Raw genomic sequence first — 56,425 nt, 5'->3', positions numbered from 1 at the left:
CCCTTGTTCAGCAGCAGGCGCACCAGCGCCAGATTGTTTTGATGGACAGCCGCGATCAGCGGCGTCTCGCCCGTGCGATCGGTCGGATCGACGCGGGCACCCGCCGCCAGCAGCACCTCCACCCCGTCGACAAACCCCAGATTGGCCGCGATCTGCAGCGGCGTGCGGCCGCGCTTGTCGGCAATGTTGGGATCGGCCCCCTTCCCCGTGAGGAAGCGCAGCCAGGTGGTATCACGCCGTTCGGTCACGATGTGCAGTGCGGTTTCTCCGCTGGAAAGGTCGCGGGCATTGATGACGGTGGAACCCGGCCGTTCGACCGCCTCGGTGACAACGGTGCCATTGCGGTCGCGAACACCTTTGAGAAACGTGTATCCTTCGGAAAACTGCTGCGCCGAGGCAGGGGTCGCCGCCATGCCTGCGAAACCAAGCATCAGGGCCAGAGCCAGGCTCATTTGCTTCATCATCACACCCCGTTGTGCCCAAAACATCGGCTTATCCCTTGCGGCTGGCCGCTTAGCAGACCATTAACCGCAGCGCCATGCCCACACAATCGACTCTCCGCGTCCGGCCCCTTCTCGGGCTGGCTTCCGCTCTGCTGGCAACGGCCGCTCTGACGGCCTGTTCCGCCGCTCCGCCCGCCGAACCCCCGTTGCAAGGGGCAACGATCGGCGGCGACTTCACCTTGACCGGCGAAAACGGACAGCCGGTCAGCTGGTCCGATTTCGACGGTCGATACCGCATCGTGTACTTCGGTTTTACCTACTGCCCGGATATCTGCCCGACCGACGTGCAGCGTTCGATGCGCGGTCTTGCGCTGTTCGCCCAGAAAGAGCCGGGACTGGCGGCGAAGGTGCAGCCGATCTTCATCTCCATCGACCCGGAACGCGACGATCCCGCCGCGCTTGCAGAATTCACCGCCGCGTTTTCGCCCGATCTGATCGGTCTGACGGGAACGCCGGAACAGGTGAAGCAAACGGCGGAGAAGTTCGCCGTGTTCTACAGCCGGGGCGAAGAACAGCCGGGCGGCGGATACCTCATGAACCATTCGAACATCACCTACCTGTTCGGTCCTGAGGGAGAGCCGATCGCAACCCTTCCAACCGATCAGGGCGCCGAAGCCGTCGCTGCGGAACTGGCGCGATGGGTGCGCTGAGAGACAGGTTCTGGGAACTGCCGCTGGGGCAGCTGACCACGCCCGAGTGGGAGGCGCTGTGCGATGGCTGCGGCCGATGCTGCCTGCACAAGCTGGAAGACGAGGATACCGGCGAGGTCGTGGAAACCAATGTCGCGTGCGAACTGCTCGACACGAGAAGCGCCCGCTGCACCGACTACGCCGGACGCAAGGCCAGAGTACCCGACTGTTTGCGCCTTACGCTGAAAATCGTGCAAAATGTCAGCTGGCTGCCGCCCACCTGCGCTTATCGCCTGCGCGCTGACGGACAGCCGCTGCCCGATTGGCACCCACTGGTTTCCGGCCACACGGACGGCGCGGTTCGCTCCGGCATTTCAGTGGCGGGGCGCGCCATCAGCGAGATCGAGGCTGGTCCGCTGGAGCATCACGTCGTGGAATGGCGGAGCACCGGAGCGCAAGCCGCTTGATCGACTGGCTACGCCGTCCGCCCGCCGAGCTGACGGTGGAGGTTGGCGGGCGCACCCTGCCGCTTGCCGTTCGGCGCCACCCGCGCGCCACGCGGATGATCCTGCGGCTGGGGGCCACCGGGCGCGAGGTATGTGTCACCTTGCCGCCCTGGGGCCGCACGCTCGATGCGCTGGCCTTCGCCCGCAGTCGCAGCGGCTGGCTGGAGGCGCAGCTGGAACGGCTGCCGACGCCAGCCTGCCCGGTCGCGGAAGGGAATCTGACCTATCGGGGCGCTGTTCTATCCATCCAGTGGAGCCCCGGACGAGCGCGCAAGCCACAAATCTGCGGCCCGACCCTGCACGTAGGCGGCCCTCAGCAAAGCCTGCGCCCTCGCCTGCAGCGGTGGCTGGAGGAAGAAGCGAGGCGGGTCATGGCCGCCGATCTGGCCGAATACTGCTCGCTCGCAGGTGTTGCCACCCCGCCTTTCTGCCTTTCCCGCGCCCGGCGTCGCTGGGGCAGCTGTTCGGGCAAGGGGACAATCCGCGTGAACTGGCGACTGATTCAGGCACCTGACCATGTGCGTCGCTCCGTTGTCGCGCATGAGGTCGCGCACCTGCTGCATTTCAACCACTCGCCTGCCTTCCACGCCTGCCTGGCCGATCTGTTCGACGGCGACCTGGCGGCGGCGGACCGGTGGCTCAAGCACGAGGGACGCGCGCTTTACCGGCACTTTGGCTGAGATTCACGGGTTGGCGCGGGACGCAGGCCGCCTTATCTTTGCCACGCATGAGAATGATCAGCCGATACGATCCGCGTGGCGGAATTGCCGATTTCTGGGAAGTGTTCCGCCAGCCCAACCCCTATCGCTGGCCCATACTCGCGGCGTCAGCTGTGATTACCGGCTCGTTGATATGGCTGGTCACGCATGAAACGATCTACGCCCCGCCCGAACGACCCACCGTGACCTATATCACCACCTTTGCAGACGGGCGAACCGACGCGGAGATTGCGGCTCGCAACGCGGAACGGCAGCAGGTGCAGGATGCACTCAATCGCCTGCGAGAGGAGCAGGCAGAGACGAGCAGGGAACTGTACCGCCAACTCGGCCGCGCCACTGGCCTTGATGTGGATGCCATGGAGGCACGGATCAGGGCTGAGGAGGAAGCGGCTCGGCGGCAGGCTGCGCAGGAAGGCAATACAACCGCTAATGCTCCACGATAATGATGGCCGCTGGCTGGCGGCGGCGGCACGGCTTGCAGAGCACGGCCGGCCGCTGAGCCTGCCCAACCCGGCGGTGGGGGCCATGCTGGTCAGGAACGGCAAGGTCGTGGGACACGGCTGGACCCAGCCTGGCGGGCGTCCTCATGCCGAAGCGGCGGCGCTGGAGCAGGCGGGCGAAGAAGCCAAGAACGCGACCCTGTATGTGACGCTCGAACCGTGTGCGCACCACTCCGGCCGGGGTCCGAACTGTGCCCAATTGCTCGTCGATGCGGGAGTGCGGCGGGTGGTCTATGCCATGCTGGACCCCGATCCGCGCACTGCGGGGCGCGGCATCATCCGGCTGCAGGCGGCGGGCATTGCTGCCGAACACGTTCCCTGCGCAGCGGCGGAGGCGGGGCTGGCCGGTTACGTCGCGCGCCACAAACGCGGGCGGCCGTTCGTCACGCTCAAGCTCGCGATGTCGCTGGACGGCCAGATCGCGTTGCCGGACGGGCAGAGCCAGTGGATCACAGGCTCGCCCGCCCGCGCCCACGTCCACGCACAGCGCGCGCGGCAGGACGTTATTCTGGTGGGCGGCAAATCCTGGCGCCATGACCGGCCGCGCCTGGACGTGCGCCTGCCGGGTCTGGAGAACCGTTCGCCCCGCCGGATGGTCCTGACCCGCGAGGAAGCGCCCGATGGCAGAGCGGTTTTGCGCGAACCCGAAGCGATCTTCGCCATGGAAGAACAGTACCTCTACATAGAGGGTGGTGCCGAAACCGCCGCGGCGTTCCTGCGCGCCGACCTGGTGGACCGCCTGGACCTTTACCGTGCACCGATCCTTGTCGGTGCGGGGCGCAGCGCCGTGGGCGATCTTGGGATAACCGAACTCGCACGAACGCACGGTCTGTGGCGACAGGTGGAGCGACGCCAGCTTGGCAGCGATCTTTACGAAGCCTACGAACGGACGCGATAGGAGTACTGCCCCATGTTCACCGGCATCGTCACCGCCGTCGGCACAGTTCTGACGGTTGAGGAGCGCGGCGATCTGCGGGTGCGGATCGCGTGCCCGTTTGATCCTGCAGACATCGGCATCGGCGCATCAATCGCATGTTCGGGGGTTTGCCTGACGGTGGTGGAGCGCGGCGGGGAAGCGGGCGATGCCTGGTTCGCGGTCGACGTGTCCGATGAAACCGTGCGTCACACCGCCGACCAGTGGCAGAGCGGGCGGCCCATCAATCTGGAGCCTGCCCTGCGGCTGGGCGACGAACTTGGCGGCCATATCGTCACCGGGCATGTGGATGCGGTGGGACACGTGCTCGCGGCAGACGAGATCGGCGGATCGACCAGGCTTGCCATCGGCGCGCCCGCTGCCCTTGCTCCATTCATCGCGCCCAAGGGTTCCATCACCGTTGACGGCGTCTCGCTGACAGTGAACGAGGTGGTCGATGAGACCGATGGCGCGACTCGCTTCACCCTCAACATCATCCCGCATACCGGTCAGGTGACGACACTCGGCGCACTGCGGCCCGGCGATCGCGTCAACCTCGAAATAGACGTTCTGGCACGATACCTGCGGCGCATGCAGGCAGTGGGCGGCATCTAGCGAGACGTGACAGCTGCGAAGCGGTGCGGTGTTGTGGTGGGCGGCCCCGTGGCGGCCCTGAGTTCCAGCCGCAAGGCAAGGCCCATGAACAAACGCCCGGGGGCGCCGAAAACCTAGGCCGAAACCCTGGCAAGGGCGTCGACGAACTTCGGCAGGTTTGCCTCAGTCAATCCCGCGACGTTGATCCGGCCCGAAGCGGCCATATAGACGCCGTGCTCCTCGCGCAGCCTGACGATCTGTTCGGGCGAAAGTTTCAGCATCGCAAACAGTCCGTTGCCATGCAGCAATTCGGCCAGGCCGACGCCCGGCGCCCTGTCGGCTGCCGAGGCCAGGGCTTCGCGCATGGAGCGGATCCGGTCGCGCATCATGGTCAGTTCCTCCTGCCAGTCGCGGGACAATGCCCCGTCGCCAAGCACCAGGCGAACCGCCGCAGCGCCATGATCGGGCGGCATGGACCAGTTCGCGCGCGCCAGGGCATTGGCGTTGGATGCGGCGACCGGCAGAACGGTTTCATCGGCGGCCAGCATGTACAGCGCGCCCACGCGGTCGCGATAAAGGCCGAAGTTCTTGTCGCAGCTATAGGCCACGGCGGCTTCGGGCACGGCGGCGAGGATCGCGCGCAGGCCGTGTGCATCCTCCTCCATTCCGCGCCCCAGCCCCTGATAAGCGACATCGACGATCGGGAATACCGAACCATCCGCCAGCGCCTGCGCCAGCTCGTTCCATTGCTCGGCACTGTAGTCGATGCCAGTCGGGTTGTGACAGCAGGCATGCAGCAGCACGGCATCGGCCGTACCCGCCGCGATATGGGTCAGAACCGCGGCCGCATCGGCGGTTCCTTCAGAGGCAACATGATCGAAGAGTACAGCCTCGAGGCCAAGATCCTCGATGATCTGCGCATGGTTCGGCCAGCTCGGCGTCCCGAGCAGCACCCGGCGACCTCCCGCCGCCTTCACCAGCGCCAGCGCCAGCCGCACTGCGCCCGTCCCGCCAGGCGTCTGCATGCCGGTCAGACGCCCGTGCATCCTTGCCTCGCCGGGGCCAAAGATGTGCGGCATCAGCGCTTTGACAAATTCCGTGTCGCCTTCCGGGCCGAGGTACGCCTTGCTCTCCTGCTCTGCCAGCAACCGCTTCTCCGCCGCCTTGACAGCGCGAAAGACGGGGGTGCCGCCATCGGCCGTGCGATAGACTCCAACTCCCAGGTCGATAGTGTCTGCCCGCTTGTCGGCAGCATGCAGCTTGATCAGCTGGAGGAGCGCATCGGGCGATTGCGGCTGGAGGCGGTCGAACATGGCCGCTCCATGCCGGGCGCGCGGCGGTGCCGCAAGCCCCATGGCGTCGGCACCCCTGCTCGCCCGCAGCTCAGTTCAGAACGGGAGCCAGGTCTGTTTCTCGGAAAACTTCATGTAACCCGCGTTCACCCCCAGGCGGAGACCGGCGCCCACCCTGATGGGGATCAGCACCACGCTGCCCTTGCGCAGGTACGAGGCGTTCATGCCGCCAACTGCATACAGCTGGCCTTCGGCGGCCGGATACCGCTCGTAAAGTTGCTGCGTGTCATACAGGTTGTAGACGAGGATAAAGGTGTTCCCCGCGTTGGCCCCGGCATCGAACCCGATGGACGGCCCCGTCCAGTACACCGGCATCTGTCCTTCGACCTTGTGGAACAGTGTGCCCGAACCATAGCGCGCGCCGACCACGAAGGCCGCGCCAGCCTCCCGGCCGACGATGTAACCATTGGGTTCGCCCTGCTTGCGCAGCACGTCCTCGATCAGGCGGGCCAGCCCCTCGGCGCCCTTGCCGAACAACCCTTCGGCCGCGCCGATGAGGTCGTCCTGCTTGTAGGTATCGCCTTGTGCGGCCGCGACCTGCGGCTGCGCCGCAGCCTGGCTGGCGGCGACGGATGCCTCCTCGGCGGTGACCACCCGCGGCGCGTCGTAGGGCGCGGGTTGATCGACCGGAAAGCTTTGCGCGGGCGGCGCGTAGGCATCCTGGGTCCGGTCGAGATCCGCATCGATGGCGGTGCTGGGGTCGATCCGCTGCACGGTCTGCGCGGCAAGCGGCTGGACCAGGAGTCCGGCGGCAGCGGCCACGGCGACGCCGAGCCGGCGAACGAGCGACAGGTGAAATTTCATGGCGGTCCCCTCCACTGCGGTACTCTAGCGGCTGACAGGTGGGTGGTCAGCAATGAAGCGCACGTTAACGCTTTGGGCTTGCGGAATGAAGCAAAAACATCCGGGTTGCTGGCAGGCGTTCGCACGGTTATAGCGCGATCCTCGCACCGGCCCCTGCCCGGTTTGCGGAGACGTGGGTGAGTGGCTGAAACCAGTTCCCTGCTAAGGAACCGTACTCTATCAGGGTACCGAGGGTTCGAATCCCTCCGTCTCCGCCAGCTATCTCGTGGTCTGGTACCTCGTGACTTAATATCTCAAGATCTCGCTGAACTTCACAGGGGGCAGTTTCGTCTGGCACGGTGCCGCGCGGCAGGCCGGCCTCCTGTGCGGTTGTGGCTTCTGGGAAGCTGATCGCGCTAGCGTCACCCTCGGGCGAATTGGACAAAACGAATGCAGCGCCTAAACAGGATGCATGGACGCACCCGCTCCCATCGCCGCGGCCAATCCCTGCTCTGCCTGCGCGATCCGTAACCGCGCCATCTGCGCCGACCTGGACGAGAACGAGATCGCCATTCTGAACACGCTGGGCCGGCAGCGTTTGCTGCAGCCGGGCGAGCAGCTCCTGTGGGAGGGGGAAGAGGCCGTTCTGGTGGCCAACGTGATCGCCGGTGTCCTCAAGCTGTTCACCCAGACCAGCGACGGCAAGGAACAGATCCTCGGACTGGCCTATCCCTCGGACTTCATCGGACGCCCCTTCGGCGAAACGACCCCCTATGGGGTAGAAGCATTGAGCGAGGCGCATGTCTGCGTCTTCAGACGCAGCGATTTTGATCGGTTCGCCCGCGAGCACCCCCGGCTTGAACACAAGTTGCTGGAACGCACGCTGGCCGAACTGGACCGCACGCGCCGCTGGATGCTGATGCTCGGCCGGATGAACGCGGAACAGCGAGTGGCGAACTTCCTGCTGGAAACCGCCGACCGGCTGGCACGCGATGGATGCGGCACCGCGGTGGGGGTACAGAGCGCGGCTTTCACCCTGCCCCTGTCGCGCCAGCAGGTCGCCGACGTGCTGGGGCTAACGATTGAAACTGTCAGCCGGCAGCTCACGCGGTTGAAGGCAGGCGGCATCATCGCCCTGCCCGCACGGCGGGAGGTCATCATTTCTGACCGGGCGAGGCTGGAAAATCTGATCGCCTAGACCGCGCGGCCAGCCCGATGATCGAGGGCGCCGGGGCGCGGTCCGCAGTGATCCGGACGAGGTCAGCGTCGCTGTTTAGCCCGGCGACTGCACCCCGCACCCGGCGTGCAGGAACAGATTGGCGCCACGGCCGGATCTGCTCTGGTCCGGTTCACGACATTGCGTGCGCCAACCGCCCGGGGAGGTAGGTTCGGTTCGTCTTTCCGCGGCGCAGACGAAGGCCGACGAACCAGAAGCCGAAGATCATCATCAGCCACGTCGCCGACTCCGGCACGGCCGCAAGGGTGGCGATCCCCGTTTGACCCAGATGCAGTTCACCCGGTCCTGACGTTGTGACGGTCAGGGTGGAAGAAAAGACATCGGTGCCTCGAACCCTGGGAAAGTTCTTCAGGTCGAATTCGCGTATTCTTTGCTGCGGACTGCTGTTGATGCTGCCGCTGCTGGTGACACTGGAGGAGCCGCCAAGAAACGTGGCGGTCAGTGTCGCGCTCCAAGTGAACACATCGTCAGACCCGGCATTCCCCTGGAACGACGCAAAGCCGTCGAGCAGCGTGGAGATGGCAAATCCATCGGTGACGGTGAATGGTCCGCTCGTAACGGTGAACGGACCCTTCGCTCCGCCTTGTGCCGGACTCTGGATGACAAGCGAATGGGTGTGTTGCGCAATGACATCAATGCCCGCACCTCCGCCCGCACTGTAAGCCATGCCGGCCGGACAGGCGAAACTGAAGCCGGATACGGAGCCCGATCCGGGGATCACGACCGTGCGTGAGGGCGGAGTGCAGTCGGGCGCGCTCATGACCACCGTGGTCGCCGCAGCAGGGCTTCCAAGCCCTCCGACCGCAAGGCAGGCGGCGACCAGCGGTGTTCGCCACCGCGCTTTGTCGATCAGCTTCAAGGATCGAGCGGCGACGGCGCTGCGTAGAGCGCTCCGCCGGGACAGTTTTGCGTGGGATTGAGCGAGACTGGCAAGAGATCCGAACATGGCGGCGTCCTCCTGTTAACCATAGTCTCACCAATACAGGTGCTGCGCAAGCTTTGCGTGTTTCGCGCCGCACCAGAAAACTTTAACATCTCAAGTACAAAAACGTGATGCTGCTTTCTTCATGCTGTTGATCCCAAAAAAAATACTCGTTGCCGGCTTCCTACCAAGATAGGCAATGGCTGCGTAACTTCTGCTGCTCCCACCTCTACCATTCGACGGTCGCTCGCACGTGCTCATCGGCTACCACCGGCAAGCTGCCGAGTCGGCTGCCGCACTGTTCTGCCTAGACCCGTTCTGCTAGCTGCAGGTCATGGCCGCCCGCGACACCCCCTATGACATTGCCGTCGTAGGCGGCGGCATCAACGGGTGCGGCATCGCGCGCGACGCGGCGGGGCGGGGTGCGCGGGTGCTGCTGCTGGAACAAGGGGATCTGGCGACCGGCACGTCGTCTGCCTCGTCCAAGCTGATCCATGGGGGACTGCGCTATCTCGAACACCGGGAGTTCGGTCTGGTGCGTGAAGCGCTGTTGGAGCGCGAGAAGCTGCGCGCCATTGCGCCGCATGTGATCTGGCCCCTCCATTTCGTTCTGCCGCATGTGCCGGGCCTCCGTTCCTACTGGTTGCTGCGCGCCGGGCTGTTCCTTTACGATCATCTGGGGGCAGGCACGCGGTCGCCCAGGACCCGCACTATTCGGCTCCAGAAACATCCGGCAGGCACCGTGCTGCGCCCGGAATACACCCGCGCCCTCGTGTTTTCCGACTGCTGGGGAGATGACGCGCGGCTGGTGGTGCTCAATGCGCGGGATGCGGCCAACCGGGGCGCCGATATCCGCACGCGCTGCCGCGTGACCGCTTTCATGCGGGAGGAAGGCGGCTGGCGCATTACGGCAGGCGGCGCGGAATACCGCGCCAGGGCGCTGGTGAACGCGGCGGGTCCGGGCGCGGTGAACCTGCTGGCGGCGGGCAGCATCGCCAGCAGCCACCGGATGCGGCTGGTCCGCGGCTCGCACATCGTCACGCGCAAGCTGTTCGACCACCCGTATCCGTATTTCCTGCAACTGCCCGATCGGCGCATCTTTTTCGCGATTCCCTATGAGGAGGATTTCACGCTGATCGGCACCACGGACGCCGAACACACCGGCCCGCTGGACCAGGTGCAAGCCAGCGAGGAGGAGATCGCCTACCTGTGCGCGGCCGCCAACCGCTTCTTTCGCCAGCCGATCGGGCGCGCCGACGTCCTGTGGAGCTTCGCCGGCGTTCGGCCACTCGTGCATGACGGGTCCGGGCGCCCGGAGGACGCAACCCGCGGCTATCGCCTGCAGCTGTCACCGCAAAGCGAAGGCGCGCCGCTCCTGACTGTCTTTGGCGGCAAGCTGACGGTGTACCGCCATCTGGCCCAGGAAGCGGTGGACTTGCTGGGAAGATGTATCTCGCTCGCCGGGCAGAGCGGATGGACCGGCGCCGCGGCATTGCCCGGCGGCGACTTCCCCGCCGATGATATCGACCACCTGGAGGAGCAACTGCGGGAACGCTACTCCTTTCTTGACGCGCGCACGATCCGGCGTATCGCCCGGGCTTATGGCACCTTCTGCTTCACGATCTTCGGCGAGCGCACCTCAAGGGCCGAGTGCGGCCGCCAGTTCGGACACGGCCTGCACCAGTGCGAGGTCGATTACCTGATGGCCCGGGAATGGGCGCGGACCGCCGATGACGTCCTGTGGCGCCGCACCAAGCTGGGCCTGCGCTTTTCGCCAGCTGAGACAGCGGCGCTGACCGCGTATATGATCCGGGAGCCGGCCGCATGACCATGCGCATCGTCGCGATCGGCGGCACGGTATTCCCCGGCAGTACAACCGAACTGGCGCTGCGGCAGGCCGCGCAGCCCGCCGTTGCGGCAGGAGCCGAGCTGACCGTGTTCGGAGGCGCATACCTGGCCGATCTGCCGCACTATCGGGGGATTGGCCACGATGTGCAATCGGGCGCGGCGCTGGTCGATGCGGTGCGGGCGGCCGATGGCATCATCATCGCCGCGCCGGGCTATCACGGGACCATCTCCGGGCTGGTCAAGAACGCGCTCGACTACCTGGAAGGGTTGGCCGGAGACGTGCGCCCTTATCTGCATGGCCGCCCGGTGGGCCTGATCGCCACCGCCTATGGCGACCAGGCGGCGATGGGCACGCTGCTCACCATGCGTTCCATAGTGCACGCCCTGCGCGGCTGGCCGACGCCAATGGGCGTGACCATCCGCACCCATCCCGAATTGTTCAGCCCCGAAGGCGAATGCCGCGACGACCGGGTGCGCGCCCAATTGCTGCTGGTTGGAGAGCAGGTCATAAGCGCCGCCACCCAGTTCTCCGGTGTGGAAAGCGACCGGGCTGACACTTGAGCACAGGGCGCAAAACGCTTCTACTGTGCTGCTGACGTGATTTGATCGGGAGGGGGAACTGAAATGGCGCTGGCACCTGAGATCGCCACAAGCACCGATCCAACCCCCGTTGAGGCCGAAGGAGCGCCGGTCAACGCACCGGGGCTGCAGTATTTCGTTTTCGGCCTGTTCTTCATCTTCGGAGGGATCACCTCGCTGAACGATGTGATCATTCCCAAGCTGAAAGAGCTGTTCACGCTCAATTACACGCAAGCCATGCTGGTGCAGTTCTGCTTCTTCGCCGCCTATGCCATCATCGGCATTCCGGGCGCGCAGCTGGTGAAACGGATCGGTTACATGCGCGGCGCGGTGGCCGGCCTGCTCGTGATGATGACCGGATGCCTCCTGTTCATTCCGGCCAGCCAATCGGCGCAATACCCGCTGTTCCTGTTTGCGCTGTTCGTGCTGGCGAGCGGGGTGGTGGTCGTACAGGTCGTGGCCAACCCGCTCATCAGCCTGCTCGGCCCGGCACGCACAACGCACAGCCGGCTGACCTTTGCGCAGGCGTTCAATTCGCTTGGCACGACGATCTTTCCCTACTTCGGAGCCATCCTCATCCTTGGCAGCCTCGCGACGGTCAGCGCGGCCGAGCTGTCGGGGCCGGCGCTGGTCGCGTACCAGCGGGCGGAAAGCCAGGCGATCGTCAATGGCTATCTGGGCCTTGCCGTTGCGCTGGCGATCGTCGCTGCGGTGGTCTGGGCGTTCCGTAACCGGCTGCAGGGGGAGAGGCACGAGGCGGCGAGCTTCACCGCCGGGTTCCAGCTGCTCCGCCGCCCGCGCTTCGGACTGGGCGCGCTGTGCATCTTCCTTTACGTGGGCGCCGAGGTCGCGATCGGCTCCATCATTGTGAATTACCTGATGCAGGCCGACGTTCTCGCCCTGCCGGAGCAGGAGGCGGGCAAGCTCATTCCCTTGTACTGGGGCGGCGCGCTGGTCGGGCGTTTCATCGGTTCCGCGCTGCTGCGGATGGTCAGCCCGGGGCTGTTGCTGGCGACGGTCGCGGCAGGGGCGATAACGCTGGTGACGATCTCGGCCAACAGCACGGGAACAGTGGCGGGATACAGCCTGCTGGCGGTCGGTCTCATGAACGCGATCATGTTCCCGACCATCTTCTCGCTTGCGTGCGAACGTCTGGGGTCGCGCGCTGCCGACGGTTCGGGGATCATCAATGTCGCGATCTGCGGCGGCGCCATCGTGCCACTGCTGTTCGGCATGCTGGCCGATGCGAGCGGCAGCCTGGCGTTCGCCCTCATCCTGCCTGCCGTGTGCTACGCGGTGATCGCGGGCTTCGGCATCTACGCGCGGCGTCCCGCCTGATCCGTCATCCAGCGCCATAGGCGCGGCAAAACACCTCGACAGCCCCCAGAATCCTGTCCCGGTTGCGCGCCGGGTCATTGGCCTTGCCAAAGCGGCGTTCGACATCCCCCAGCCCCTTGCACATGGAGGCGAATTGCTCGGCCGCGAGGGTGGTGTCGGCAATGTCCACCTCACCCGCCTCCGCCAGTGAATCGAGGAAGCCGCTGAAGGCCCGGATCATCGCATAGGGGCCAGCCTGCAGGAACGCCGCGCCGATTTCCGGCTCGACCTCTGTTTCGGCGGCTATGCGGCGGTCGAACTGCACCATCTCCGGGCGGGACAGAAACGCCACCATCGCTTCTCCGATGGCGATGAGCTTTTCCCTCAGCGTTCCTGCCGGAAGGCGATCGAGCGTGAAAACGTCACCCATCCGCTCGCACTCGCCTTCGACTGCGGCGGTGAACAGCCCGCGCTTATCCCCGAAATGGCTGTAAACGGTGACTTTGGAAACGCCTGCGTCGGCAGCGATCTGCTCGATGGTCGCACCGGCGAATCCGTGAGCGAAGAAGGCGTGCGTGGCGGCGTCCAGAATAGCCTGCCGTTTTGCAAGATCCATTGGCCTGCCGCCGCGCCTGTTTCCCTCTCTTGACAAAATGAACGGTCCCGTTCAGTTGAACACCCGCGTTCATTAATGCGCGTGTGGTGCGGGAAAGGCAAGGTTGCCGCGTGATCTGGATCGCCATTCGAATGCTGACGGGCGACGCACAGAAGTTCTACGGTCTGGTGTTTGGTATCGCCTTTTCCACGCTGCTCATCACCCAGCAGCTGACCATCTTTGTAAATCTCATCGAACGGGGATCGTCCGGCGTTTACAACGTGCCAAGTGCCGACATCTGGGTGATGGACCCGGTCAGCCGCACTACCGACGTCGCCTATGCCATGCCCGTGACCGCACTGGACCGGGTGCGCAGCGTCCCCGGCGTGGAATGGGCCGTGCCGCATCTGCGCGCCGGCGCATCGGTGCGCACGGGCGACGGCGATCTCGAAGGGGTGACGGTGATCGGGGTTGACGATGCGACCCTGATCGGTTTGCCCAAGGGGATGACCGTCGGCACGGTGGAGGTCCTGTCCCAACCCGACAGCGTCATCATCGACGATGTCGGCGCGACGCGCATGTTCCCGGCCGGTGAAAGCCCGATCGGCCAGCGGCTGGAACTGAACGACCAGCGTGCCGTCATCCGCGGCGTCGCCGACGCGATCCCCAGCTTCACCAGTCAGGTCACGCTTTACACCAAATACAGCCAGGCGCTCAATTACGTGCCGGGCACACGCAACCGGCTGTCTTTTGTCCTGGTCGGCGCCGCGCCCGGCATCACCGCGGCGCAACTGGCCAGCCGGATCGAACAGCAGACGGGGCTAAGGGCACGCCCCCGGGACGACTTCGCACGCGATGGCATCAACTTCATCATTGAAAACACCGGCATTCCGCTCAACTTCGGGATCACGGTTGCCCTGGGGTTCATCGTGGGGGTGGCGATTGTCGGGCTGACGTTCAGCCTGTTCATCCGCGACAACCTGAAGCAGTTCGGCGCGCTGAAGGCGATCGGCGTCACCAACGGCAAGATTCGCCGCATGGTCGCCGCGCAGGCGGGGCTGGTCGGATTGATCGGCTATGGCCTTGGGGTGGTGGGCACCGTGCTGTTCATCTGGGGCTTTTCCGGGGAGCCGACGTTCAAGGGCTTCTACATCCCCTGGCAGGTGCCGCTCATCAGCTTGCTGGCGGTCAGCCTGATCTTGACGCTGACCGGCTGGCTGGCGCTGCGCAACGTGCTCAGGACCGAACCGGCCGAGGTGTTCCGGTAATGGCCGCGCAGCCCTTGCCCGCCACTCCCGACGCGGCGATCCGAACGCGCGGCGTTACCAAGGCCTTCACTGCCGGGGGCCAGACCGTCGAAGTGCTGCACGGCATAGACCTAGATGTTCGCGCGGGCGAACTGACATACCTGGTTGGCGAAAGCGGGTCGGGCAAAACGACCCTGATCTCCATCATGTGCGGGATCCTGTGGCCCACCAGCGGCGAGGTGGAAGTGTTCGGCACCGACATATACCGCCTGTCCGACAGCGGCCTTGTGGAGTTCCGGCTGCGCAACATCGGCTTCATCTTCCAGCAGTACAACCTCATCCCCTCGATCGACGTCGCCAGCAACGCGGCGGTTCCGCTTATCGCACAGGGCATGGCGCGGAACGAGGCGCGGGAACGTGCCATGGCGGTGCTGGACAAGCTCAACATCCTGAACCAGGCCGACAAGCTTCCCGGCCAGCTGTCCGGAGGGCAGCAGCAGCGCGTCGCCATCGCCCGCGCGCTGGTGCACCAGCCGCGCCTGGTGGTCTGCGACGAGCCGACCGCCGCGCTCGACGCGGCCTCGGGGCGCCGGGTCATGGACCTTCTGCGCGAAGTTGCGGTGGCGCAGGATCGCGCCTGCATCATCGTCACGCACGACAACCGCATCTTCGATCTCGCCGACCGCATCCTGGTCATGGAAGACGGCAACATCACCCATGACGGAACCGACATGCCGGAGCACCACTGATGGCCCTTGCCCTTCGCAATTTCAGTTTCGCGCGGCAGGTGCTGCCGGTGCTGGCACTCGCCGGCCTGGTCATCGCCGCCTTGTTCATTTGGAGCGGGCAACCGGATCGCGCCCTCAGCCAACCGGCGCGCGAACCGGCTCGCGCGCCCGCCGAACTGGCCAATACCGCGCGTGTTGCCGGCAGCGGCATCGTGGAGCCGTCAAGCGAGCTGGTTCAGATCGGGTCGGCCCTGCCAGGCCTCGTCAAGGCCTTGCGGGTGCAGCCAGGTGATTTCGTGACGCGCGGGCAACCGCTGTTCACCGTTGACGACCGCGCGGCGCAAGCCCAGCTGCGCGAGGCTGAGGCCGGCATCACAGAAGCTCGCGCGGCGATCGCAGAGGCAAGCACCGCCAGAGCCATCGCAGCGCAGCAGCTCGCCCTGTACAGGTCGGTGGACGACCCCGCCGCCGTCAGCCGGGCGGAGGTGATTGCTGCGGAAGGCGAGGTCGCGGCAGCGGCCCAGCGCCTGCAGTTGGCCGAAGCGCGGCTGGCGCAGGCGCAGGCGCGGGCGAACAGCAGCCGCACCGAGATTGGCCGCCTTACCGTCCGCGCGCCCATTGCGGGCGAAATCCTCGGCGTGAACATCCGGCCCGGCGAATACGTCGCGACCCAAGGTGGCGGCAACGCCGCGCCGCTGATCGAAATGGGCGAAACCCGCCCGCTGCACGTGCGGATCGATATCGACGAAGAGCAGGCCGGCCGGGTAGCCTTGGGCCAGGCCGCCACCGTTTCGCCCCGCGGCGCGGCGAGGCGGCAGGTGCAGGCCGCCTTCGTCAGGGCAGAACCGCTCGTCGTGGCCAAGCGCTCGCTCACCAACAGTGCGCAGGAACGGGTTGATGTACGGGTGCTGCAGGTGATTTATGCCCTGCCGGCCGAGGCACGCGACCTGTTCCGCGTCGGGCAGCAGGTGGACGCCTTCATTCCGGCTCGTCAGGGCGGGGACCAATGAAAACGCAGCTCGGCCCCGCCATCGCCGCCCTGGCGTTGAGCGGATGCGTCGCCGGTCCGCCGCCAGAGGTCGCCACGCCGGCACCGGTTCTGCCCGCCAGTTTCCTGTACGCGCCCAGCGAAGCGGAGCAGGCAGCCCTTGCCAGTCTTCTGCCAGAAGACGATCCGGCGTTCGCGCAGTTGGCGCAGGCCGCGGTGGAGCAATCTCCAACCTTGGCCGGGGCGCTTGCCCGGATCGATCAGGCGCGTGCCAGCGCGCGGCAAGTGACGGCAGAGCGCCTGCCCGCCGTGGACGCGGGGGCAAACGTCACGGGTCAACGGATCAACCCCGCCCAGTTCGGCGGCGCGTTGCCGCCGGGCGTGGCCGTCGACACGGAACAGGCGAGTTACGGCGTCAGCGTAACGGCACGCTGGGACGCGGACCTGTTCGGCCGTCTGCGGGCGCAGGAACGCGCGGCGCGGCTGCGGATCGACGCGGCCGAAGCCGGCGTGGCGGCAGTGCGCCTCGCCTTGATAGGGGAAATCGCGGGTAATGTAATCGACTGGCGCACAGTGTCAGACCGCGCGGCACAGCTGCAAAGCGATCTTGACGCTGCGACCGAGCTCGCTCGCCTCGCGGCTGTTCGCGAACGCGCCGGCATCGCGCCCGGCTTCGACAGGGTGCGGGCCGAAGCACAGGCGGCCGCGTCACGCAGCCGGCTTGCGGCGCTCGAAAGTGAGCGCGTGCGCATCGTCGGGCAGCTTGTCACCCTGACTGCCCAGGACGCTGGCGCCGTTCGGGCGGCGTTGGCGAGCCAGCCGATCGACCGCGGCCTCCCCGCCCCGCCGGCGAGCGCGCCGTCCCTGCTGCTGACCAACCGTCCCGACATTCTTGAAGCCGCCGCGCAACTCGCCGCCAGCGATGCGGAACTGGCCGCAACGGCGCGGCAACGGTTTCCAAATCTCGGCCTGTCCGCCACCATCGGACTGCTGGCGTTCGGCATCGGCGATCTGTTCAGCGAAAGCTCGCTGATCGGCACGCTGGCCGCGTCGATTGCGGGACCGCTGATCGACTTTGGGCGCATTCAAGCGGAGATCGACGGTGCGGCAGCGGCCAAGCAAATCGCCTTTCAGCGATATCGCAGCGCGGTTTACCAGGCGCTGGGCGAGGCGGAGGCCGGCTATGGCCTGGTTCTAGCAGCCGATCAGGAGGCCGCCGCGGCGGCGGCCCAGCGCGACGGCGCGCAGCGGGCGGCGCGACTGGCGGATGCCCGCTACCGGGCCGGGCTGGCCGACTTCCTCACGGTGCTGGAAGCGCGCCGCACAGCTGATGCCAGCGGCGAGCAGGCGGCTGCGGCGGCCGGGCGGGCACGCCGCGCAAGGGTTGTGCTGTGGCAGGCACTAGGCGGGGTGCCAGTGTCTATTCAAGCGACGCCGGTGGTCGCGCCCGGCCTTTGAGGAGGGTCGCCGTCAGCGGCTGACCCTCCCCTTGCGCAAGTGAACGGCGTTGCCGCTGCCAGGCTTCGCCCCCTGGCGGCGGTAACGCGCATGGTTCAGTAACGCAGCGTCGCGGTCACGAACACCTGACGCGGGTTACCGTAGAACGCGGTCAGCGTTCCTTCGCGGCCCAGCGATGGCGTCGGCAGGCCGTTGGTCAGCGGGATCGCTCCCGTCACCGGATCAGCGACGACGAAGGTGTAGCCGCTCGTCTTGTATTCCTTGTCCAGCAGGTTGCGGCCGTGCAGGCCCAGCGACCACCGCCGGTCCGGCGCTGTGTAGACGAGGTTGGCGTCCCACAGGGCGAAGCCCGGCTGGTCGAGGTAGGGATTGGGCACTTCAAACTGGAACGTCTTGCTGCGATAGGAGACGGTGGTGGTGAAGTTGAGATCGCCCGCACCCACCGGCGTCGAATAGCCCAGCGTCGCGCTGCCGGTGAATTCCGGCGTGTTCTGCACTTCCCGGAACTCGGCCACATCGACCGGGCCACGACCGGCGATGTTGGTGATGAACTCGTCGTACTGCGCGTCGATGTACCCCGCCGCGACAGCCAGGGTCAGGCGGTCTCCGGCCGTGGCGAGATCCTGTCCCAGCCGGGCAGTGCCTTCGAATTCCAGCCCCTTGAAGGTTGCCGCACCCGCATTGGCGGTGACGCCGCAGAAGGTGGCGATGCCGTTGACCACACAGGCGACAGAACCGGGGATCTGCACATCCGTGTAGTCGGCGTAGAAGCCCGCCAGCGCGACATACACCGCCCCGTCCAGCAGGCTGCCCTTGTAGCCCACTTCGTAGCTGTCGACGCTTTCCGGCTCGAACGAGAGGAAGTCGGTGATCTCAGCCGCTGTCGGACGGCCAGGGATCGCCGCGGGCGCGTTCACGCCCACGCCCCGCGGGTCGAAACCGCCGCCTTTGAACCCTTGTGAATAGCTGGCGTAGAAGTTGTGGTCGGGCGTCGGCTGGAAGCTGATCGAAGCGCGCGGGGTGAACTTGTTGAAATCGCGGCTGCCGGTGAAATCGGTGGCTGGCGCCCCTAACGGCACACCTGCGCCGCCGAAGACCGGCGAGCCGCCACCCAGATAGTTCTGCCGCAGGATGTCTGCAGTGCGCTTGTCCCAGGTGTACCGGCCGCCCAGCGAAACGCTCAGCTGATCGGTGATGTCAAAGGTCACGTCACCGAATACGGCATAGGTTTCCGTGTCGACGTTCGCCTGCGTAAAGGCGGTGAAGCCGGCCAGAGTGGTGAACAGGCGCACATCGAACGACGTGTCCGCCTTGGCGTCGAGGTAGTAGAAACCGAGGAGCGCGCTGAGCGGCCCGTTGTCGTAGAGCAGCTGCAGTTCCTGGCTGAGCTGCTCGTTGCGGTAGATCCCCGGAACGTCGACATCGACCGCCGGAAGCGCGTCGAAATCGATGGGGGTAAAGGTGTCGTCCTTCCGCCATGCGCTGATCGACCGGAAGGTGAGCGAGTCGCTGAGGTCGATCCCGATGTTCATGGCGACGCCGTAGGCCTCGACTTCCTGCTCCGGGTCGACTAGGCCGCCGCGCGTGTCGAATACGTTGCCCAGCACCGGTGCGCCAGACAGCCGCCCCGGGATCAGGCGCGTGCCGCCGCGCGGGCTGCTTTCGTCCTTGGTGTAGTCGCCGGTGATGCGGATGGAGACAGGCTCGCCATATCCGCCCATTTCGAGTGACAGGCGCGCCCCGAACACATCCTTGTCGTAATTGTCCCGGCCGGTAGTCAGGTTCTGGCCAAAGCCGTCGCGGGTCAGCCGCGCCACCGCCCCGCCTACCCGGATCAGGTCGCCCAGCGGCGCCGACACGCTGAGCACGCCGTCGAGCTGGTTGTAGGTGCCGTAGGTCGCACGGGCATTCAGCGCAAAGTCCTGCGGCAGCGCACGCGTGACATATTTCACCGCGCCGCCAATGGTGTTGCGTCCATACAGCGTGCCCTGCGGTCCGCGCAGCACTTCGATCCGCTCGACATCATAGATGTCCAGCACGGCGGCCTGCGGACGGTTGAGGTACACGTCGTCGAGATAGATGCCGACGCCCTGTTCGAACCCGGAAACCGGATCCTGCTGTCCTACGCCGCGGATGAAGGCGGTCAGCGTGGAATTGGTGCCGCGCGATGCTTCCAGCGTGGTGTTGGGTGTGGTCTGCGCAATATCCGTCAGGTCGATCGCACCGGCCTGCAGCAACGCCTCGCCGCTGTAGGCGGTGACGGCGATGGGGACGTCGATCAGGCTTTCCTCTCGCCGACGGGCGGTAACAATGATGGTATTGCCGTCGGACTGCACCTCGTCCGAAATCGCATCCGCCCCTGCGGGATTGGTCGCGGTGCCCGGCTGATTGGGTACGACCTGCGCGGCTGCGGGCATCGTCCACAGTGCGCCGCCGGCCAGCAGTGCGGCGATGGCGGTGCGTTTGATCTGCGCCTGGAACATTACGGCTTTCCTCCCCTGATCTTGTCTCTTCGAAGTTCATACTGAAACCTGAACCACCTTTCAACTTTTTCTTGGAGCAGGGAGGCTTTTGCATTACGCCGGACGGATGGAGGTGAGCGGGCGACCGACGGCGAATGGAAAGACACCGCGGACCAAGCGCGGCGAGAAAACCCGCGCCCGCCTGATCGACGCCGCCGCCGCCGAATTCGGGGAACATGGTTTCCACGAGGCCTCGATCAGCGGCATCACGACGCGCGCCGGCACCGCGCTTGGCACTTTCTACACCTATTTCGACTCGAAAGAGGAAGTGTTCCGCTCGCTGGTCCAGGAGATGAGCGACAAGGTAAAGGCACGCGCGGCCGCCGCGCTCAGGCCCGACATGGATGCATTCACTGTGGAGGAAACGGCACTCCACAGCTTTCTGACCTTCGCCCGCGAGCACAAGGTCATCTACCGGATCATCGACGAGGCGGAATTCGTCGACCCGGCAAGCTACCGCGAACATTACGAACGCACGGCCGCGCGCATCCTCGAGCGGCTGCGAACCGGGGCAAGCGCCGGCGCCGTGAGAACCGATGTGGACGAGGTGGATGCCTGGGCGCTGATGGGGATGAACGTGTTTCTCGGCCTGCGCTACGCCATCTGGGGCACCGACCGCTCGCTGGGTGAAGTGGCGCAGGCAGCGAACAGACTGCTGCGCGAGGGTCTTGGCCGGAGGTGATGCCGCTTGCGGCGGGTACACACGGGCTATCGCCTCTCCCGCAAGATTGTGGCAAGGGCCGCGGCATGACCGACCCAGCTGCTGCCAACCCTCTGCAACAACTCAACGCCCTTGGCCAGGGAGTATGGCTCGACTTCGTCGACCGGCGCTATCTTACCGAGGGCGGCCTGAAAACACTCGTGGCGCAGGACGGTGTCACCGGCGTCACGTCGAACCCGGCGATCTTCGAAAAGGCGATGGGCCGTTCGGATAACTACGATGGTGATATGCGCGCGTTGCTGGCCGCACGCGATGTCAGTCCGCTAGAGCTTTACGAAACGCTGGCTGTGGAGGACATCCAGCGGGCAGCCGATGAACTGCGCGAGGTGTATGACCGGCTGGAGGGGCGCGACGGTTACGTCAGCCTGGAGGTGTCGCCATACCTTGCCGACGACACGCAAGGGACCATTGCCGAAGCGCGGCGGCTGTGGGCCGCGGTTGACCGGCCCAACCTGATGATAAAAGTGCCCGGCACCCCGGCCGGGGCACCCGCCATCCGCCAGCTGATCACCGAAGGGATCAACGTCAACGTGACCCTGCTGTTCAGTGTCGCGGCCTATGAAACAGTAGCCGACGCCTATGTTGCCGGGCTGGAGGCGCGCGCCGCTGAGGGCAAGCCGGTCGATCAGGTGGCGAGCGTCGCTTCGTTCTTCCTCAGCCGTATCGACAGCGTGATGGATGCGCGGATCGACGCTTTGCCCGGAACGCAAGCAGCCGATCTCAAAGGCAAGATAGCCATCGCCAATGCGAAGCGCGCCTATGCCCGTTATCAGCGGCTGATCGCCTCCGATCGCTGGCAGGCGCTCGCCAGGCGGGGAGCCATGCCCCAGCGGTTGCTATGGGCGTCCACCGGGACCAAGAACCCCGACTACAGCGATGTCCTGTATGTCGAGGAGCTAGCGGGGCCGGACACCGTCAACACCATGCCGCCGGCCACCCTGGAAGCGTTTCGCGATCACGGGGTGATCCGGCCCGCACTAACCGAAGGAATCGATGCCGCAGAGGCGGTGCTTGATCGTGCCGACGCGCTCGGACTGGACCTGGAGGGCGCCACCGAAGAGCTGGCGCGCGACGGAGTGGCGCAGTTCGTCAGCGCGTTCGACGATCTGCTTGGCGCGGTCGGGAGGAAGCGGACGGCACTGCTCGCGTAACGCCGGGTGTCGGTGCGCTCTATTGCGAAAAGATGAGCAGCGAACCGGCGTTGCCCGAGAGCAGTATTCCGTTTTCCGGCGTCCGCTCTGCCCGCGTGGCGCCCTCGATCGCGGCAAGCACCGCCGCTTCCGCCGGGTAGCGGCCGCGGTCACACAGCGGCCGGGCAATCGGCGCGGTGCGCAGCGTGCCATTGGCGTAGTTGTAGCGCCACCGGGGCTGGAGACACTGGGATGTCAACGCCATTGTGTCACTGTCGATCGAGAGCGTTATCGCCCATGGCAGATCGATGGGCATGCTCCCTGTTCCGGCGACTCGCCACTCACCTTCAAGAGTGACCGGCGCGGGCGCGCGAACTTCCGGCTCGGCAGCGGGCGTTACCGCAGTTGCGTTTTGCGGCGAGGCGGCGGGTGCAGTTTCTTCGGACGGCACGGCACACCCGGCGGCAAAAGCCAGCAGCAAGGGTAAAGCCAAGCTCGCGCGCATGAGGGCTATATGGGGGCAACCGGCCGCAACGCCAGCATCCAAGTTCCGGGAAAGCAGCGCCGCCCGCCTACCCGGAGGAGGAGCGGCAGGCGGCGCATGCGATCAGGTGTAACGGACTCTCAGACCCGTTACCCTGGACTTCCTGCTCCTGAGGCTGAGACCGATGCCGAAGAAGCCGAGCAGCATCATTGCCCACGTCGCGGGTTCGGGCACCGCGCCCGTCGGCGGCAGCGAACCACGGTCCAGAGCGGCGTAACGGATGGTCCCGCCAGCCACCAGGAATTCGCCCACACCATCTCCCCAGAAGCTCACCGTGGAGAAGGTATCGCTGTCGTCGAAGGCAGCAACGAACACTCCGGCCCCGCGATTGGTGAGGAACTGGTCACCAAACGTGGTGGACGAACCCAGTTGAATGGGCGCATTGCTGCCGAACTGGATCCACAGATTGGATGGCTGGCAGCACGTCGCCCAGTCGCCGACCTCAAAGCCGAGGGAGTTGATGGGATTGGTGAAGTTGAACGTGATCCCGCTGTTGCGGTAAAGCAGCGGATTGCCACGCGGATTGGTGTTCGGTCCGCTCGGGCTGATATCAACGACGCCGCCGGTGGTGGTGCGGCTCGGACTTGCGCCAAAAAGCGAATAGGCGGAACTGACGCCCACGATGCCGCCTGACGGTCGCGTGATGGTAAAGTCCGCGTTCCCGGCGGTGCCGCCCGGCACCAGCGTAAAGTTGGTTTGCGTCCCACCGGCAGCGGTCACGGTATTGGCGAAGTTCGCGAAGCCGTCGTCAAAGTCGTCAAAAAGGACAACAATGGCAGCATTCGCCGTGGTTGCACAAAGCAAGCCGGCTGCGGCGGTAGCTATTATTAGCCCTGTTCTCATGAGAAATCACCTTTTTGCATAAATGCAGAGATGCGGATCGTTGCCCGCAGGTGCGACTCGTCATGGGAAATTATAGCCCGTGAAGCTTAGTTAAGCAATGTTAACTAAATTATTGTAATGTTTTCCTTTCGCTTTCTAATAACCTTCAATCAATGACTTAATTCTTTTTTCAAAGCTTTCAATCGCTTGCGTCAGCGCAAAAAGAAACCCCGCCAGATCGCTCCGACGGGGTCGCTTTTCATGCCGAGAAGAATGCCTCAGTCGGCAGCATTCTCCGAACCGTCGCTCGCCTCTTGCTGCGCTTCGTCGGCTTGCGCCCCATCGGCGGTGATCAGGTAGTCGCCCGCATCCTCGTCGGTGCCGTGCGTCTCCCCTTCCATACGGGCGAGCGGATCGTCGCCGATCGCGGCTTCGGGTCCCTGCGCCAGTTCGGCGGCCCGCTCCTCGGCTGCGGAATTGGCGGCGATGATCGCTTCCTGCGTCTTCTTCCACGAGGCGCGGAGCGCGGCATCGCGGCTTGACGCGGTTACCCGCATCCGGTTCATGCCCGCGCCCGTTCCGGCCGGGATCAGCCGACCGACGATGACGTTTTCCTTCAGGCCCGTCAGCGTATCCTTCTTTCCTTCCACCGCGGCCTGCGTCAGCACGCGGGTGGTTTCCTGGAAGGACGCCGCCGAGATGAAGGAGCGGGTCTGCAGCGACGCCTTGGTGATGCCCAGCAGCACTGGCACGCCCCTAGCCGGCTCCTTGCCCTTGGCAAGCCGTTCGTTGGTGCGGTTCATCTCCTCGAGGTCGACCTGCTCGCCGGGCAGCAGCACGGTATCGCCGCCGTCGGTGATCTCGACCTTTTGCAGCATCTGGCGGACGATCACCTCGATGTGCTTGTCGTTGATCTTCACGCCCTGCAAACGATAGACTTCCTGAATCTCGTCGACCAGGTATTCGGCCAGCGCCTCAACCCCCATGACTTCCAGAATGTCGTGCGGATCGGGTGAGCCGGAAATCAGCGTGTCGCCCTTCTTGACGAAGTCGCCTTCCTGCACGTCGATCACCTTGGTCTTGGGGATCAGGTATTCCACCGGATCGCCCTCTTCCGGGATGATCGCGATCTTGCGCTTGGCCTTGTATTCGCGAACGAACTCCACCTTGCCGGACACCTTGGCGATCACCGCCGCGTCCTTGGGTACGCGCGCCTCGAACAGTTCGGCAACGCGTGGCAGACCCCCGGTGATGTCGCGGGTCTTGGCGGCTTCACGGCTGGCACGAGCAAGGATGTCGCCCGCTTCGACCTGCTGCCCGTCGTCCACCGACAGAGTGGTGCCGGGAGCCAGCAGATAGCGGGCGGCTTCCGTTTCGTCGCCCTTGCCTTCGCCAAGCAAGGTCAGGCGCGGCCGCAGATCGTCCTTCTTGGCCCGGCTGCCGCGGTTTTCGGTCACCACGCGCTGCGCTATGCCTGTTGCCTCGTCCACCCGCTCTTCCAGCGTCTTGCCGTCGACGAGGTCCTGATAGCGCACGATGCCCGACTGCTCGGTGATGATCGGCAGGGTGAACGGATCCCATTCGGCGAGGCGATCGCCCTGCTTCACCTTGCCGCCATCCTTGTGGAGCAGCACCGTACCATAAGGCACCTTGTGGATTTCCCGCTCGCGCCCTTCGGCGTCGATCACCGCGATTTCCCCGTTCCGCGCGAGGCTGAGGATGCGGCCGCGCTTGTCCACGATGGTCGGCATGTCGCGATACACGACCTTGCCGTCCGAGATGGATTCAAGATGCGAGGTTTCGTTGAGCTGCGCCGCACCGCCGATGTGGAAGGTCCGCATGGTCAGCTGGGTTCCCGGCTCACCAATCGACTGTGCGGCGATCACACCCACCGCCTCGCCGATGTTGACCGGCGTACCGCGTGCCAGATCGCGGCCGTAGCATGTGCCGCAGACGCCCTGCTTCGCTTCGCAAACGAGAGGCGAGCGGATCTTCGCCACCTGGACCTCGGCCGCTTCGATGGCGGTGATCATCGGCTCGTCCAGCAGGGTGCCCGCCTTGACGATCACCTCGTCGGTGGCGGCATTGACGATGTCTTCCGCGACCGTCCGGCCCAGGATGCGTTCGCCAAGCGAGGCAATGGTTGACCCGCCCTGGATGATGGCCCGCATCTCCAGCGCGTTTTCGGTCCCGCAATCCTCCTCCACGATGACGCAGTCCTGCGACACGTCCACCAGACGCCGGGTGAGATAACCCGAGTTCGCCGTCTTCAGCGCCGTGTCGGCCAGTCCCTTGCGAGCGCCGTGGGTCGAATTGAAGTATTCAAGAACCGACAGCCCCTCCTTGAAGTTGGAGATGATCGGCGTTTCGATGATCTCGCCCGATGGCTTGGCCATCAGGCCGCGCATGCCGGCAAGCTGCTTCATCTGCGCCGGGCTGCCGCGGGCGCCCGAATGGCTCATCATGAAGATGGAATTGATCTCCGCCTCGCGCCCCTCGTCGTCGATCGGGCGGGCCTTGATCTCGTCCATCATGGCGTCGGCCACCTGATCGCCGCAACGGCTCCAGGCGTCGATCACCTTGTTGTACTTTTCCTGCTGGGTGATGAGGCCGTCCTGATACTGCTGCTCGTAGTCGCCGACCAGCGCCTTGGTTTCCTCGACCATGCGGTCCTTGGACGCCGGGATGATCATGTCGTCCTTGCCGAACGAGATACCCGCCTTGAACGCATGCCGGAAACCCAGGCCCATGATGGCATCGGCGAACAGCACGGTGTCTTTCTGCCCGGTGTGGCGATACACCTGGTCGATGACGTCGCCGATCTCCTTCTTCGTCAGGAGGCGGTTGACGATGTCGAAGGGCACTTTGTGGCTCTTGGGCAGGCATTCGCCCAGCAGCATGCGGCCCGGCGTCGTGGTGAACCGCTTCATCACCACCTTGCCGTTCTCGTCGGCCTGCGGGACGCGGGCGACGATGCGGCTGTGCAGCGACACGGATTTCACCTCCAGCGCCTGATGCACTTCGGCCATGTCGGAGAAGATCGGCAGCTTTTCCGTCTTGTCGCCGTCGCTTTCCACGAATTCAGGGGTTCTCTCCTGCCGCTCCATGGAAAGGTAGTAGAGGCCCAGGACCATGTCCTGCGAAGGCACGATGATGGGCTTGCCGTTGGCGGGGCTGAGGATGTTGTTGGTGGACATCATCAGCACGCGCGCTTCCAGCTGCGCTTCGAGGCTCAGCGGGACGTGCACGGCCATCTGGTCGCCGTCGAAGTCGGCGTTGAACGCAGCGCAGACCAGCGGGTGAAGCTGGATCGCCTTGCCCTCGATCAGCACGGGTTCAAACGCCTGGATGCCGAGGCGGTGCAGCGTGGGCGCGCGGTTCAGCAGCACGGGATGCTCGCGGATCACCTCGTCGAGAATGTCCCAGACCTCGCGCTTTTCCTTCTCGACCCACTTCTTTGCCTGCTTCAGGGTCATGGACAGACCCTTGGCGTCGAGGCGGGCGTAGATGAACGGCTTGAACAGTTCGAGCGCCATCTTCTTGGGCAGGCCGCACTGGTGCAGCTTGAGTTCGGGCCCGGTCACGATCACTGAACGGCCGGAATAGTCCACCCGCTTGCCCAGCAGGTTCTGGCGGAACCGGCCCTGCTTGCCCTTCAGCATGTCGGACAGCGATTTCAGCGGCCGCTTGTTGGCACCGGTGATCACGCGGCCACGCCGGCCGTTGTCGAACAGCGCGTCAACCGATTCCTGCAGCATCCGCTTTTCGTTGCGCACGATGATGTCGGGCGCGCGCAGTTCAATGAGGCGCTTCAGGCGGTTGTTACGGTTGATGACCCGGCGGTACAGGTCATTGAGGTCCGAGGTCGCGAACCGGCCGCCGTCCAGCGGCACCAGCGGGCGCAGTTCCGGCGGAATTACCGGCACCACATCCAGGATCATCCATTCGGGGCGGTTGCCCGAATCGATGAAGCTTTCCACGACCTTCAGCCGCTTGATGATCTTGGCCGGCTTCAGCTTGGACTTGGTTGTTTCCAGTTCTTCCAGCAGAGCGGTCCGCTCGGCCTCGAGATCGAGGTCCATCAGCATGGTCTTGACCGCCTCGGCGCCGATGGCAGCGGAGAACGCGTCTTCGCCGTATTCGTCCTGGGCGTCGAGCAGTTCGTCTTCGGTCAGGGTCTGGAATTTCTCCAGCGGAGTGAGACCCGGCTCGGTGACGATGTACGCTTCGAAATAGAGCACACGCTCAAGCTGCTTGAGCTGCATGTCGAGCAGCAGGCCGATGCGGCTGGGCAGCGACTTCAGGAACCAGATGTGCGCGACCGGCGCGGCCAGTTCGATGTGACCCATCCGTTCGCGGCGGACCTTCGTCACGGTCACCTCGACGCCGCACTTCTCGCAAACCACGCCCTTGTACTTCATGCGCTTGTACTTGCCGCACAGGCACTCGTAATCCTTCACCGGGCCGAAGATGCGCGCGCAGAACAGCCCGTCGCGTTCCGGCTTGAAGGTGCGGTAGTTGATCGTCTCGGGCTTCTTGATCTCGCCGAAAGACCAGGACCGGATCCGCTCGGGCGAAGCGATGCCGATCTGGATCTCGTCGAAAGTTTCCGCCTTGGCGATCTGGTTGGTGAATTTGGTCAGTTCGTTCATAAACTTTGTCCTCTGTCCCCCTCCCGCTGACGGGAGGGGTTAGGGGTGGGTTTGTTGCAGGTGGACGTTTGCAAAGCCCACCATCGGCCCCTCCGGCTCGCGGAAGGGGAGACTTCCTACTCCGCCGCTATCGCCAGTCCGCCGTCGTCGTCCTCGTCAGCGATCGACTTCAGTTCGACGTTCAGGCCCAGGCTGCGCATTTCCTTCACCAGCACGTTGAAGCTTTCCGGGATGCCCGCCTCGAAGGTGTCGTCACCCTTCACGATCGCCTCGTAGACCTTGGTACGGCCGATCACGTCGTCCGACTTGACGGTGAGGATTTCCTGCAGGGTGTAGGCCGCGCCGTACGCCTGCAGCGCCCACACCTCCATTTCGCCGAACCGCTGACCGCCGAACTGCGCCTTGCCGCCCAGCGGCTGCTGGGTGACGAGCGAGTATGGCCCGATGGACCGCGCGTGGATCTTGTCGTCGACCAGGTGGTGCAGCTTGAGCATGTAGATATACCCCACCGTCACCTTGCGGTCGAATGCCTCGCCCGTCCGCCCGTCAAACAACGTCACCTGGCCCGACCCTGGCAGGCCAGCCTTTTCCAGCATGGCGGTAACATCCGCCTCACGCGCGCCGTCGAACACCGGCGTTCCCATCGGCACACCATTGCGCAGGTTTTCCGCCAGCTCCACGATGTCGGCATCCGACCGGCTGTCGATGTCGGCATGGTACTGTTCGCCGTACACGTCCTTCAGGCGGTCCTTTACCGCATCGGGCGGAGACGCGGCTTCCGGGTTCGGGTTGGCCGCATGCCATTCTTCCAGCGCGGCCGTGACCTGCTGTCCAAGACCGCGGGCGGCCATGCCCAAATGGGTTTCGAAGATCTGTCCGACGTTCATGCGCGAGGGCACACCCAGCGGGTTGAGCACGATGTCGACATGGGTGCCGTCTTCCAGGAACGGCATGTCCTCCACCGGCAGGATGCGGCTGATGACGCCCTTGTTGCCGTGGCGGCCGGCCATCTTGTCACCCGGTTGCAGCTTGCGCTTCACCGCGACGAACACCTTGACCATCTTGAGCACGCCGGGGGCAAGATCATCGCCCCGCTCCAGCTTCTCGCGCCGATCCTCGAACTTCTCGTCGATGCGCTTCACGGCCTCGTCATACTGCGCCTTGACGGCTTCGATCTGCTGCTGACGCGCATCGTCGGCCACGGCGAACTTGAACCACTCGTGGCGGTCTATCCCGTCCAGCAGTTCTTCCGTGATCTCCGTGCCCTTCTTCACGCCCTTGGGCGCGGCGGAAGCGGTCTGGCCCAGCAGCATTTCGCGCAGGCGGTTGTAGGTCGCTCGGTTGAGGATCACCCGCTCGTCCTGGCTGTCCTTGCGCAGCCGTTCGATTTCCTCGTTCTGGATGGCGCGGGTCCGGTCGTCCACCTCGATACCGTGCCGGTTGAACACGCGCACTTCAACGATCGTGCCTGACACGCCCGGCGGCAGCCGGAGCGAAGTGTCGCGCACATCGCTCGCCTTTTCGCCGAAGATCGCGCGGAGGAGCTTTTCTTCCGGGGTCATCGGGGATTCGCCCTTGGGCGTGATCTTGCCGACCAGAATGTCACCCGGATGCACTTCCGCACCGATATAGACGATGCCCGCCTCGTCGAGGTTGCGCAGGGCTTCCTCGCCGACGTTCGGGATGTCGCGGGTGATGTCTTCCGGCCCCAGCTTCGTGTCGCGCGCCATCACCTCGAATTCCTCGATATGGATCGAGGTGAAGACGTCGTCCTTCACGATCCGCTCGGAAATGAGAATGGAGTCTTCGTAGTTGTAGCCGTTCCACGGCATGAACGCGACCAGGCTGTTGCGGCCCAGCGCCAGTTCGCCAAGGTCCGTGGACGGTCCATCGGCGATGATGTCGCCGGTTTCCACGATGTCGCCCACCTTCACCAGCGGCCGCTGGTTAATGCAGGTCGACTGGTTGGACCGCTGGAACTTCTGCAGCGTGTAGATGTCGACGCCGGACTGGCCCACTTCGATCTCGCCCTGCGCGCGAATGACGATGCGGGTCGCATCCACCTGGTCAACCACGCCGCCGCGGGTAGCCGCGATGGCCGCGCCGCTGTCGCGGGCCACGGTTTCTTCCATGCCGGTGCCGACGAACGGCGCTTCGGCCTTGACCAGCGGAACGGCCTGCCGCTGCATGTTGGAACCCATCAAGGCCCGGTTCGCGTCGTCGTTTTCCAGGAACGGGATGAGCGAAGCGGCAACCGACACGAGCTGCTTGGGCGACACGTCCATCAGCGTCACCTGCTCCCGCGGAGCCATCAAATTGTCGCCGTTCTGACGGGCCGAGATGAATTCTTCAACGAAACCGCCATCGGCGTCGAGCTCGGCCGAAGCCTGCGCGACCGTATGCTTCTGCTCTTCCATGGCCGACAGATAGACGACGTCTTCCGTCACCTTGCCGTCAACCACCTTGCGGTACGGCGTTTCGATGAAGCCGTATTTGTTCACCCGGCTGAAGCTCGCGAGCGAGTTGATGAGGCCGATGTTCGGCCCTTCGGGCGTTTCGATCGGGCAGATGCGGCCGTAGTGGGTGGGGTGCACGTCGCGCACTTCAAACCCGGCCCGCTCGCGCGTCAGACCGCCCGGCCCGAGCGCGGATACGCGGCGCTTGTGCGTCACTTCCGACAGCGGGTTGGTCTGGTCCATGAACTGCGACAGCTGGGACGAGCCGAAGAATTCGCGCACCGCCGCAACGGCCGGCTTGGCGTTGATCAGGTCGTTGGGCATCACGGTCGACACGTCGACGCTGCTCATCCGCTCCTTCACCGCGCGTTCCATGCGCAGCAGGCCGACGCGGTACTGATTTTCCAGCAGCTCGCCCACGGACCGGACCCGGCGGTTGCCGAGGTTGTCGATGTCATCCACCTCGCCCTTGCCGTCCTTCAGACGGACAAGTTCCTGCACGACGGCAATGATGTCTTCCTTGCGCAGCGTGGTGACAGTGTCCTCTACATCGAGGCCCATGCGCATGTTCAGCTTCACACGCCCCACGGCGGACAGGTCATAGCGGTCGGGGTCGAAGAACAGCCCTTCGAACAGCGCCTCGGCCGTTTCCTTCGTCGGCGGTTCGCCAGGACGCATGACCTTGTAGATCGCCTCCAACCCTTCCTCGCGGGTTTCGGCCTTGTCCACCTGCAAGGTGTTGCGCATCCACGGACCGGTGTTGATGTCGTCGATGTCGAGGAGTTCGAGCTGACTGATCCCGGCGGCGTCCAGCGCCTCCAGATTGTCCGGCGTCACTTCGTCACCGGCCTCGATATAGATGCGGCCCGTAGCCTCGTCGATGAGGTCGCGCGCAGAATAGCGGCCAAAAACTTCCTCTGTCGGAATGAGCAGCGTCGCCAGCCCGTCCTTGCCCGCCTTGTTGGCGGCACGCGGTGAAATCTTCTGGCCGGCGGGGAACACTTCCTCGCCAGTGTCCGCGTTCACCAGCGGAAAGGCCGGCTTTACCCCGCGCCACTGGTCGGCGGCGAAGGGCAGCTTCCAGCCATCGGCGGTGCGTTCCCACAGCACGATATCGTAGAACGCATCCAGGATCTGCTCTGCGTCAAGACCCAGGGCAAACAGCAAGGAGGTGACGGGAAGCTTGCGCTTGCGGTCGATGCGAACATTTACGATGTCCTTGGCATCGAATTCGAAATCGAGCCACGAGCCGCGATACGGAATTACGCGCGCGGCAAACAGCAGCTTGCCGGACGAGTGGGTCTTGCCCCGGTCGTGATCGAACAGCACGCCGGGCGAACGGTGCATCTGGCTGACGATGACCCGCTCGGTTCCGTTGACGATGAACGTGCCGTTCTCCGTCATCAGCGGCATGTCGCCCATGTACACGTCCTGCTCCTTGATATCGAGCACGGAGCGGGTTTCGGTCTCCTGATCCACCTCGAACACGATCAGGCGCAGCGTCACCTTCATCGGCGCGGCGTAGGTGATGCCGCGCTGGCGGCATTCGGTGGTGTCGTACTTCGGCGGCTCAAGCTCGTAATGCACGAAGTCGAGTTCGGCCGTGCCGGCGAAATCGCGGATGGGAAACACGCTGCGCAGCGTCTTTTCCAGGCCGGAGACATAGTCGATCGACGGATCGGAACGCAGGAACTGCTCGTACGATTCGCGCTGCACCTCGATGAGGTTGGGCATCTGCACCACTTCGTGAATGTCGCCGAAGATCTTGCGGATGCGCTTCTTCGCGGTTCCGTGGTTCATCGGAGCCTTCGCCTTGGTCGCCATAAGGGTGTATTGCCTCTGCTGTTCGCCGCCTGTCCCGAACGGGGCCGGCAGTCCTGATCACAAGCGGATAAGATGCCTCGTGACGCGAAAAGGGGCGCGGCAGGGTCACACCGGTGGGATGTGCTGCCGCAGCAATTTGTCCAGCGTCGCGATGGGCACTCGCCGTTTCCTTCCGTTGGCCAACTCCCGCGCTTGAGTCGGCCCTGCTCGAAACGGGCGATGGACGCGGCATCTAGGGAGCGGGCCACACAATGTCAAACCCCGCGCCGACGCACTGCTCTGTTGGTCTGGTCGGGCTGCACACAGGCGGCGCCGCGATGCTACTCTGCAAAACGATAAATCATATATCGACTTTCAATATTTCTGCTTGACGAGACATCAAGAAGGGTTTATCGTTTTTCAGTATCGAGTGTATAGGAGAACGATAATGCCTCAATTTGCCACCCGCCTCGCCGCCGCCGCCGCGGCTATACTGCTGTCGATCAGTTCGCTCGGAGTGGTCGCCACCGCGCAGCTTCCTTTGCCGCCTGTGGCCGTCGCTCCGATACTGGCCTGAGGAGTTCCCGCACATGACAATCATAGCCAAGGATCCGTTGCTGGCGGTCGCCCAGACCCTGCTGCTGATCGCCCAGGTTGTTCTGCTCGTCGCCGCCGCGGCGCTCGCCGCCGCCATTCCTGTTCTACTCGTCGGCCGTGGGCAGATCGCTGCTAGGCTGGAAGCATCCCTTGGGGCAACTGCCGGAACGCCGCTTGCCACCCTACTGGCGATTGTCGCACTCGCCTTGGCAATTGTGGCGCTAATGTGGCTGTTCGTGCGCCACCTGCGCCGCATTATCGGCACCGTGGCCGAAGGAGACCCGTTCGTCCACGCCAACGCCGATCGCCTCGGTACTATGGGCTGGATCGCCGTGGGGGTGCAGGTTCTCTCGATCGGTATTGGCCTGCTTGCGCTCACGCTTCCCGATGCGGCGAAAGAGCCGCTCGGACCCGACGCGTTCAATATTGCGGTCACGGCCGACTCGTTCAGCCTCGACGGAGTGGTCCTGATCCTCGTCCTCTTCATCCTTGCCCGCGTGTTCCGCAAGGGCGCTGAAATGCGCACCGATCTTGAGGGGACCGTGTGATGCCCGCCGAAGAAGGAGCAAACATCGTGGTCAAGCTGGATGACCTTTTATACGCGCGGCGCATGACGCTGACCGAGCTTTCCGAACGGGTGGGTCTGACACTGGCCAACCTGTCGATCCTCAAGACCGGCAAGGCCAAGGCGATCCGCTTCTCCACGCTTGAGGCGATCTGCCGCGAGCTGGATTGCCAGCCGGGCGATCTGCTGGAATATGAGCGGGATAGGGCATGATCGGCACGGACAGCCACCGCATCGCAGCTCGCATTTCCCCCCTTGCGCGAACCTTTCCGCAAGCCTAATGAAATGTGGCGATTTAATGGCGCACTTTAGAAGGATCGTTTTATGAAGAAGATTGCTCTTGTTGCTCTGCCGCTGACGATGGTTCTGGCTGCTTGCGGTGGCAACACCACCGACGAAACCGCCACCGATCCGGCGATGACCACGACTACCACCACCACCGACCCGGTCGTCACCGACCCGGCGCTGGCTCCGGCCCCGACCGCCACCGATCCGGCGATGACGCCTGGTGCGACCACGGTTGAGCCGATGGCGACCGGCACGACCGCCACGACGACCACGACCACCGAAGAAACGGTTGCTCCCGCCCAGTAATCTGGCTGCGGTGACCACCGGGGCTTGACTCCGGTTGGCAACCTTTTAAAGGCCCGCCCTCACCGGCGGGCCTTTTTGCTTGCCGGTTCCGTCCGAGACAGCTGGTGCCGCTCGCAAGGTGGCTTAATTTTCCAGCCTAGGCGGGGACAAGAGTTTGCAAAAGAGTGCGCGCCGCTTTGGCGCCCACCTTTCCTGCGTGCCGTCACGCACTCCTTCCCCTTCAACGGACTTCGACACGGTGCCCGCTATCTGGCGGTTGCCGTTCAACGCAGCCGGCTGCGCGACCGTAAGGCGCGTGGCCACAATGAAGGAGTATGGCATTGGATCGGACCCAGAAATCCGAAGCGGTCGCCCAGCTCAACGCGATCTTCAACGAGGTGGGCGTGGTGGTTGTCACCCGCAATCTCGGCCTGTCCGTCGCCCAGTCGACGGATCTGCGCACGAAGATGCGGGAAGCCGGTGCCTCGTACAAGGTCGCCAAGAATACCCTGACCAAGATCGCGCTGGAAGAGTCGCCGTACAAGGGACTGGAGGAATACCTCTCCGGCCCCACCGCGCTTGCCTACTCGACCGACCCGGTCGCCGCGGCGAAGGCAACGGTGGATTTTGCCAAGACCAACGACCGGCTGGAAATCGTTGGCGGGTCGATGGGTGGTCAGCTGCTGGACGAGGCAGGGATCAAGGCACTCGCCTCGCTGCCCTCGCTCGATCAGCTGCGCGGTACGCTCGTTGGCCTCATCAACGCGCCTGCGACCAAGATCGCCCGCGTGGTCAACGAACCCGCCGCCAAGCTGGCGCGCGTGTTTGCCGCCTACGGCAACAAGGACGCCGCCTGACATCCGGTCGGCGCATCAACTCACGGCATGAGGCTGGCTGAACACCGCCTCCTGATTACGAACCCAAGCGAAGGAATACGAAAATGGCTGATATCAAGACCCTGGTGGAAGAACTCTCCAAGCTGACCGTTCTCGAAGCGGCCGAGCTGGCGAAGGCGCTGGAAGAAGAGTGGGGCGTGTCCGCCGCAGCCGCGGTTGCAGTGGCCGGTCCGGCCGCTGGCGGCGGTGACGCCGGCGCAGCCGCCGAAGAGCAGACCGAATTCGACGTCATCCTGACCGGCGACGGCGGCAAGAAGATCCAGGTGATCAAGGAAGTCCGCGGCATCACCGGCCTCGGCCTCGCCGAAGCCAAGGGCCTCGTCGAAGGCGCGCCCAAGCCGATCAAGGAAGGCGTGAGCAAGGCCGAAGCTGAAGAGATCAAGAAGAAGATCGAAGAAGCCGGCGGCACTGTCGAGCTGAAGTAAGCTCAACACCTTTGGTAGAAACGAGAGCGGCGGCACCCTGCGGTGCCGCCGTTTTTCGTGGGCGGCGGGGCGAACTACGCCCCGATGAAGACACTGAAGGGAAGAGAGGCGCGGGCGTGGCGATCCGCCCCGCGTTCAGACCCGCTTGATTCGTACGTCCACTTCCATCTCGACACCGTTGCCGCCAGGTCCGGTAAGGGACCCGGTCATCGGCTTGGCATGTAACGGGTCGCGCGCGATTGCGGTGCGGATCAGACCATCATTGCCGGTTATGCCGTTGGTCGGATCGAACTCCACCCAGCCCGATCCCGGCAGGAACACACGAACCCAGGCATGGGTGCTATGGCCGCCGACCCGGGTTGGCCCGTCACCCGTCTCGTAGAGATAGCCGGAGACGAACCGCGCAGCAAAGCCGAGCGACCGCACCGCCGCCATCATCAGCACGGCGTAGTCGCGGCAGGTGCCGGCCTCCCGTTCCAGCGTCTCAAGCGGTGTTTGGGTCCCCTCCTCCTCGCGCGCCTGATAGTCAAAGTCGCTCTGGATTGCTTCCGTCATCGCCGTCAGCAGGTCGAGCGTATCGGTCCTGCCATCACTGGACAGGAACTTTGCCGCCCACCGGTCAACCACCCGGCGCGGGTCGGCGTGCTGGCGCTCGATGGAACGGGCAAGGTCGGGCAGATCCTCGGCCGAGTAGGTGAAGGGCCAGGCACGCGCATAATCTTCGATCCGGACGTCCGCGCGGCACATTGGCCGGTGTTCCACCGTGGCAGTGGCGCGCACTTCAAGCAGGTCAGTCTGGCCGTTGAAATCGGCGATGGCGACGGCATTGCCGAACGCATCCTGAATCCAGCGCAGCGATGCGGGTTCCGGCACGATCCGGAGATCCGCTTCCACCAAACGCTGGTCATAGCTTTCCCGCGGCCGCATCAGCATGCGGTGTTCGCCAAGCGTGACCGGCTGGTCGTAGCGGTAACGGGTGATGTGTTCGATGGCGACAGTGGCCATTGCGTTCACATCCGCCAGTTGAGCCGCAGGCCGATCGTGTCGATGCCCGGGTTCTGCGCCCGGTTGAACAGCCGCGCATTGCTGATGTGGACCCAGCTCGCTTCCACCGACAATCGCGGGGTCGCCTGTATGCCAAGAGCGATTTCCGGCTCGAACAGGATACGGCTGCCAAGGTCCGTCCGCTCGTTGGTGGCGGAATTGACCCGGAGCGAGGGCGCGTTGTGGATCACGAGGCCCAGTCCCGGACGCAGGTAAACAGGGCCGATCTGCGCCTTCCAGCTGAGGCCCGCACCGGCAAAACTGGTGTCGCCGTCCAGATTGACGGAAGCAAAGACATAGGGTTCCGGCCCCCCGATCAGGGGCAGCTCCACCGGGGCGAAGCGATAGCCCAGCTGAACCGCTGTGCCGCCCTCGCCCGTATCCAGCGTGAACGGCGTGTCCACGCCATGCGCGTAGATCCCGCCATACACCTCCTGTGCGCTGGCGGGTTGCGCCACAAATCCGGCAAGGGCGACGACAAAAGGCAGAAAACGCAGCATAGAGGGCAGGCATTTACCCTTCCTGCCGCCGATCACAAGGCCTATGCGCGGCTCCTCCCATGCAGCAGCCAGCCATCCCAAAGTCGCCGTGGCGCCTTGAACTCGGCGCGACGCTGAAGCTCGCCTGGCCGCTGGCGGCGGCGAACCTGCTGCAGATGCTGACCTATGCGGTTGATGTGATCTTCATCGCGCGGCTGGGCGAAGCGCCGCTGGCCGCGTCCGCGCTCGTGGTGGCGGTGTTCGGACTGGTTCTGTGGGCACTGTCCGGACTCACCGGGGCGGTGGCGCCGCTGATTGCAGAGGAGTTGGGCGCCCGCGCACCCGCCTTGCGCCCGATCCGGCGGATTACCCGCATGGGGCTGTGGCTCGCGGTGCTGACCGGCCTTGCGGGCATGGCCGCGTGCCTTGCCCTTACCCCGCTGATGCGGCTGACGGGGCAGCAGGCGGAAATCATCACCCTGGCGCAAAGCTACAACAGCCTGCTGATCTGGTCGATGATCCCGATGCTGGCGAACAACGTCCTGCGAAACTTCGTCAGCGCGCTGGGTCGCCCGATCCTGGCGACGGCCATCACTGCCGCCGGCATCGGGGTGAATGCGGCGGCCAATTACGCCTTTATCTTCGGCAACTGGGGCGCGCCGGCGTTGGGCCTGCAAGGCGCCGCCATGGCGACGGTGCTTACCGCGCTGACCAGCCTGGCCGCCTATGTGATCGCTATTCGGCTGGACACCCGCCTGCACCGTTACCGCGTGTTCGGCTTCTTCTGGCGGCCCGACTGGCGCCGGTTGGTGCAGATCTTGAGGATAGGTGCGCCGATCGGCCTCACCATCACGGCGGAGGCGGGCATATTTGGCGCGGCGGCGTTCCTGATGGGCGCGATCGGAACGGCGCAACTCGCGGCGCACACGATCGCCCTGCAGATCGCGGCGCTGACTTTCCAGGTGCCGTTCGGCATCGGGCAGGCAGCAACGATACGGGTGGGTTACTTCTATGGCGCCCGAGATCGCGCCGGGGTCGGCCGCGCCGGGTGGACGGCCATTGCCCTGAGCAGCGGATTCATGGCGGCGGCCGCCCTGCTGATCCTGTTCTTCCCGGTCCTGATGCTGTCGATCTACATCGACCCCGCGGCGGCACAGAACGCGGCAATGGTGGCTTACGCCCTCACCTTCCTCAAGGTCGCCGCAGCGTTTCAGCTGTTCGACGGCGTGCAGGCGGTGGCAGCCGGGGCGCTCCGCGGGTTACAGGACACGCGCATCCCCATGTGGATCGCCGCCTTCTCCTACTGGGTGCCGGGCATCGGCACGGCGCTGGTGCTGGGTTTTGCCACTCCGCTGCAAGGCGTCGGCGTCTGGCTGGGACTGGCCGCCGGGCTGGGCGTGGCCGCGGTTCTGCTGCTCCGCCGATGGCACCGCAGGGACCGGCTGGAGCTGAGCCTGCCGGCTGCGCGCCTTGCGCCGGCCTGAGCAGCCACTCGCCCGGAGGTGAAAATTTTCCCGCAAGGCTGTTGACGGGCGCAAGCCGCCTACACATATGCGGCGCCGCTGGCACTCTCATGAGGAGAGTGCCAAAGCCATTCATCTTTAACGTCAGAAGAGGGCAAATCATATGGCATTTCGTCCGCTGCACGACCGCGTGCTGGTCCGTCGCATCGAAGCCGAAGAAAAGACCGCCGGCGGGATCATCATTCCCGACAGCGCCAAGGAAAAGCCGAGCGAAGGCGAAGTGATCGCAGTTGGCGATGGCACCCGCGACGAGGACGGCGATCGCATTCCGCTCGATGTGAAGGTCGGAGACCGGATCCTGTTCGGCAAGTGGGGCGGCACCGAGATCAAGCTCGACGGCGAAGAACTGCTGATCATGAAGGAAAGCGACATCATGGGGATCATTTCCTGATCCGCTGACGTCAACGCTTCCCACAACTCACTTATTCATCTGGAGAAACAATCATGGCTGCCAAGGAAGTCAAGTTTTCGCGTGACGCACGCGAAGGCATCCTGCGCGGGGTGGACACCCTCGCCAACGCGGTAAAGGTGACGCTCGGCCCGAAAGGTCGCAACGTCGTCATCGACAAGAGCTTCGGCGCTCCCCGCATCACCAAGGACGGCGTCACCGTCGCCAAGGAGATCGAGCTGAAGGACAAGTTCGAGAACATGGGCGCGCAGATGCTGCGCGAAGTCGCGTCCAAGACCAACGACAACGCTGGTGACGGCACCACCACCGCCACCGTGCTCGCTCAGGCGATCGTGACCGAGGGCATGAAGTCGGTTGCCGCCGGCATGAACCCGATGGACCTGAAGCGCGGAATCGACCTTGCGGTCGACAAGGTGGTCGAGAACCTCAAGAGCCGCTCCAAGGACGTCGCTGGCTCTTCGGAAATCGCGCAGGTCGGCATCATCTCCGCCAATGGCGACCGCGAAGTCGGCGAGAAGATCGCCGAAGCGATGGAGAAGGTCGGCAAGGAAGGCGTCATCACCGTGGAAGAGGCCAAGGGTCTCGACTTCGAACTGGATGTCGTCGAAGGGATGCAGTTCGATCGCGGCTATCTGTCGCCCTACTTCATCACCAACCCCGACAAGATGACGGTAGAGCTGGATAACCCCTATATCCTCATCCACGAAAAGAAACTGTCCAACCTGCAGTCGATGCTTCCGATTTTGGAAGCCGCGGTGCAGTCGGGCCGTCCGCTGCTCATCATTGCAGAGGACATCGAAGGTGAAGCACTGGCAACGCTGGTGGTCAACAAGCTGCGCGGTGGCCTGAAAGTCGCGGCAGTGAAGGCTCCGGGCTTCGGTGACCGGCGCAAGGCCATGCTGCAGGACATCGCGATCCTCACCAAGGGCGAGATGATCTCCGAAGACCTCGGCATCAAGCTGGAAAGCGTGACCCTGAACATGCTGGGTCAGGCAAAGCGCGTCACCATCGACAAGGACAACACCACCATCGTCGACGGTGCCGGCGAAGCGGACGAGATCAAGGCGCGGGTTGGTGAAATCCGTACCCAGATCGACAACACCACGTCCGACTACGACCGCGAGAAGCTGCAGGAACGGCTGGCCAAGCTGGCCGGCGGCGTGGCCGTGATCAAGGTCGGCGGCGCCTCCGAAGTCGAGGTGAAGGAGCGCAAGGATCGGGTTGACGATGCGCTGCACGCCACCCGCGCCGCGGTCGAGGAAGGCATCGTGCCGGGCGGCGGCGTTGCCCTGCTCTACGCCACCAAGGCTCTTGAGGGCGTCAACGGCGCCAACGAGGACCAGACCCGCGGCATCGACATCGTGCGGCGTTCGCTGACAGCCCTGGTCCGCCAGATCGCGTCCAACGCCGGTCACGACGGGGCGGTGGTGTCGGGCAAGCTGCTCGACCAGCAGGACACCTCGTTCGGGTTCAACGCGGCGACCGACACCTACGAAAATCTGGTGCAGGCGGGCGTGATCGATCCGACCAAGGTTGTTCGCACCGCGCTCCAGAACGCAGCCTCGGTTGCTGGCCTGCTGATCACGACCGAAGCCGCAATCACCGAGAAGCCGGAGGACAAGCCGGCGGCGGGCGGCATGCCCGGCGGCGGCATGGGCGGCATGGGCGGCATGGACTTCTAAGTCCGTCCACCCGTTGACCAAGGCAAGGAACGGCCCGGCGGGAGTGATCCCGCCGGGCTTTTCTTTGCCCACGCCGAACTTTCCACCGGCGCGACCGCTTCGCCAACAAGGGCCTTCGCCCACCACCTGCCCGCGGAGCCGAAACAACTCGTCAGTCTCGCAACCCCGGACCAAACATCGCCTTCAATCATTGATGTGGCAGAACGTGCACCAGGAGAACAAGACACATGAAAGTACCACACAACGCCCACATCGCTGTCGTTGACGGCAATCGCTTCCTCATCATGCGCAATTCGGGGCAGATGTTTGATCCGAAGCTGGGCGGCGTGGAAACGCCGGATCTCGATGCGACAAACTTCAGCGCCGGCATCCGGGCGCAGGACTCAGCCAGCCAGCGCAGCGGCGCGACTGATCTCAACGAACTGGCCCATGCCGCGGCTGTCGCCGAATGGCTGAACGCCAAGGCAAAGGCCGGCGAAGTGGATGACATCATCATCATCGCCGATCCCAAGAGCCTGGGCGAAATGCGTCACCATTATCACCCGGAACTCAAAAGCCGGTTGCGGGGAGAGGTGGCCAAAACCATGACAGGCGAACCGGTGGACAGGATTGCCGCAGCGCTGGCTGACGCCTGACGGGCGCCTTCCGGCGCGGCCAATGCCCTTGCCAAAGCGCCGGGGAGGGTTAACCTTTCCTCAACCATGAGTCGCATAGGGTTGGGGACATGATAGGGAAGTGGATTGGCGCCGCGCTCGCGACGGTGACGCTGGGCTGGATGACACCTGCGGCCGCGCAGGCGCAAGGCACCGCGCTTGAGGCACGGTTCGATCAGACCCTCGGCACGCAGGCGCGGGCCCCGCGCACGTTCGAAGCGGTGTATCAGACCGCGCTGGAACAGCGGATCGCGGCCCTGGCCAATGGGTCGCAGGGCCGCATCGGGGTCATGGCAATCGATCTTTCCAATGGCCAGGAGGTGGGGATCCTAGCCGATCAACGCTTCCCCATGGCCAGCACCAGCAAGATTGCCGTCGCGGCCACTTTCTTGGAGGGTGTGGAGCAGGGACGCTGGTCGTTGACCAGCGAGTTCCCGCTCCTGATCCCGCGTGCATCGGCCCGGTTCTCCACCCCGGTCGCGCCGGTCACGCAAGGCAAGTACTACCCCGCCATCGATCTCATCGAGATGATGATCACCCGGTCCAGCAATCCCGCGACAGACGCGCTGCTGGCGGTGGTCGGCGGGCCGCAGGCGGTGAATGCCTGGGCGAGGCGCAACGGCATTGCCGAATTCTCGATCGACCGGGACATTGCCACGCTGGTGCGTGACGATGGCGAGTTCAATCCGGCCAACCACATCGACCTGCGCGACAGCGCCACTCCCCGCGCCATGGCAGAACTCCTGCGCGGTCTGTATCAGGGCAAGTATCTGTCGCGGCAAAGCAGCGACCTTCTGCTTGCTTCAATGAGCCGGACTATCACCGGCAAGCGGCGCATCCGGGGGATGATGCCCCTTAATGCCGAAGTGCTGAACAAGACCGGGTCGCTCAACAACACGTCCAGCGATGTCGGCATCATCAAGACGGAAGATGGCCGCGCTATCGCCGTTGCGATCTATGTTACCGGCCAGGGAACCCGGCCCGCCCGCGAGGCCAAGATCGCCGCGATTGCGCGGGCGCTGTACGATGGCTATCGCTCGCCCGACAATGCACGCCAGATGGCACAGGCAACCTATGACCAGGCGGGCAGCGGCGGCAACTAAGCACTTTGCAGCTGCATGAAAAAGGGCGCAGCCAACCGGCCGCGCCCTCGATCCGTACCATAAGATACAGGACTGATCAGTCAGCCTGAGCTTCGGTAACGGTTTCGTTCTGCAGGTCGGCTTCGGCGCGTGCAGCAGCGTTGTCGGCGGCTACGGCCGTATCGGTGGCGGCGCCTTCGATGGCGTTCCCGGCTTCGACGGCACCGGCTTCAACAGTGTTGCCAGCGGCGTCGAGGTTGGCTTCCGTATCGGCAACGGCAGATTCGGTGGTGGTTTCGGCAGCATCCTGCGTGCCTTCAGAGCAGGCTGCAACACCAAGTGCCGCGACGGCAGCGGCGACGAGAGCAATCTTACGCATGTTCGATAATCCTTGTTGTGAACGGCAGCGCCGTGAAGCCGATCCAAGCTTCTGCTACATAAATAATGGCAGGAATGTGGCAAATCAATAGCTGTGTGGCGGAAATGTGGTGAGCGGTGGAACCAGATGCCTCTCGTCGGGCGCCGCGCCGCCTGCTAACGCGGCTTTCATGCCAAAGCCGCACCTCTATCTCGTGGATGGGTCTGCCTACATCTTCCGCGCCTATCATCGCCTGCCGCCGCTGACCAACCCGGAAGGCACTCCGGTGGGGGCGGTCTACGGCTACACCACCATGTTGTGGAAGCTGGCAGAGGATCTCGACAAGGCGGAGGGGCCAACGCATCTCGCGGTGATCCTCGACAAGGATTCCACCAGCTTCCGCAACGAAATCTATGCCGAATACAAGGCGCATCGGCCCGAACCGCCGGAGGATCTGCGTCCGCAGTTCGCGCTGATCCGCGACGCGACGCGCGCGTTCAGCCTGCCCTGCATCGAGGAAGCCGGACTGGAGGCCGACGACATCATCGCCTCCTACGCCCGCGCAGCGACGGCGCAGGGCTGGAACGTCACCATCGTGTCGTCGGACAAGGATTTGATGCAGCTGGTCGGCGAGAGCAGTGACGGCGGCGGCTCCATCGATATGCTCGACACCATGAAGGGGCAGCGGATCGGCGTTGCCGAGGTGGAAGAAAAGTTTGGCGTGCCCCCGCATCTGGTGGGCGACGTGTTGGCGCTGATGGGTGACAGCGTGGACAATGTGCCGGGCATTTTCGGGATCGGGCCGAAAACCGCGTCCAAGCTCATCGCGGATCACGGCTCGCTCGGTGCCGCGCTCGACGCAGCAGAGGGGATGAAGCCATCCAAGTTGCGCGAACGGCTGCTGGAAGGGCGCGAAATGGCGGAACTGAGCCGGGTGCTGGTGACGCTGAAGGAAGATGCGCCGCTCCCCATACCGCTCGATGATCTGAACCTCGGCAGTATCCCGCGCGAACCCCTCGCCGCATTTCTGGAAAGGCATGGCTTTGTCAGCCTGCTCCGGCGGCTTGACAATGGCAGCGGCAGTCCTGGCCCCAGGACACAGCTCTACCCGGCCAAGACAGGCGCCGCCGGAGCGGCCGATACGCCTGCCGCCGGTGGCCTGCCGGCGCCTGCCGGCGCCCCGCTGGACAGGACCGCCTATGAATGCGTCCAGACCATTGATCGGCTGGAGGCGTGGATCGCGCGCGCAGCCGCCGCGCGGCTCGTCGCGCTGGACACCGAGACCAGCGCGCTCGATGCAATGAATGCCGAACTCGTCGGGATCAGCCTGGCGCTGGGACCAAACGACGCCTGCTATATTCCCTTCGGCCATGGCGGCAACGATCTGCTCGCCGACAAACCCGAGCAGGTCGACCGCGCAGCCGCCCTTGCTCTCCTCAAGCCGCTCTTGGAAAGCGACGCGGTGCGCAAGGTCGGCCACAACATCAAATACGACCTCAACATCCTTGCCCGCCACGACATCACGGTGGCACCCATCGACGACACCATGATCATGAGCTTCGACCTCGATGCCGGCCGCGCTGAACAGGGTATCGGCGGCGGGCACGGGATGGATGAACTGAGCGAACGGCACCTTGCCCACACCACCCTCACCTTCAAGGACATCTGCGGCACCGGCAAGAAGCAGATCTCGTTCGGCGAAGTACCCTTGGACAAGGCGACCCAGTACGCCGCCGAGGATGCCGATGTGACCCTGCGCCTTTATCACCAGTTGAAACCCCGCCTGCCGCTGGAAGGCGGCACGCGCATCTACGAACGGGTGGACCGCCCGCTCATCCCCGTGGTGGCGGGAATGGAACGCCACGGAATCCGGGTCGACCGGGCGGCACTGAGCAAGCTGTCGGACGAGTTCGCGCACGTGACCGCCCGTCTGGAAGGCGAAATTCACGCGCTGGCGGGCGAACCCTTCGCCATCGGCAGTCCCAAACAACTGGGCGACATCCTGTTCGACAAGATGGGCTACAAGGGCGGGAAGAAAGGCAAGAGCGGGCAGTATTCGACCGATCTCACGGTGCTGGAACACCTCGCCGCCAACGGCGCGCCGATCGCGGGCAAGGTGCTCGAATGGCGTCAGCTGACCAAGCTCAAGACCACCTACACCGACGCCCTGCAAGCCGCGATAAACGCGCGCACCGGGCGGGTACATACGTCCTATTCTCTGGTTGGCGCGCAGACTGGTCGCCTGTCCTCGACCGATCCGAACCTGCAGAACATCCCGATCAGGACGGAAATCGGCCGCCAGATCCGCGATGCCTTCGTGGCGGAAGAAGGCAATGTCCTGCTCGCCGCCGACTATTCGCAGATCGAACTGCGCCTCGCCGCGCACATGGCCGACGTCCCGGCCCTGCGCGAAGCGTTCGCCAATGGCGAGGACATCCATTCGCGGACCGCGGCCGAGATGTTCGGCACCGTTGACCGCGACACACGGGCGCAGGCCAAGACCATCAACTTTGCAATTCTCTACGGGATCTCCCGGTGGGGTCTCGCCGGACGGCTGGGGATCGAGGCCGACGAGGCGCAGGCGTTGATCGACACCTATTTCGCCCGCTTTCCGGGCATTCAGCAGTACATCGTGCGCACGCTGGAAGAGGTGCGCGAACGCGGCTATTCAGAAACGCTGTTCGGCCGCAAGACCTGGTTCCCGCGCATCCGTTCAAAGAACCAGAACGAGCGGTCGGGATCGGAACGCGCCGCGATCAACGCTCCGATTCAGGGGACCAGCGCGGATATCATCAAGCGGGCCATGGTCCGGATGAACCCTGCGCTGGCAGCCGCCGGACTGCACCCTGACCGAACAAACGGCGTGCGGATGCTGTTGCAGGTGCACGACGAACTCGTGTTCGAACTTCCCGAGGCGCTGGTGGAACAGGCCACCCCGGTCATCCGCCGCGTGATGGAGGAGGCGGCCGTTCCGCAGGTTCAGCTGTCGGTTCCGCTGGGGGTCGAGGTTGGCGTGGGGAAAAGCTGGGGCGCGGCGCATTGAATAAAGAGCCGGTCGGGCCTCGCTTTGACGGCAACCCGCTCTCGCATCAAAGCCTGCAGGAAGAGCGCCGGCCCCAACTGGACTTCATGAAGCCTGTTCCTCGTCCTCGCCCGGCACCGGGGTGGGCGTGTCCAGCACTTCGCGCACATACAGCCGCTTCACCATCACATAGACCACCACCGTCAGCGGCGCGGCGAGGATGATGCCCACCACCCCGAACAGGGTGGCGAAGGCGAGCAGCGAGAACAGCAGGATTACCGCGGGCAGGTCCACCGCGTACTGCTGCACCACCGGCTGCAGCACGTTGCCCTCGATCTGCTGGATAACGATGTACAGGCCCAGCACCCACAGCGCCAGCGAGGGATCGACCGCCAGCGCGATCAGGAGCGCGGGTATCGCGGCGAGCACAGGGCCGGCCAGCGGGATGAATTCGAGCAGCCCGGCCAGCAGGCCGAGGGCGATAGCGGACGGCACATCGAGCAGCCACAGGCCCAGCCCCGTGAGAAAGCCAATCACGGTCATGGAGATAAGCTGGCCCTTCAGCCACAGCCGGAGCGCATTGCCGCTGTGATCCATCGCCTCCGCGATCAAGCCGCGACGCTGTTTCGGCACCAGCTTGAGAGTGCCGGTGCGGTAGAGCCGCGGCTGCATGGCGAGATAGATGCCGCCCACCAGAACAATCAGCGTGTCCGTGATGGCAGTGCCCAGCGACAAAACGACGCCGCCGATGTTGGTCAGCAGTCCCGTCCCGCTGGGTGTAGCATCGGCCACCATAGCGCGCAGCTGCTCGCCCAGCGCATAATCGCCTACGCGAAACTCGAACGACTGCCATGCGCCAGGAAGGATATCGATCAGGGTGCGGACCTGCGCCGCCATCTCCGCGCCGAAGAGCCACCCGACAAGAACCAGCACACCGGCAACCAGCAGAACGGCAATGCCGACCGCCAACCCGTCCGGCATTCCGGTTATCCGTCTAATCGGTTGCGCAAGTGCGCGAAAAATTACTGCGACCAGCACCGCGCCGAATACCAGCATCAAGATGCCGCGCAGCTGCCACGCGAGCAGAACCAGCGAAACAAGCGCCAGGACAATCAACGTGCCGCGCACCAGTGCACGGTCCGTCAGCCTGAGGAACTGCCGTTGCTCCATCCCCTCACCTTCCAGAATGTGTGCCGTTCGGAATGATGCCGGGATTCACGCGAAACCCCGGCATTTGGCTATTTCTCGGCAGCGCCCGAAAACACCACACGGTCGGGCTGCATCACATTCACGTGACCTTCTTATAGACAGTGAGGCCGAGCACGAACAGCACCACTGCGATAATCACCGCCAGCCAGAAAAGTACCTGAGCTATGCTCATGAACGCTCCGGCGAGCCCTCCAAATCCAAGAACACCCATTACCAGCGCAAGAACGGCGAAAATAATTGCCCACTTAATCATAACCTGTTGCCCCTTTTAATCTACTGGACAGCATCCCATGATGCCGGCCTCTCGATAAAGATACCCGCGAAAACAGCGTGTGTTCCGAGGAGTTGGGCTGTTACGCCTTAGAGCAGGGGCCGGGCAGGTAAACGACGTGGACGTGAGGCTCGCCCGGCCCGCTTTGCCAAAGCGTCGGAACTAGCCGTGCTTACGCTCCCGCGTGGGCGCCAGCATGCCTTCCGTGATGAAGCCGATCGGCTGCACCTGTGCGGCCCGTGCTTTCAGCTCCCCGCGCAGTTTCATGTACTCCTCTTCCATTTGCCGAGTGACGGTGGCTCTGCTGTCTTCCAGAGCCTTGCTGAAATCCTCTGCCCGCACTTCCACCACGTCGCCGCCGGCTCGGCGCAATGCAGTCAAGCCAGCCCTCCGGACCAAATCCTCAAGGTCGGCGCCGGTGAAGCGGTCCGTATCACCGGCCACGCGCGCCAGGTCCACATCGCTGGCAAGGGGCATGTCGCGCGTGTGAATGCCCAGAATACGTTCACGACCGGCCTCATCAGGTGTGCCGACATAGACCAGTTCGTCAAAGCGGCCTGGGCGCAGCAAGGCCGGGTCGACGAGGTTCGGGCGATTGGTCGCGCCGATGACGACCACCGATTGCAGTTCCTCCAGCCCGTCCATCTCGGCCAGCATTGTGTTGACCACGCGGCCGGTCACGGAGGGCTCGCCCTGCCCCGACCCGCGTGCCGGAACCAGCGAGTCGATCTCGTCGATGAACACGACGCAGGGCGCAACGGCCCTGGCACGGGCGAACAGCCGGGCAATCTGCTGCTCGGACTCGCCATACCATTTGGACAGCAGGTCCGACGATTTCATGGAGATGAAGTTTGCTTCCGCCTCTCGCGCGACCGCCTTCGCGAGCAGCGTCTTGCCGGTGCCGGGCGGTCCGTAGAGCAGGAACCCCTTGGCCGGCCGAATGCCCAGCCGCTCGAACGCCTCAGGGTTCTTCAGCGGCAGCTCGATGCCTTCCTTGAGCGACTCGATTGCATCGCCGACGCCGCCGATGTCGCTCCAGCTGACGTTGGGCACCTGGACCATCACCTCGCGCATGGCGGACGGCTGAACTCGCTTGAGCGCGCTGAGGAAGTCTTCCCGGCTGACGTGAAGATCCTCCAGCACGTCCGCGGGGATGGTGCGTTCGTCGAGGTTGAGGCGCGGCATGATCCGGCGCACTGCCTCGATCGCGGCTTCCCGCGCCAGGGCGGCGATGTCGGCTCCGACGAAGCCGTGCGTGCCGCGGGCCAGTTCCGACAGGTCCACCTTGTCGCCCAGCGGCATCCCGCGGGTATGGATTGCGAGAATCTCGCGCCGGCCGTGCTGGTCGGGCACACCGATGACGATCTCGCGATCAAATCGGCCGGGGCGACGCAGCGCCTCATCGATCGCGTCAGGTCGGTTGGTCGCAGCGATGACGACCAGATTCGCCCGCGCCTCGAGCCCGTCCATCAGGGTGAGCAGCTGCGCAACCAGCCGCTTCTCCGCCTCGCCGGACACCTGGCTGCGTTTCGGGGCGATTGAATCGATCTCGTCGATGAAGATGATCGCAGGGGCGGACTTGGATGCCTCTTCGAACACTTCGCGCAGGCGCTTCTCGCTCTCGCCATAGCCCGACCCCATGATCTCGGGGCCGTTGATGGTGAAGAAGCTGGCATCGCTCTCGTTCGCCACGGCCTGCGCAAGCCGCGTCTTGCCGGTGCCCGGCGGGCCGTGAAGAAGGACGCCTTTGGGCGGATCGACGCCAAGCCGGGTGAACAGTTCGGGGTAGCGCAGGGGCAGTTCGACCATTTCGCGCAGCTGGTCGATCGTGTCTCCCATCCCGCCCACGTCGTCGTAATTCACCGTGGCGCGCCCGTCGCGCGGTTCCTCGAACTCGGCGCGCAGTTCGACTTCGGTGTTCTCGTCGATATGAACAATACCCTTGGGCACGGTTGCCACAACGGTCAGGCGAATCTGCGTCAGGGCATAGGCCGGGGCGTTGAACATGCGAGCGACCTGCGGCGGCATGTTCTGCACCGACTGCTGCCCGGTGGTCGCCACGAGATCACCTGCGACCAGCGGCTTGCGGAAAAAATTGCGCTTCAACGCCTGGGTCGGTCCCTGCAGCCGCATCTCGCGCTGGGCCGGTGCGAACACGACGCGGGTTGCCGCGCGGCTTTCCGCCGCCGCGACCTGCACATGTTCGCCCGAGCCGACCTCTGCATTGCCGCGCTGCAACCCGTCGAGACGCACCACCGACAAGGCCTGATCTTCATCATAGGCGGGCATGGCGATCGCGGCGGTTGTGCGCTTTCCAGTGATCTCCACCACGTCGCCTTCCGTGATGCCGAGCGCCTGAAAGGCCGTACGCGGCATGCGGGCAATGCCTTGGCCTGACTCTTCCTGCCGGGCAGGCGCGACCTGCAGTCGGGTGGTGCGATCAGCGACGGCGGCGTCGGCTTCGGCCATGAGGCAAGTCTCCAGTAAAGATCGTTGTGTTGCCGCCTAGCTAGGAGAAGCGCGCGCCAGTTCCAATGCATGGTCGCAGCGAAAGGTCCAAGCGGCGCATGCATTCGCGGCTTGCCATCTCAGCAGCCAGCCAATCGGGCTGCTGCATCACGCAGCCAGGACGCAAAGAAAAGCCCGGCAGGACGAACCGGCCGGGCTGAATAGTTTGGGAGAGGATGCCTGAAAGGCAGGGAGAGATATGCCGCAGTGCAGCAAATTGTGCAAGTGCTAAATGCGACCGGTGTGTTGCGTTTGGTGCAACTTCATACGTATGCGTCACTGGTGGTGACAGGGTGCCGGCGTGGCGCTAGACCCCGCCCACATGACTAAGCTCTACCCTGACGCTGCTGCCGCCCTGGACGGCCTCCTGCGCAACGACATGCTGATCGCCGCCGGAGGGTTCGGCCTCTGCGGCATCCCCGAACGCCTGCTGGACGCGATCCGCGACAGCGGCGTGTCCGGACTGACATTTGCCAGCAACAACGCCGGCATCGATAATGAAGGGATCGGCAAGCTGCTGCGTACGCGGCAGGTGCGCAAGATGATTTCCTCCTATGTGGGCGAGAACAAGGAGTTCGAGCGGCAGTACCTCGCCGGCGAACTGGAGGTCGAGTTCTGCCCGCAAGGCACCCTTGCCGAACGGATGCGGGCCGGTGGGGCAGGTATCCCGGGCTTCTACACCAAGACCGGCGTCGGCACCCAGGTTGCCACGGGCAAGGAAGTGAAGAGCTTCAACGGGGAGGATTACATCCTTGAACAAGGGATTTTTGCCGACCTGTCCATCGTCAAGGCGTGGAAGGCGGACGAAACCGGCAATGTCGTGTTTCGCAAAACGGCGCGCAATTTCAATGTTCCTGCCGCGACCTGTGGCAAGGTCTGCGTCGTTGAGGTGGAGGAGGTCGTGCCCCTTGGTGCGCTCGACCCCGATTGCATCCACCTGCCCGGCGTCTATGTTCAGCGCATGATCGTGGGCGCTCCCTATGACAAGAAGATCGAGTTCAGAACCGTGCGGGAGCGGGAGGCAGGCTGATGCGGGTGCTGTTTGCTTGTGCCGCCGCGCTAGCGCTGAGCGGCTGTGCCACCGGCGCCGTGCTCGCCGACCAGGTGGTCGCCCCTGCGCTCGACCGGGCCTTGCAGACCCGCAGCCAGGTGGCGGATGGGCCAATCCTGACTCTGCCGCCGGTCGCGGGCGAAGTGCAGCGACCCGCTGCGGCGGCAGCCGCCGACGGCAGCACGGTGCCGCTCGGCACCAAGTGGCTCTACAGTTCGGCAGAAGCTGCGGCAGTGTCTGTGCAGGCCTTTCGTCAGCTGGGGACCTACGTGCAGGCACGGCACGCCGCGCAGCTGCCCGCTTCGGTCCTGCTTGGCCTGCCCGACCGGCCGGACGGGTTGGGCACGGAAACTTGCCTGTTGCCCGGAGGCGGACGCAAGCCGGCCGCAGTAATCTTCGACGGTGACGAGACGCTGATTTTGAACCGGGGACACGAATACTGGCGGGCGGCTTCCGGGCAGCCGTTCGATCCGGCCATTTGGGCTGAATGGGAACGGACCGGCAATGCGCGGCTCGCCCCCGTGCCGGGTGCGGTGGCCGCTGTACGCGCGCTGAGGGAGGCGGGCATCACGCCAATAATCAACACCAACAGGGCGCTTGAAACGGCGGCCGATACCGTGCGCGGTTTTGCCCAGCTTGGGCTGGGTGACTTCGTCATCGGAGAAACCCTGTTCGTGCGGGGCATGGACGCTGCTGGCAGCGACAAGGATGCGCGCCGGGCCCGCATCGCGGCGCGCTATTGCGTGCTGGCTCAGGTGGGCGACAACTTGGGCGATTTTGCCGACCTGTTCAATGAACGGGAGCTGGGCGCGCAGGAGCGCCGCCGGATCGCGCTGCGCGGGGAGGTGGCGCAGTTGTGGGGCAACGGCTGGTTCGTGCTGCCCAACCCCGTGTACGGGGCGTTCGACCGCGGCGGGATCGACGATGTGTTCCCGCCCGATGCGCGCTGGCAGCCCGGAACTCAGGTCCGCACGGCGCCCGACATCATGACGCAAGGCAATTAAAGATGACCGAGACCGCGACCCTTACCACCGGCTGGACCCGCGACCAGATGGCCGCCCGCGCGGCGCAGGAGCTGCAGGACGGGTTCTACGTCAACCTTGGGATCGGTATCCCCACCCTTGTCGCCAATCATATCCCGGCCGGAATGACCGTGACCCTGCAATCCGAAAACGGCATGCTGGGGATCGGCCCCTTCCCTTATGCCGGAGAGGAAGATCCCGACCTCATCAACGCCGGCAAGCAGACGATCAGCGAACTGCCCCACTCCGCCTATTTCGACAGTGCCCAATCCTTTGCCATGATCCGCGGCGGCCATATCGACCTGACCGTGCTGGGCGCGATGGAGGTGGCCGAGAACGGCGACATCGCCAACTGGATGATCCCGGGCAAGATGATCAAGGGCATGGGCGGGGCGATGGACCTCGTTGCCGGAGTGAAAAAGATCATCGTGGTGATGGAGCATACGTCCAAAAACGGCGCGCCCAAGTTCATCCCGGAATGCACCCTGCCGCTGACCGGGCGGAACGTGGTCGACATGATCATCACCGACCTCGCCGTGTTCCAGCGGCCCGATCACGCCAGCCCGTTCCGCCTTATCGAAACCGCGCCGGGCGTCACCGCCGACGAAGTCGCAGCGAAGACGACGGCGCATTATATTGCCTGACGCGGCGCGAAAGGCACGTACGGCTGAGGCGGCATGATCCGCTGGCTTGACGAGCCGCGCGAACCGGATGCGCCTCTTGCCGGGCTGCGTGTCCTTGAACTCGCCCGGGTGCTCGCCGGCCCTTGGGCGGGGCAGACGCTGGCCGACCTAGGCGCGGATGTGATCAAGGTTGAGGCGCCCGGCGGGGACAACACCCGCGCCTGGGGACCACCTTACCTGCGCCGTACCGACGGCACCGAGGAAGCCGCCTACTACCATGCCTGCAACCGGGGCAAGCGCGGAATGGTGGCGGATTTTGCGCAAGCCGCCGATCTTGAGCGGGTCAAGGCGCTGGCGGCGACGGCCGATGTGCTGATTGAAAACTTCCTGCCGGGCAAGCTCGCCCGCTTCAGGCTCGACCATGCCAGCCTTGCTGCCGCCAATCCCGGACTGGTGTATTGCTCCATCACCGGCTTCGGGCAGACCGGCCCACGCGCCCAGGAACCGGGTTACGACTTCGTCATCCAGGCGATGAGCGGCTTCATGTCGCTGACAGGAGAGCCAGCGGGTGAGCCGATGAAGCACGGGCTGGCGATCTCGGACCTGTTCTGCGGCGTTTATGCCGTCAGCGCCATTCAGGCGGCGCTTCTGATGCGGCAGCGGACCGGTCGGGGTCAGCACATCGACATGGCCCTGTTCGATTGTTCCGTGGCGCTGCTCGCCAATCAGGCGATGGCCTATTTCGCCACTGGTCGAAACCCGCCCCGCATGGGTAACGAGCACCTGCAGGTAAGCTGTTACGGCGTGTTTCCCGTCGCGGATGGCGAAGTCGTGCTGGCGCCCGGCAACGATGGGCTGTTCGACCGGCTGCTCCGCCTGCTGGGGCGCGAAGATCTCCTGGGTGATGCGCGGTTCGCCACCAACGCCGCGCGTCTGACAAACAGGGACGATCTGCGCGAAGTTGTCTCTGCCGAGACGCGGCAGTGGACCCGTGCGGCCCTGCTCGCCGCGTGTGCAGACGCGAATATACCCGCCGGCCCTATCCATCTGCTGGACGAAGTGTTCGCCGACCGGCAAACGGTGGCACGGGGGATGCAGCTCGAGCTTGACGGACTGCCGGGTGTGCGCAGTCCGTTCGTGTTCTCCAATGCCAGGCTGGCGATGGACCGGCCCGCTCCCCGGCACGGGGAGCACGGCTGAGCTTCAGGCGGGGAAAGCCGCCTTCAATTCATCCACCAGATCGAGCCGTTCCCACGGGAAGTAATCCCCTCCCGCCGTGCGCCCGAAATGGCCATAGGCGGCGGTGCGGCGGTAGATCGGCTTGTTCAGCCCGAGATGGGTGCGGATGGCGCGCGGCGTCAGACCGCCCAGCTTGCCGATCCCCAGGATCGCCTGCTCCAGCCGGTCATCGCCAACGGTGCCGGTGCCATGCGTATCGACATACAGCGACAGCGGCTCCGACACCCCGATGGCATAGGACAGCTGGATGGTGCAGCGGCGCGCCAGCCCCGCCGCCACGATATTCTTGGCCAGATAACGGGCGATGTAGGCGGCCGACCGGTCCACCTTGGTCGGGTCCTTGCCGGAAAACGCGCCGCCTCCATGCGGCGCCGCGCCGCCATAGGTATCAACGATGATCTTGCGCCCGGTTAGGCCGCTGTCCCCGTCCGGCCCCCCAATTTCGAACGCACCGGTTGGGTTGATGTGCCAGACGGTGTCGTCCGACAGCCAACCGTCCGGCAGCACGTCCGCCACCACGCGCTTCACATAAGACTTGAGTTCGGCCTCTTTCGCGCCTTCGTGATAACCTGCCTTGTGCTGGGTCGAAACAACGGCTGCGGTGCAGGCGACCGGCTTGCCGTTTTCATAGCGCAGGGTCAGCTGGCTCTTCGCGTCAGGTTCCAGGAACGGGGCAACCCCGCTCTTGCGATCGGCCGCCAGCCGCTCCAGCACCTTGTGGCTGTAGTCGAGCGGCGCTGGCATCAGATCGGGCGTTTCATCGCAGGCAAAGCCGAACATGATGCCCTGGTCGCCCGCGCCTTCGTCCTTGTTGGACCCGTCTGTACCCGCGTCCACACCCTGGGCGATCTCCGCGGACTGGCCGTGGAGATGGTTTTCCAGGCTGAGGCGCTGCCAGTGGAAGCCTTCCTGTTCGTAACCGATCTCGCGCACGGTGCGGCGTACCACTTCCTCGACCTCGTCACGCGCGCCCGCGGCCCATTCGCCGTTCTCGAACACGCCGCGACAACGGATCTCGCCCGCCAGTACCACGCGCTGCGTCGTGGTCAGGGTTTCGCAGGCCACCCGTGCTTCGGGATCCTTGGACAGGAACAGGTCGACGACGGCGTCGGAAATCTGGTCGGACACCTTGTCGGGATGGCCTTCAGACACAGACTCGGAGGTGAAGAGGAAATTGTCGCGCATGGATATCCCGATATAAAGAAGTCTTTATGTGCGCTGGCGGCCGTAACGCTCCTGCAGCCTGATGGCAACCAGCGCCGCACCGGTCAGCGCAACTGTCCAGAGCAGGGTCAGCCAGTGCCCCGCCCGTGAGAACAGGGTCGGCGGCGCCGCCGGCGGCACCAGCGTATCTATGCGGGCGGCCTGACGCATACCGATATGATGCCGCACCACGCCGTCGGCTGAAATCACCGCGCTGATCCCCGTGGTGGTGGCGCGCAGGACAGGCAAACCTTCTTCGATCGCGCGCATCCGGGCCTGCGCCAGATGCTGCGGCGGACCCCAGGCGCCGAACCAGCCGTCATTGGATGGATTGAACAGGTAATCGGGGCGGCTTGCCGGATCGACAACCTGCCCGGAAAAGATGATCTCGTAACAGATCTGTACTCCGGCCCGGCCCCATGCGCCAAGATCCAGCGTCTGTGGGCCCGGTCCAGGAATGAAATCGAACGCGCCGGGTACCAGCCGGGTCGCACCCAGCGGCTCCAGCAGCCAGCGCAGCGCCAGGTATTCACCGTAAGGCACGAGGTGCGCCTTGTAATAGCTGCCGACGATGCGCCCCTGCGCATTCACCGCCGTAACGCTGTTGTAAGCCCCGACCGCCTTGGCGACCCCGTCAACCTCGGCAATCTCTAGATCGGTGGCCCCCGTCAGCAACAGGCTACCATCGCCGATCACCTGACCCAGGCGGGTGCGCGCGAAGCCGGGGTCCGCGCCGGCAGTGAACAGGTTGTAGTAACGCTGGGGATACCCGTCGCGAAGGTAGTCGGAAACGCCCGATTCAGGCCACAGGACCAGTCTGGTGCGGCCCGGCTGTTCCGGCAGGCTCAGCCGCGCCGCACGGACAAAGTGCGGCTCGGCCATTTGCGGATTGGCGAGATCCTCTTGCCGGAAGTCGGGCTGAACCAGCGTCACCGGCAAGGTGCCTGGACGGGCCAACGGCTGTGCCGGCCACACCATCCCCGCAGCGAGCAGCGCCGCAACCAGACCGGCCACCCGCCAGCGCCGCTCCGCCAGGAGAAGAGCGAACAGACCCGCGATCGCAACCATCAGTCCGGACAGGGCATAGGTGCCGGTGACCGGCAGCACCGCGGCCAGACCCGCGCGGTCGAACCCCCCCAGAAATGCAAGAGAGAACGGCCCCCATGCATAGCCGGTGAAGACCCAGCTTTTCAGCCATTCTGCCACGATCCAGCATGCTCCCAGCAGCCAGGCGAAACCGGCGGGAGGCCATTGCCGCGCCACCTTGTGCGCCATCAGGGCAGCAAGGCCGGGATAGACTGCAAGATAGAGAGACAGCAGCGGCACCGCCGCCCAGCCCAGTGCCGGGGGCATGTTCGCCTGATAGGTGAAGGCGGTGGCAATCCAGTTGTTGGTGACGGTGTAGTGGGCCACCCCGAACAGCCATCCGGTCAGGAACGCCAGCCGCCCGCTTCGGGTCCGCTGGAGAAGCAGCACGAACGCACCCATCGCCACAAAGGCGAGCGGCCACAGGCGCAACGGCGGAAAGCCGGTTGCGGCGATCCCGCCAAGTAGCGGTGCCAGCCACAATGGATGCCCTGCGCACCACGAAAGGAGTCTCGCAAAGCGGTCCTGTTCCAAGGGAGCATGCATCGGCCGGTCAACCCATCAGGCAGGCAAACGGCGAGGCCACAACAAAGGACGGGACCAAGGCGATAGAGCCGTCAGCCGACCGCCCTCACCGCTTCGCCTTCGTCCTCGCTCGCGGGCTTGCGCCGGCGGCGCGGCGCAGGCTTGGCAGGCGCCACGTCCTCTTCCGTCCCGACCTTGAAGGCAGGAGGCAGGACGGCTGCATCGATGGCTTCGGGCCCATCTTCGTCGCGGCTCCTCTGGACGCGCGGTGCCGGCCCGCGGTCGCGCGGCGGCCGGGCAGCGCGGCGAGGG

51 protein-coding genes and 1 tRNA gene (2 of these 52 running past the window's edge) are annotated in these 56,425 nt (G+C 64.7%); 33 read left to right on the top strand and 19 right to left on the bottom strand.

Going from position 1 to position 56,425, the window contains the following annotated elements:
- Positions 1-488 carry the 5' portion of an ankyrin repeat domain-containing protein gene (locus tag LHJ54_RS04700; RefSeq protein ID WP_228242772.1) on the bottom strand. It extends 148 nt beyond the left edge of the window, so only the first 488 of its 636 coding nucleotides appear in the window; the start codon lies at positions 486-488; its stop codon lies off the left edge, out of view.
- A 50-nt stretch (positions 489-538) separates the two neighbouring features.
- Between LHJ54_RS04700 and LHJ54_RS04695 the strand changes: the two genes are divergently transcribed.
- From LHJ54_RS04695 to LHJ54_RS04670, 6 genes are read left to right on the top strand one after another with little or no spacing between them, the layout of a single operon-like run.
- Positions 539-1,153, top strand: coding sequence for an SCO family protein (locus tag LHJ54_RS04695; protein ID WP_228242771.1), 615 nt, complete (start codon positions 539-541; stop codon positions 1,151-1,153).
- The gene (locus tag LHJ54_RS04690) at positions 1,141-1,599 is read left to right on the top strand and encodes a YcgN family cysteine cluster protein (RefSeq protein ID WP_228242770.1); all 459 of its coding nucleotides are present in this window, start codon (positions 1,141-1,143) and stop codon (positions 1,597-1,599) included. Before LHJ54_RS04695 ends, LHJ54_RS04690 begins: the two co-directional genes overlap by 13 nt.
- Positions 1,596-2,318 (top strand): M48 family metallopeptidase, encoded by a 723-nt coding sequence (locus LHJ54_RS04685; protein WP_228242769.1) that lies wholly within the window; start codon positions 1,596-1,598, stop codon positions 2,316-2,318. The genes LHJ54_RS04690 and LHJ54_RS04685 overlap by 4 nt, the downstream gene beginning before the upstream one ends.
- Before the next feature lie 47 nt (positions 2,319-2,365).
- The gene (locus tag LHJ54_RS04680; protein WP_228242768.1) at positions 2,366-2,800 is read left to right on the top strand and encodes a hypothetical protein; all 435 of its coding nucleotides are present in this window, start codon (positions 2,366-2,368) and stop codon (positions 2,798-2,800) included.
- Positions 2,787-3,755 carry a bifunctional diaminohydroxyphosphoribosylaminopyrimidine deaminase/5-amino-6-(5-phosphoribosylamino)uracil reductase RibD gene (gene ribD, locus LHJ54_RS04675; RefSeq protein WP_228242767.1) on the top strand — a complete coding sequence of 323 codons (969 nt, stop codon included), beginning with the start codon at positions 2,787-2,789 and terminating at the stop codon, positions 3,753-3,755. The genes LHJ54_RS04680 and ribD overlap by 14 nt, the downstream gene beginning before the upstream one ends.
- Positions 3,756-3,767: 12 nt before the next feature.
- Positions 3,768-4,385 carry a riboflavin synthase gene (locus LHJ54_RS04670; protein WP_228242766.1) on the top strand — a complete coding sequence of 206 codons (618 nt, stop codon included), beginning with the start codon at positions 3,768-3,770 and terminating at the stop codon, positions 4,383-4,385.
- Positions 4,386-4,498: 113 nt separating this feature from the next.
- Here LHJ54_RS04670 and LHJ54_RS04665 read toward each other — a convergent pair whose 3' ends face one another.
- Together LHJ54_RS04665 and LHJ54_RS04660 are read right to left on the bottom strand one after the other, a co-directional pair.
- Complete coding sequence (locus tag LHJ54_RS04665) at positions 4,499-5,677, bottom strand: aromatic amino acid transaminase (RefSeq protein WP_228242765.1); 1,179 nt, start codon at positions 5,675-5,677, stop codon at positions 4,499-4,501.
- A 75-nt stretch (positions 5,678-5,752) separates the two neighbouring features.
- Positions 5,753-6,520 (bottom strand): DUF1134 domain-containing protein, encoded by a 768-nt coding sequence (locus tag LHJ54_RS04660; protein WP_228242764.1) that lies wholly within the window; start codon positions 6,518-6,520, stop codon positions 5,753-5,755.
- Between the two features lie 166 nt (positions 6,521-6,686).
- Here LHJ54_RS04660 and LHJ54_RS04655 point away from each other — a divergent pair.
- Positions 6,687-6,777, top strand: a tRNA-Ser gene (locus LHJ54_RS04655).
- 194 nt (positions 6,778-6,971) lie between these two features.
- Positions 6,972-7,697 carry a Crp/Fnr family transcriptional regulator gene (locus LHJ54_RS04650; RefSeq protein ID WP_228242763.1) on the top strand — a complete coding sequence of 242 codons (726 nt, stop codon included), beginning with the start codon at positions 6,972-6,974 and terminating at the stop codon, positions 7,695-7,697.
- 151 nt (positions 7,698-7,848) lie between these two features.
- Here LHJ54_RS04650 and LHJ54_RS04645 read toward each other — a convergent pair whose 3' ends face one another.
- Positions 7,849-8,682, bottom strand: coding sequence for a hypothetical protein (locus tag LHJ54_RS04645; protein ID WP_228242762.1), 834 nt, complete (start codon positions 8,680-8,682; stop codon positions 7,849-7,851).
- Positions 8,683-8,992: 310 nt separating this feature from the next.
- On the opposite strand from LHJ54_RS04645, the gene glpD reads away from it, so the two are divergent.
- The 3 genes from glpD (at position 8,993) to LHJ54_RS04630 (ending at position 12,423) form a co-directional block, all read left to right on the top strand.
- A complete protein-coding gene (gene glpD, locus LHJ54_RS04640; RefSeq protein WP_228242761.1) occupies positions 8,993-10,486 on the top strand; it encodes a glycerol-3-phosphate dehydrogenase in 1,494 nt (497 codons plus the stop codon).
- Positions 10,483-11,067: an NADPH-dependent FMN reductase gene (locus LHJ54_RS04635; protein WP_228242760.1), complete on the top strand. Its 585-nt coding sequence runs from the start codon at positions 10,483-10,485 to the stop codon at positions 11,065-11,067. Before glpD ends, LHJ54_RS04635 begins: the two co-directional genes overlap by 4 nt.
- Positions 11,068-11,130: 63 nt before the next feature.
- A complete protein-coding gene (locus LHJ54_RS04630; RefSeq protein ID WP_228242759.1) occupies positions 11,131-12,423 on the top strand; it encodes a sugar MFS transporter in 1,293 nt (430 codons plus the stop codon).
- 4 nt (positions 12,424-12,427) lie between these two features.
- Here LHJ54_RS04630 and LHJ54_RS04625 read toward each other — a convergent pair whose 3' ends face one another.
- Positions 12,428-13,018 carry a TetR/AcrR family transcriptional regulator gene (locus LHJ54_RS04625; RefSeq protein ID WP_228242758.1) on the bottom strand — a complete coding sequence of 197 codons (591 nt, stop codon included), beginning with the start codon at positions 13,016-13,018 and terminating at the stop codon, positions 12,428-12,430.
- A gap of 110 nt (positions 13,019-13,128) precedes the next feature.
- On the opposite strand from LHJ54_RS04625, the gene LHJ54_RS04620 reads away from it, so the two are divergent.
- The 4 genes from LHJ54_RS04620 to LHJ54_RS04605 are packed head-to-tail and all read left to right on the top strand — an operon-like array spanning position 13,129 to position 17,418.
- A complete protein-coding gene (locus LHJ54_RS04620) occupies positions 13,129-14,265 on the top strand; it encodes an ABC transporter permease (RefSeq protein WP_228242757.1) in 1,137 nt (378 codons plus the stop codon).
- Positions 14,265-14,993 carry an ABC transporter ATP-binding protein gene (locus LHJ54_RS04615; RefSeq protein ID WP_228242756.1) on the top strand — a complete coding sequence of 243 codons (729 nt, stop codon included), beginning with the start codon at positions 14,265-14,267 and terminating at the stop codon, positions 14,991-14,993. The genes LHJ54_RS04620 and LHJ54_RS04615 overlap by 1 nt, the downstream gene beginning before the upstream one ends.
- Positions 14,993-15,982: an HlyD family secretion protein gene (locus tag LHJ54_RS04610; protein WP_228242755.1), complete on the top strand. Its 990-nt coding sequence runs from the start codon at positions 14,993-14,995 to the stop codon at positions 15,980-15,982. The genes LHJ54_RS04615 and LHJ54_RS04610 overlap by 1 nt, the downstream gene beginning before the upstream one ends.
- Positions 15,979-17,418 (top strand): efflux transporter outer membrane subunit, encoded by a 1,440-nt coding sequence (locus tag LHJ54_RS04605; RefSeq protein ID WP_228242754.1) that lies wholly within the window; start codon positions 15,979-15,981, stop codon positions 17,416-17,418. The genes LHJ54_RS04610 and LHJ54_RS04605 overlap by 4 nt, the downstream gene beginning before the upstream one ends.
- 95 nt (positions 17,419-17,513) lie before the next feature.
- On the opposite strand, the gene LHJ54_RS04600 is transcribed toward LHJ54_RS04605, so the two are convergent.
- Positions 17,514-19,901, bottom strand: coding sequence for a TonB-dependent receptor (locus tag LHJ54_RS04600; RefSeq protein WP_373457051.1), 2,388 nt, complete (start codon positions 19,899-19,901; stop codon positions 17,514-17,516).
- 106 nt (positions 19,902-20,007) lie between these two features.
- On the opposite strand from LHJ54_RS04600, the gene LHJ54_RS04595 reads away from it, so the two are divergent.
- Together LHJ54_RS04595 and tal are read left to right on the top strand one after the other, a co-directional pair.
- On the top strand, positions 20,008-20,622 hold the full coding sequence (locus LHJ54_RS04595) for a TetR/AcrR family transcriptional regulator (RefSeq protein WP_228242753.1): 615 nt from the start codon (positions 20,008-20,010) through the stop codon (positions 20,620-20,622).
- 65 nt (positions 20,623-20,687) lie between these two features.
- The gene (tal, locus tag LHJ54_RS04590; RefSeq protein ID WP_228242752.1) at positions 20,688-21,812 is read left to right on the top strand and encodes a transaldolase; all 1,125 of its coding nucleotides are present in this window, start codon (positions 20,688-20,690) and stop codon (positions 21,810-21,812) included.
- Positions 21,813-21,831: 19 nt separating this feature from the next.
- Here tal and LHJ54_RS04585 read toward each other — a convergent pair whose 3' ends face one another.
- The 4 genes from LHJ54_RS04585 to rpoB form a co-directional block, all read right to left on the bottom strand.
- On the bottom strand, positions 21,832-22,107 hold the full coding sequence (locus tag LHJ54_RS04585; RefSeq protein ID WP_228242751.1) for an META domain-containing protein: 276 nt from the start codon (positions 22,105-22,107) through the stop codon (positions 21,832-21,834).
- 291 nt (positions 22,108-22,398) lie between these two features.
- Positions 22,399-23,178 carry a PEPxxWA-CTERM sorting domain-containing protein gene (locus LHJ54_RS04580; RefSeq protein WP_228242750.1) on the bottom strand — a complete coding sequence of 260 codons (780 nt, stop codon included), beginning with the start codon at positions 23,176-23,178 and terminating at the stop codon, positions 22,399-22,401.
- Positions 23,179-23,435: 257 nt separating this feature from the next.
- Positions 23,436-27,809 (bottom strand): DNA-directed RNA polymerase subunit beta', encoded by a 4,374-nt coding sequence (rpoC, locus tag LHJ54_RS04575; protein WP_228242749.1) that lies wholly within the window; start codon positions 27,807-27,809, stop codon positions 23,436-23,438.
- Positions 27,810-27,925: 116 nt separating this feature from the next.
- Positions 27,926-32,089 carry a DNA-directed RNA polymerase subunit beta gene (rpoB, locus tag LHJ54_RS04570; RefSeq protein ID WP_228242748.1) on the bottom strand — a complete coding sequence of 1,388 codons (4,164 nt, stop codon included), beginning with the start codon at positions 32,087-32,089 and terminating at the stop codon, positions 27,926-27,928.
- A gap of 427 nt (positions 32,090-32,516) precedes the next feature.
- On the opposite strand from rpoB, the gene LHJ54_RS04565 reads away from it, so the two are divergent.
- The 6 genes from LHJ54_RS04565 (at position 32,517) to rplL (ending at position 35,124) form a co-directional block, all read left to right on the top strand.
- Positions 32,517-32,645, top strand: a complete 129-nt coding sequence (locus LHJ54_RS04565) for a hypothetical protein (protein ID WP_277754023.1) — start codon at positions 32,517-32,519, stop codon at positions 32,643-32,645.
- 13 nt (positions 32,646-32,658) lie between these two features.
- Entirely contained in the window at positions 32,659-33,213 is a 555-nt protein-coding gene (locus tag LHJ54_RS04560; RefSeq protein WP_228242747.1) for a DUF2975 domain-containing protein, read from the top strand.
- On the top strand, positions 33,213-33,443 hold the full coding sequence (locus LHJ54_RS04555) for a helix-turn-helix transcriptional regulator (RefSeq protein WP_228242746.1): 231 nt from the start codon (positions 33,213-33,215) through the stop codon (positions 33,441-33,443). Before LHJ54_RS04560 ends, LHJ54_RS04555 begins: the two co-directional genes overlap by 1 nt.
- A 111-nt stretch (positions 33,444-33,554) precedes the next feature.
- Positions 33,555-33,824, top strand: coding sequence for a hypothetical protein (locus LHJ54_RS04550; protein ID WP_228242745.1), 270 nt, complete (start codon positions 33,555-33,557; stop codon positions 33,822-33,824).
- Between the two features lie 320 nt (positions 33,825-34,144).
- Positions 34,145-34,660 (top strand): 50S ribosomal protein L10, encoded by a 516-nt coding sequence (rplJ, locus tag LHJ54_RS04545; protein WP_228242744.1) that lies wholly within the window; start codon positions 34,145-34,147, stop codon positions 34,658-34,660.
- 83 nt (positions 34,661-34,743) lie between these two features.
- A complete protein-coding gene (gene rplL / locus LHJ54_RS04540; RefSeq protein WP_228242743.1) occupies positions 34,744-35,124 on the top strand; it encodes a 50S ribosomal protein L7/L12 in 381 nt (126 codons plus the stop codon).
- A gap of 135 nt (positions 35,125-35,259) precedes the next feature.
- On the opposite strand, the gene LHJ54_RS04535 is transcribed toward rplL, so the two are convergent.
- Positions 35,260-36,129 carry a transglutaminase family protein gene (locus LHJ54_RS04535; RefSeq protein ID WP_228242742.1) on the bottom strand — a complete coding sequence of 290 codons (870 nt, stop codon included), beginning with the start codon at positions 36,127-36,129 and terminating at the stop codon, positions 35,260-35,262.
- Positions 36,130-36,134: 5 nt separating this feature from the next.
- Positions 36,135-36,668: an acyloxyacyl hydrolase gene (locus LHJ54_RS04530; protein ID WP_228242741.1), complete on the bottom strand. Its 534-nt coding sequence runs from the start codon at positions 36,666-36,668 to the stop codon at positions 36,135-36,137.
- 59 nt (positions 36,669-36,727) lie between these two features.
- On the opposite strand from LHJ54_RS04530, the gene LHJ54_RS04525 reads away from it, so the two are divergent.
- The 5 genes from LHJ54_RS04525 to LHJ54_RS04505 all read left to right on the top strand — a co-directional run bounded on the left by LHJ54_RS04525 (position 36,728) and on the right by LHJ54_RS04505 (position 42,017).
- Complete coding sequence (locus LHJ54_RS04525; protein WP_228242740.1) at positions 36,728-38,131, top strand: MATE family efflux transporter; 1,404 nt, start codon at positions 36,728-36,730, stop codon at positions 38,129-38,131.
- A 142-nt stretch (positions 38,132-38,273) separates the two neighbouring features.
- The gene (gene groES, locus LHJ54_RS04520) at positions 38,274-38,561 is read left to right on the top strand and encodes a co-chaperone GroES (protein WP_228242739.1); all 288 of its coding nucleotides are present in this window, start codon (positions 38,274-38,276) and stop codon (positions 38,559-38,561) included.
- Between the two features lie 53 nt (positions 38,562-38,614).
- A complete protein-coding gene (gene groL / locus LHJ54_RS04515; RefSeq protein ID WP_228242738.1) occupies positions 38,615-40,261 on the top strand; it encodes a chaperonin GroEL in 1,647 nt (548 codons plus the stop codon).
- A gap of 227 nt (positions 40,262-40,488) precedes the next feature.
- A complete protein-coding gene (locus LHJ54_RS04510; protein WP_228242737.1) occupies positions 40,489-40,896 on the top strand; it encodes a host attachment protein in 408 nt (135 codons plus the stop codon).
- Positions 40,897-40,985: 89 nt separating this feature from the next.
- Entirely contained in the window at positions 40,986-42,017 is a 1,032-nt protein-coding gene (locus tag LHJ54_RS04505) for a serine hydrolase (protein ID WP_228242736.1), read from the top strand.
- 76 nt (positions 42,018-42,093) lie between these two features.
- Here LHJ54_RS04505 and LHJ54_RS04500 read toward each other — a convergent pair whose 3' ends face one another.
- Complete coding sequence (locus LHJ54_RS04500; RefSeq protein WP_228242735.1) at positions 42,094-42,375, bottom strand: hypothetical protein; 282 nt, start codon at positions 42,373-42,375, stop codon at positions 42,094-42,096.
- Positions 42,376-42,544: 169 nt separating this feature from the next.
- On the opposite strand from LHJ54_RS04500, the gene polA reads away from it, so the two are divergent.
- Positions 42,545-45,397: a DNA polymerase I gene (gene polA, locus LHJ54_RS04495; RefSeq protein WP_228242734.1), complete on the top strand. Its 2,853-nt coding sequence runs from the start codon at positions 42,545-42,547 to the stop codon at positions 45,395-45,397.
- Positions 45,398-45,481: 84 nt separating this feature from the next.
- On the opposite strand, the gene LHJ54_RS04490 is transcribed toward polA, so the two are convergent.
- The 3 genes from LHJ54_RS04490 to LHJ54_RS04480 form a co-directional block, all read right to left on the bottom strand.
- Complete coding sequence (locus LHJ54_RS04490) at positions 45,482-46,546, bottom strand: AI-2E family transporter (RefSeq protein ID WP_228242733.1); 1,065 nt, start codon at positions 46,544-46,546, stop codon at positions 45,482-45,484.
- A gap of 118 nt (positions 46,547-46,664) precedes the next feature.
- Positions 46,665-46,838, bottom strand: coding sequence for a DUF1328 domain-containing protein (locus LHJ54_RS04485; protein ID WP_228242732.1), 174 nt, complete (start codon positions 46,836-46,838; stop codon positions 46,665-46,667).
- A gap of 180 nt (positions 46,839-47,018) precedes the next feature.
- The gene (locus LHJ54_RS04480) at positions 47,019-49,325 is read right to left on the bottom strand and encodes a CDC48 family AAA ATPase (RefSeq protein WP_228242731.1); all 2,307 of its coding nucleotides are present in this window, start codon (positions 49,323-49,325) and stop codon (positions 47,019-47,021) included.
- Positions 49,326-49,686: 361 nt separating this feature from the next.
- Here LHJ54_RS04480 and LHJ54_RS04475 point away from each other — a divergent pair, with 361 nt between their 5' ends.
- Genes LHJ54_RS04475 through LHJ54_RS04460 form a run of 4 tightly spaced genes read left to right on the top strand, consistent with a single transcriptional unit; the run spans position 49,687 to position 53,260 of the window.
- Positions 49,687-50,394 (top strand): CoA transferase subunit A, encoded by a 708-nt coding sequence (locus tag LHJ54_RS04475; protein WP_228242730.1) that lies wholly within the window; start codon positions 49,687-49,689, stop codon positions 50,392-50,394.
- Complete coding sequence (locus LHJ54_RS04470) at positions 50,394-51,419, top strand: HAD family acid phosphatase (RefSeq protein ID WP_228242729.1); 1,026 nt, start codon at positions 50,394-50,396, stop codon at positions 51,417-51,419. The genes LHJ54_RS04475 and LHJ54_RS04470 overlap by 1 nt, the downstream gene beginning before the upstream one ends.
- 2 nt (positions 51,420-51,421) lie before the next feature.
- A complete protein-coding gene (locus tag LHJ54_RS04465; RefSeq protein ID WP_228242728.1) occupies positions 51,422-52,081 on the top strand; it encodes a CoA transferase subunit B in 660 nt (219 codons plus the stop codon).
- Positions 52,082-52,114: 33 nt separating this feature from the next.
- A complete protein-coding gene (locus LHJ54_RS04460) occupies positions 52,115-53,260 on the top strand; it encodes a CaiB/BaiF CoA-transferase family protein (RefSeq protein WP_228242727.1) in 1,146 nt (381 codons plus the stop codon).
- A 3-nt stretch (positions 53,261-53,263) separates the two neighbouring features.
- Here the strand turns inward: LHJ54_RS04460 and metK are convergent, their stop codons facing one another.
- From metK to LHJ54_RS04445, 3 genes are all read right to left on the bottom strand, one after another.
- Entirely contained in the window at positions 53,264-54,484 is a 1,221-nt protein-coding gene (metK, locus tag LHJ54_RS04455) for a methionine adenosyltransferase (RefSeq protein WP_228242726.1), read from the bottom strand.
- A gap of 24 nt (positions 54,485-54,508) precedes the next feature.
- Positions 54,509-56,071 carry an apolipoprotein N-acyltransferase gene (lnt, locus tag LHJ54_RS04450; protein ID WP_228242725.1) on the bottom strand — a complete coding sequence of 521 codons (1,563 nt, stop codon included), beginning with the start codon at positions 56,069-56,071 and terminating at the stop codon, positions 54,509-54,511.
- A gap of 134 nt (positions 56,072-56,205) precedes the next feature.
- Positions 56,206-56,425: the 3' portion of a DUF4167 domain-containing protein gene (locus LHJ54_RS04445; protein ID WP_228242724.1), read on the bottom strand. 485 nt of this gene lie beyond the right edge of the window; the window shows 220 of its 705 coding nt (coding positions 486-705); the start codon falls outside the window, past its right edge; the stop codon is at positions 56,206-56,208.

This window comes from Porphyrobacter sp. GA68, from assembly GCF_022605525.1.
Taxonomy (GTDB): domain Bacteria; phylum Pseudomonadota; class Alphaproteobacteria; order Sphingomonadales; family Sphingomonadaceae; genus Qipengyuania_B.
This window is presented reverse-complemented; position numbering and strand designations above follow the sequence as displayed.

Coding starts and splice junctions, on each gene's coding strand:
- LHJ54_RS04480 (WP_228242731.1), bottom strand. CDS start 49,325: ATGGCCGAAGCCGACGCCGCCGTCGCTGATCGCACCACCCGACTGCAG.
- LHJ54_RS04585 (WP_228242751.1), bottom strand. CDS start 22,107: ATGCCCATCGATCTGCCATGGGCGATAACGCTCTCGATCGACAGTGAC.
- LHJ54_RS04510 (WP_228242737.1), top strand. CDS start 40,489: ATGAAAGTACCACACAACGCCCACATCGCTGTCGTTGACGGCAATCGC.
- LHJ54_RS04475 (WP_228242730.1), top strand. CDS start 49,687: ATGACTAAGCTCTACCCTGACGCTGCTGCCGCCCTGGACGGCCTCCTG.
- LHJ54_RS04560 (WP_228242747.1), top strand. CDS start 32,659: ATGACAATCATAGCCAAGGATCCGTTGCTGGCGGTCGCCCAGACCCTG.
- LHJ54_RS04525 (WP_228242740.1), top strand. CDS start 36,728: ATGCAGCAGCCAGCCATCCCAAAGTCGCCGTGGCGCCTTGAACTCGGC.
- LHJ54_RS04625 (WP_228242758.1), bottom strand. CDS start 13,018: ATGGATCTTGCAAAACGGCAGGCTATTCTGGACGCCGCCACGCACGCC.
- LHJ54_RS04605 (WP_228242754.1), top strand. CDS start 15,979: ATGAAAACGCAGCTCGGCCCCGCCATCGCCGCCCTGGCGTTGAGCGGA.
- LHJ54_RS04555 (WP_228242746.1), top strand. CDS start 33,213: ATGCCCGCCGAAGAAGGAGCAAACATCGTGGTCAAGCTGGATGACCTT.
- LHJ54_RS04645 (WP_228242762.1), bottom strand. CDS start 8,682: ATGTTCGGATCTCTTGCCAGTCTCGCTCAATCCCACGCAAAACTGTCC.
- LHJ54_RS04565 (WP_277754023.1), top strand. CDS start 32,517: ATGCCTCAATTTGCCACCCGCCTCGCCGCCGCCGCCGCGGCTATACTG.
- LHJ54_RS04665 (WP_228242765.1), bottom strand. CDS start 5,677: ATGTTCGACCGCCTCCAGCCGCAATCGCCCGATGCGCTCCTCCAGCTG.
- metK (WP_228242726.1), bottom strand. CDS start 54,484: ATGCGCGACAATTTCCTCTTCACCTCCGAGTCTGTGTCTGAAGGCCAT.
- LHJ54_RS04615 (WP_228242756.1), top strand. CDS start 14,265: ATGGCCGCGCAGCCCTTGCCCGCCACTCCCGACGCGGCGATCCGAACG.
- polA (WP_228242734.1), top strand. CDS start 42,545: ATGCCAAAGCCGCACCTCTATCTCGTGGATGGGTCTGCCTACATCTTC.
- LHJ54_RS04500 (WP_228242735.1), bottom strand. CDS start 42,375: ATGCGTAAGATTGCTCTCGTCGCCGCTGCCGTCGCGGCACTTGGTGTT.
- LHJ54_RS04600 (WP_373457051.1), bottom strand. CDS start 19,901: ATGTTCCAGGCGCAGATCAAACGCACCGCCATCGCCGCACTGCTGGCC.
- LHJ54_RS04680 (WP_228242768.1), top strand. CDS start 2,366: ATGAGAATGATCAGCCGATACGATCCGCGTGGCGGAATTGCCGATTTC.
- LHJ54_RS04660 (WP_228242764.1), bottom strand. CDS start 6,520: ATGAAATTTCACCTGTCGCTCGTTCGCCGGCTCGGCGTCGCCGTGGCC.
- LHJ54_RS04670 (WP_228242766.1), top strand. CDS start 3,768: ATGTTCACCGGCATCGTCACCGCCGTCGGCACAGTTCTGACGGTTGAG.
- LHJ54_RS04580 (WP_228242750.1), bottom strand. CDS start 23,178: ATGAGAACAGGGCTAATAATAGCTACCGCCGCAGCCGGCTTGCTTTGT.
- LHJ54_RS04485 (WP_228242732.1), bottom strand. CDS start 46,838: ATGATTAAGTGGGCAATTATTTTCGCCGTTCTTGCGCTGGTAATGGGT.
- LHJ54_RS04460 (WP_228242727.1), top strand. CDS start 52,115: ATGATCCGCTGGCTTGACGAGCCGCGCGAACCGGATGCGCCTCTTGCC.
- LHJ54_RS04470 (WP_228242729.1), top strand. CDS start 50,394: ATGCGGGTGCTGTTTGCTTGTGCCGCCGCGCTAGCGCTGAGCGGCTGT.
- rpoC (WP_228242749.1), bottom strand. CDS start 27,809: ATGAACGAACTGACCAAATTCACCAACCAGATCGCCAAGGCGGAAACT.
- LHJ54_RS04635 (WP_228242760.1), top strand. CDS start 10,483: ATGACCATGCGCATCGTCGCGATCGGCGGCACGGTATTCCCCGGCAGT.
- LHJ54_RS04630 (WP_228242759.1), top strand. CDS start 11,131: ATGGCGCTGGCACCTGAGATCGCCACAAGCACCGATCCAACCCCCGTT.
- LHJ54_RS04505 (WP_228242736.1), top strand. CDS start 40,986: ATGATAGGGAAGTGGATTGGCGCCGCGCTCGCGACGGTGACGCTGGGC.
- LHJ54_RS04535 (WP_228242742.1), bottom strand. CDS start 36,129: ATGGCCACTGTCGCCATCGAACACATCACCCGTTACCGCTACGACCAG.
- tal (WP_228242752.1), top strand. CDS start 20,688: ATGACCGACCCAGCTGCTGCCAACCCTCTGCAACAACTCAACGCCCTT.
- LHJ54_RS04695 (WP_228242771.1), top strand. CDS start 539: ATGCCCACACAATCGACTCTCCGCGTCCGGCCCCTTCTCGGGCTGGCT.
- LHJ54_RS04490 (WP_228242733.1), bottom strand. CDS start 46,546: ATGGAGCAACGGCAGTTCCTCAGGCTGACGGACCGTGCACTGGTGCGC.
- LHJ54_RS04530 (WP_228242741.1), bottom strand. CDS start 36,668: ATGCTGCGTTTTCTGCCTTTTGTCGTCGCCCTTGCCGGATTTGTGGCG.
- LHJ54_RS04690 (WP_228242770.1), top strand. CDS start 1,141: ATGGGTGCGCTGAGAGACAGGTTCTGGGAACTGCCGCTGGGGCAGCTG.
- LHJ54_RS04465 (WP_228242728.1), top strand. CDS start 51,422: ATGACCGAGACCGCGACCCTTACCACCGGCTGGACCCGCGACCAGATG.
- LHJ54_RS04610 (WP_228242755.1), top strand. CDS start 14,993: ATGGCCCTTGCCCTTCGCAATTTCAGTTTCGCGCGGCAGGTGCTGCCG.
- rplL (WP_228242743.1), top strand. CDS start 34,744: ATGGCTGATATCAAGACCCTGGTGGAAGAACTCTCCAAGCTGACCGTT.
- groL (WP_228242738.1), top strand. CDS start 38,615: ATGGCTGCCAAGGAAGTCAAGTTTTCGCGTGACGCACGCGAAGGCATC.
- LHJ54_RS04550 (WP_228242745.1), top strand. CDS start 33,555: ATGAAGAAGATTGCTCTTGTTGCTCTGCCGCTGACGATGGTTCTGGCT.
- LHJ54_RS04595 (WP_228242753.1), top strand. CDS start 20,008: ATGGAGGTGAGCGGGCGACCGACGGCGAATGGAAAGACACCGCGGACC.
- glpD (WP_228242761.1), top strand. CDS start 8,993: ATGGCCGCCCGCGACACCCCCTATGACATTGCCGTCGTAGGCGGCGGC.
- groES (WP_228242739.1), top strand. CDS start 38,274: ATGGCATTTCGTCCGCTGCACGACCGCGTGCTGGTCCGTCGCATCGAA.
- LHJ54_RS04650 (WP_228242763.1), top strand. CDS start 6,972: ATGGACGCACCCGCTCCCATCGCCGCGGCCAATCCCTGCTCTGCCTGC.
- rpoB (WP_228242748.1), bottom strand. CDS start 32,089: ATGGCGACCAAGGCGAAGGCTCCGATGAACCACGGAACCGCGAAGAAG.
- ribD (WP_228242767.1), top strand. CDS start 2,787: ATGCTCCACGATAATGATGGCCGCTGGCTGGCGGCGGCGGCACGGCTT.